The organism is Mycobacterium sp. P2_H7 (assembly GCF_056403275.1).
The window spans coordinates 1-49,887 of record NZ_JBFUFU010000025.1 but is presented as its reverse complement, the minus strand read 5'-3'; the positions used below and the strand labels follow the sequence as shown (position 1 = coordinate 49,887).

Genomic DNA, 49,887 nt, shown 5'->3' with positions numbered 1-49,887 from the left:
GCGCCGACGAATTTTGCGGAGTCGAAGGCGGTGTGGTCGACGTTGTTGGTGAGTCGTTTGCAGACCAGTTTGCCGATCCAGGCGTTGAAGTCTTTTTGCCCGTAGATGCCGTAGGTGTGCAGTTCGTGGGCGAAGTTGGTGTCGGGGTCACGGTCATAGGCCGGGTCCGCGACGGCCGGCGCCGCGAAGACGAGTCCCGCTGCGAACGTCATTCCGGCAAGTGAGAGCTTTTTCATAATGTTCTGTTCTTCTCTGTGTGGTGTAGCCAGAGGCTGGCGCGGGCCAATGGACCCGTCGGTCGCCGCCAACAGATGATCGCACATCAGTGTTGAGTTGTCGGATAGCTACTTTCAGGCAAAGTCTCACACCTGTACGCCTCTTGCACAAGATTTCGGCTAGCAGAGATGATGCGGCGTAAGTCACAATTAGTTCATGGGCCTATTTAAAGTTAGGGGTCGCTAGCTGGAGAGATGCCGTCAGGGCCCGCTCGGTGGCGTACGTGATGACGACAAGAACGCGCACATCCGATCCGGGAGTTCGACCGTCGTGCGGTAGGGTTCTGCGCATCAGCACGGCGGAACCACGGTTCCGCTCCCGTTGGGGAGTTCGCTGTGGCACGTCGGGACTAGCGACGCCTGGGGCCACGAAGTGCATTCCGAATCGGACGAGAACATCAGAATCAGCTGGAGGAGCGCGCGGTGTACCGAGTGATGACACGGTTATGGATACCGGTGCTACTGGTGGTGGTGGTGGCCCTGGGTTCATATGCGATAGTGCGCATCCGGGAATCGGGTCATCATGTCCAGACCGCAGCTGAAGCTTCTGGGATTACCGCGAATTTCAACCCCAAACACATCACGTATGACATCACCGGTTCGAGGGGAACGGTGAGCGTCAACTACCTCGACGAGAACGGGCAACCACATCTGGTCGAGAACGCATCGCTGCCTTGGTCTTTCACCATCGTGACCACGCTGCCGTCGATGACGGCCAATATCATGGCCCAAGGCGACGGTGACGTCAGCGATCTGAAGTGCCGAGTCACGGTCGACGGCGACATCCGCGACGACCGGACGAGTACTGACACCATCAAACCGTTCATCTACTGCTTGGTGAAATCCGTATGAGCAACGCCCACTCCGCGCCGAATCGCCCACGTATCGCACATCTCATCAGGGTGCTGTCTGTTCCGGTGATCCTGTTCTGGATCGCGGTTGCCGCGATCCTGACAGTGGTGACGCCATCACTTGACGCCGTGGCCGACGAGCATTCGGTGTCGTTGAGCCCGAAGAACTCGCAGGCATTTCAATCGATGCTCAACATAGGCAAGGTCTTCAAGCAGTTCGACTCCGACTCGACCGCGATGGTCGTCTTGGAGGGCCAAGACAATCTCGGTGACAGCGCTCACGACTACTACGACGAGATCGTCAAGAAGCTCAACGGCGACCACGAACACGTGCAGAACGTGCAGGACTTCTGGAGTGACCCTCTAACCGCTGCAGGCGCCCAAAGCGTGGATGGCAAGGCCGCCTACGTCCAGGTGTTCCTCGATGGGGCTCAGGGCACCACCCCTAGCCATGAGTCGGTGGCCGCGGTACGCGACATCGTGAAGTCAGTGCCAGCGCCTGCCGGGGTGAAGGCCTACGTCGCGGGAAACACCGTGCTCAACGCCGACACCCTCGTGGCCGGGCACAAGAGCATGGCGACGATGGCGCTGCTGTCGATCCTGGTCATCGTCGTGATGCTGTTGATCATCTATCGCTCGCTGGTCACGATGCTGTTGGCCCTGCTCATCGTCGGCATCGAACTGTTCGCGGCCCAGGGCGTCACCGCGACGGCCGGCAATCTCAATATCATCGGTCTCACCCCGTATGCGGTGAGCATGGTGGTCATGTTGGCGATCGCGGCGGGTACCGACTATGTCATCTTCCTGCTGGGCCGCTACCACGAGGCGCGATCCGCCGGTTTGGATCGTGAAGAGGCCTACTACGTTGCCTATCACGGGGTTTCGCACGTCATTCTCGGCTCAGGCTTGACTATCGCCGGTGCATGCATGTGCTTGTCGTTCACGACGTTGCCGTACTTCTCTACTATGGGTTTGCCCTGCGCCATTGCGATTTTGACCATCATCGCCGCAGCCCTGACCCTGGCCCCGGCGATCCTCACCGTCGGATCACGGTTCGGACTGCTCGACCCAAAACGCGAACAATCCACGCGGGGTTGGCGCAAGGTCGGTACGAGCGTGGTGCGGTGGCCGGGCCCGATCATCGTCGTCACGACCGCGATCGCCATCATCGGCTTCGTCAGTCTGCTGTCCTATGTGCCGCAGTACAACGATGACAAGTTCACTCCGCCGGAGATGCCCGCCAACCAGGCGATGGCGGTCGCCGAGAAGCATTTCTCCAAGGCCCGGATGAACCCAGAATTGCTGATGCTGGAAGCCGATCACGATCTCCGCAATCCGGCGGACATGCTCGTCATCGACCGGGTCGCCAGGGCTGTGGTGCGGATGCGTGGCATCGACCGCGTGCAGACGATCACCCGCCCACTCGGGGCGCCGATCGAGCACAGCTCGATCCCGTTCCTCATGGGTGCACAGAATGCCGGCACCCTGCAGGCCGCGAAGTTCAACAACGACAACTCAGCGCAGATGCTCGAACAGGCTGACGAGTTGTCCGCCACGATCGCCAGCATGCGGCGCATGCTGTCCATCACCACCGAGCTCACCGCCACCACGCATAGCATGGTTGGCAAAACCCACGACATGGTCACGGTGACGCAAGAACTGCGCGACCACATAGCCGATTTCGACGACTTCTTCCGACCGTTGCGCAACTATTTCTACTGGGAACCGCATTGTGCCGACATCCCGGTCTGCCAATCACTGCGGTCCATCTTCGACGCACTCGACGGCATTGATGCGCTCTCTGACCAACTTGGAGGCCTGGCAACGGATTTGGATAAGATCGATCAGCTGCTGCCGCAGATGCTGCCGGTGCTGCGATCCACCATCGATTCGATGTCCAAAATGCGTGACTTCATGATCGCCACCCATAGCGTCATGGCCGGTACCCAGGCCCAGCAGCAGGAAATGGCCAAGGGAGCTACCGAGATCGGGTTGTACTTCGATCAGGCCAAAAACGACGACTTCTTCTACCTGCCGCCGGACGTGTTCACCAATCCCGACTTCGAACGCGGACTGAAGATGTTCGTCTCGCCCGATGGTAAAGCGGTCCGGTACATCATTACCCACCAAGGCGACCCTGCCTCGGTGGACGGAATCAACCACGTCCGCGACATGAGAGATGTGGTGGCCGATGCTGTCAAGGGCACCCCGTTGGCCAACGCCAAGGTCTCGCTCGCGGGTACCGCTTCGCTGTACAGCGACTTGCAAGACGGGGTCAAGGTCGACCTGGCGATCGCCGTGATCGCCTCGATGATTCTCATCTTCGCGATCATGCTGCTGATCACTCGCAGTGTGGTGGCCGCATTGGTGATCGTCGGCACCGTGGCAGCGTCGCTGGGTATTGCCGGCGGACTCTCCGTCCTGTTGTGGCAGGACATCCTCGGATTGGGTGTTCAGTGGATCGTCATACCCCTGTCGATGGTGATCTTGCTGGCCGTCGGGTCCGACTACAACCTGCTCGTGGTGTCCCGGCTCAAAGAGGAGATCCACGCGGGACTGAATACCGGCATCATTCGCGGCATGGGCGCCACCGGCTGCGTCGTCACCGCCGCCGGGTTGGTGTTTGCCTTCACCATGATGTCCATGATCGTCTCCGATCTGCGGGTGATCGGCCAGCTAGGTATGACCATTGGAATCGGCCTCATCATCGACACCCTGATCGTCCGCGCTTTCATGACACCATCCATCGCGGCCGCACTCGGGCGCTGGTTCTGGTGGCCGCTTAACACCTTCAAACTCACCCACCCACCCAAACCGGCCTCGGGTCCCGAAGCCGACGAGCCGCGCACCTCGCCCATCCCGCAGCCGACTGCGCAGTGACCAGCGATGGTGGCCCGACGCTCACCGACCAGCGTTGTCCGAGTCGACGAACGCGAAAGTGTTGTTGCGGGACGCGGGGTGGTTGTCGACTCGGTCGAGGTGGCTGGGGTCCTGCTTGCTGCGTTGATGAAACTGTATGCGCCGACCCAGCGTGGCGGGGCGATGCGTGCCGGGCACGCCGAATTGAGCACGTCACAACATGCAGTGATGGAGCTTCTCATCGACCGCGGCGCCATGCGAGTCACTGACCTGGCGAAGATGGAATGCGTTGCACTGCCGACGATGCTGCACACAGTGCGTCGACTGGCGCGCGCAGGACTGGTACAACGTGCCCAGACCTTCTCGACCTTCCGGGGAGTGCCTGTTCAGACCACACCGATGGGCCGCAGCGCCTATCACGCATCAGACACGGTCAAGCGCTGCAGAATCGTGAAATGGCTGGAGGGGCTCACCGACTCCGACCGGCTGGACCTTGCGGCCGGGGCTCGGGTGCTTGCCCTGCTCAGCGACGAACACACGAAGTCGGCGCATCGAAGGGCAGGCAACGGCGTGGGCGCAGACTGAGGCAACGATCTGGTCATACTCTGGATGGCGAGGTGCGGCGGATTTCGATCGCGGAAGTCCGGTCTGCGTGCCAAGTGACACCGAACTGAGGCTCATGGCAGACAATGAATCGAAACTGCGTCAGCGGACTGAGGGTCGGCTGGATCGGTCCCGCGACCCTGTCATCCTCGATGCCGCGCTGGCCGAACTGATAGAACATGGCTTCACCGCCACGAACATGAACGACATCGCCACCCGCGCCGGCGTCGGGAAAGCTGCGATCTACCGCCGATGGTCGTCGAAGGCGGCGTTAATCGCGGATGCCCTCGTGTACTGGCGCCCCGGACTGCTCGAAGACGACGCGCCCGATACCGGCAGTCTGGAAGGTGACCTCGACGCGGTCGTCGCTCGTGCGGCGCGGAATGATGACGGCCTGATCTCCAATGATCTCGTCCTCCGCGTCGCGCTCGAAGCCACCCGCGATCCACAGCTGGCCTCCGTTCTCGACGAACTCCTGGTCTTCAAAGGGCGGCGGGTGATGACGACGATCTTTAATCAGGCTGTACGCCGGGAGGAACTGGTCGACCGGGACTGGTCGCTGGTGGCTGATGCCGTGACCGCGATGGGCCTGATCCGTGTCATCAGCGGATTCAGCGTGGACGCCGGTTATGTCCGGAAGGTCATCGACGCATTGATCCTACCCGCGGTCTACACCGGCAAAGGGGGCCCGCGGAACCGAGGAGACAGACTCACCAAGGCTCGGCGCGACCCTCGGTGACATCAGGGCCTCGAAGGTTCGTCGAGCGCCCGACTGGCAGGTGCAACGTTGCGCCATGAGCGAGCAGAATCCGGCCGCCTCGATGGATTGGGCCTGGCGGGTGCCCGCACGGTCAACAGAGGTGCTCGGCGCCAATCGACGCTGAACCTTGCCCCTGGCACACCATTCTCACTTGACCGGATGCTACCTCCGGATTAACCTGGCCAATATGGAGGCAGTATCCGCTTTGTGGTTTTGGGGAGGTGGCGGTGAGTACTGCTGAGCAGCAGGGGCGTAGAACGCGAGTTGACGTGCAGCGAAACCGAGCCGCCCTATTAGAGGCGGCCCAGCGTCACTTCCTGAGGTTCGGGGTCGACACGTCATTGGAGGCGGTGGCAAAGGACGCCGGTGTGGGGCCAGGCACTTTGTATCGGCACTTCCCGAGCAGGGAGGCGCTGCTTGCAGCGGTGCTGCAGACGCGTCAGGTTGAACTGGAGGCCCGCAAGGCCGAGATCGCCGGTATGACCGATGTCTTGGAGGTATTGCGGGCGTGGTTGCGGGCGATGGAGCACTACTTCAGCGCGTTCGGCGGCCTGCCGAAACCGCTCATGGCCGCGGCCCGGGCGCAGGATCCGGACAATCCTCTGACAGTGCCTTGTCATGAGATCATCGCGATCACCGATGACTACCTGCGGGCGGCACAGAACGCCGGGCTGGTGCGGTCATCGGTGAAGGGGCTTGATCTGTTCCTCGCGGCGATATCGGTGGCCTGGATCATGGGCTCCGACACGATCGACGACGAGTCGGTTGACCGACTGCGGGCCCTCATCGAAACCGGATTTCGCGAGCGCGACGATGAGCCTTAGCGCGGGACGTTTCAACCGCGTGCGTGCCATTCGGGCCATGAACACGGACTTCTCCGGTCCGCTCTCACCAGCTTTTGCGGCCTTTCTGTTCATGCCGGTTCTCGGTGACGGGGTTCGCACTGCCGGCGGCATAGGCATGTACGCGCAGACCTTCTTGTTGTCGAACAGGCTTCGCATGCACCGGCTCCCGTTGGAGCAGAGCGTGGTGCTGCATGGAACATCGATGTAGGCCCTTAGAGAGGGCCCACCAACGCCTTTCGGGCGGCGTGGCTGAGAAGTAAAGATCAAGGAATCAGGGAAATAACATGAAGATTGCCATTGTCGGTGTCGGGCACATCGGGAAGAGCTTGGCCCTCAAGTTCAGCGCTGCCGGTCACGACGTCAAGGTCGCCAACTCTCGAGGTCCGGAAACCATACCGGCTGATGTCTTGTCAACTGGTGCACGTGCAGTTGCCGCTGCTGAAGCAGTCGTGGACGTGGACGTCATCATCCTTTCCGTTCCGCCAAGTGGAGTCGTCAAGGTCTCGTCGCTGTTTTCGGGTGTACCGAATCAGACGGTGGTCATCGATACATCGAACTACTACCCCCACCGTGACGGCAAGATCGCCGCCCTCGAATCGGGTCAGGTCGAAAGCCTCTGGGTGGCTGAGCAATTAGGACGCCCCATAGCGAAGGCGTGGAACTCGATTGGCTCTGATTCACTGGCCAAGCGGGGTGTTGCAGCGGGGGATCCGAATCGCATAGCCCTGCCCGTCGCCGCTGACCGTGAGGTTGACCGTAAGGTCGCGATGGCATTGGTGGAAGAGAGCGGGTTCGACGCTTTCGACGCCGGATCGTTGGCTGAGTCCTGGCGTCAGCAGCCGGGTACTCCTGCGTACTGCACTGACCTGACGATTGACCAGTTGGCGGTGGGCCTGGCGACCGCTGATCGTGCGCTGGCGCCGAAGCAGCGCGAGGCATCAAACGCGGCCATCAGCAAGCAGTTTGGCGACACCGGCACCAATCCCGACGCGGACTTCGCCGTCGGCCTCAACCGCCGGCTGTTCGCTTCACACATCCAGTTCTGAGCTGACTCAGACCCTCGCTCGGCGTCGCACCGGGGAGTCGTCGGCTGGTGCGGTAGGTCGCAGCTGGCGCGTGTTCCCGAGGGCGCGCCAGCGCTAAGCCTCGTCCTGCGCAGTGACGCAGCCGCAAAGCGGAGTGCGCCGCCGGGAATATCGTTAGGAAACCTAACTTTCTTTGAGTTGTGCGACGTTGGCGCACTCGATAGTCAAAACTGATATTCATTAGGGAGTTTTAGATGTCAGCCTCATTCGATGGCCGCGAAGAACGTCTGCGGCAGCGTTTCAACAGCTTGGTCGCCGAAGATCCGCAACTGGTCGCAGCGCGGCCAGACACGACAATCTCTGCCGCACTGACAGCAGCCGATGGGCAGTTCGCCGATGTGATTCGCACCGTCATGACCGGGTATGCCGATCGGCCGGCGCTCGGCCAGCGAGCGGTTGATTTCGGCACTGATGCGGCGGGCCGAACGGTGGCCCGCCTGCAGCCCCACTTCGACACCTGGACCTACCGTGAAACGTGGGATCGCTCAAATGCATTGGCCTATTCGCTGATTGGCAACCCCGTGCAGCTCGGCGATTGCGTCGCGACGCTTGGTTTCGCCAGCGCCGACTACGCGACCATTGATTTCGCCCTCGCGCTCACGGGCGGTGTGTCAGTCCCACTGCAGACCAACGCGCCTGTGTCGCAGCTGCGTCCGATCTTGACCGAGACGCAACCGGTAGTCATTCTGGCTAGCGTCGATCATCTCGGGGACGCCGTCGAACTTGCGTTGACAGCTCACGCACCACAGCGACTGATCGTCTTCGATTACCATCCGCGGGTCGACGATCATCGCGAGGCATTCGAGTCGGCTGTTACTCGCCTTGCCGACTTGAGCGTCAGCGTTGAATCGCTCGACGATGTCATCGCGCGTGGCGGAAAGCACGCCGACGAACCCCAGATCGAGCGCGGTGACGCCGATGCCGTACGCCTCCTCATCTACACGTCCGGAAGCACGGGGACCCCCAAAGGCGCGATGTACACCGACCGCTTGCTGACGACTACCTGGCGCGGGTGGCTCCGTCCCGCTTGGGACGCCGAGGGCAGGATGCCGCTGATCACCCTATGCTTCATGCCACTGAGTCACATGATGGGTCGCGCCATCATGTACTCGACGCTCGGAGCGGGTGGTACCGCCTACTTTGCGGCAAAGAGCGACTTCTCGACGCTGTTCGACGACCTCGCTGCGGTGCGACCGACCAGGCTCGATCTCGTCCCGCGGATCTGGGAAATGCTGTACGACGAGGTGCAAGCGGAAGTTGACGGCAGGGCAGGAGCGGTTTCGCCCGCCGCTCGCGCTGAAGTCGAGTTGCAGGTGATGTCGGAAAAGCGCCAGACCTTGGTCGGCGGGCGTCAATTCTCGGCCATGACGGGTTCGGCGCCTATGTCGCCGGAACTGACCTCGTGGGTGGAGGAATTTCTAGATGTCCATCTCATCAACGGGTACGGCGCCACCGAGGATGGAATCATCCTGGTCGACGAGCGCATCAGCCGGCCGCCGGTGCTCGACTACAAACTGGTGGACGTGCCCGAACTCAACTACTTCGGCACCGACAAGCCGTACCCGCGCGGCGAATTATGGGTCAAGTCAGAGGCTGCCATCCCGGGCTACTACAAGCGGCCGGAGGTGACTGCCGAAATCTTCGACGCCGACGGCTGGTATCACACCGGTGACGTGTTCGCAGAAGTCGAACCAGAGCACTTGGTCTACTTGGACCGTCGCAACAACGTGCTGAAACTCTCCCAAGGTGAGTTCGTCACCGTCTCGAAGTTGGAGGCGGCGTACGTGGGTCACCCTGCCGTACGTCAGATCTTCTTGTACGGCAACAGTGCCCGTGCTTACTTGCTCGCAGTCGTCGTGCCCTCCGACGACGCATTGGCCGGCGTTGGCGGTGACACCGAAGCGGTGAAACCGGTTGTTGCCGAGGCTCTGCAAAGGGTGGCGCGTGACTCTGGATTGCAGTCGTTCGAAGTACCTCGCGACTTTCTCATCGAGACCACGCCGTTCACCCTTGACAATGGATTGCTCTCCGGAATAGGCAAACTGGCGCGGCCCAAGCTCAAAGAGGCCTACGGGCCGGTGCTGGAACAGCTGTACGTCGACCTGTTCGAAGATCAGGCCAATGTGCTGCGCGCGCTACGGCAGGGGGACCTGCAAGGTTCGGTTCTCGAGATCATCTCCAAAGCTGCGGGTGCGCTTCTCGGTGCAGCGACAGCCGATGTCTCGCCCAGCGCAGCGTTCAGCGACCTGGGCGGAGATTCATTGTCGGCGTTGACATTCGCGAATCTTCTCCACGAGATCTTCGACGTTGACGTTCCCGTCGGGGTGATCATCAGCCCGGCCACCGACCTCACTGCCATCGCCGCCTATGTCGAGGCTCGACGGTCCGGCGATTCTACGCGGCCCACCTACGACGCGGTGCACGGCCGTCACGCGACTGAAGTGCATGCCCGCGATCTGACCTTGGACAAGTTCCTCGACGACGCGACACTGGTGGCGGGGCCGCTACTGCCAGGTCCTCGCCGCGAGGTCCGCACCGTATTACTCACCGGTGCCACCGGATTCCTCGGCCGCTACCTGGCGCTGGAATGGTTGGAGCGAATGGACCTGGTCGACGGCAGGGTGATCTGCCTGGTTAGAGCGAAGTCCGACGCGGAAGCACGCGCGCGGCTGGACGCTACTTTTGACAGCGGAGATCCGGCACTGCTCGAGAAGTACCGTTCGCTGGCGGGCAACCATCTCGAGGTGCTCGCTGGCGACAAGGGCGACGAGAACCTCGGACTGCCACAACACACTTGGCAACGGTTGGCCGATACCGTCGACCTGATCGTGGACCCCGCGGCGTTGGTCAACCACGTGCTGCCCTACAGCCAGTTGTTCGGCCCCAACGCCGTCGGCACCGCAGAACTCATCCGCATCGCGTTGACTCACCACAAGAAGCCCTTCGTCTATGTCTCGACAATCGGCGTCGGCATCGGCGTCCAGACGAGGCCATTTGTCGAGGACGCTGACATCCGAAAGGTGAGTGCTACGCGCAAGATCGGTGACGACTACGCCAACGGTTACTCCACCAGCAAATGGGCTGGCGAGGTGCTGCTGCGGGAGGCGAACGAAGTAGCCGGGTTGCCGGTCTCGGTGTTTCGTTGCGACATGATCATGGCTGACACCAGCTACGCCGGTCAGCTCAACGTCCCGGACATGTTCACCCGCATGATGCTCAGCCTCGTTGCCACCGGCGTGGCACCGGAATCCTTCTACGAGCTGGACGCACAGGGCAACCGGCAGCGCGCCCACTACGACGGGCTGCCGGTGGAGTTCATCGCCGAGGCGATCTCCACACTCGGGGTCAATGTGACGGACGGGTTCGAGACGTATCACGTGATGAACTCGCACGACGATGGCATCAGCATGGACACCTTCGTCGACTGGCTGGTGGACGCCGGTTACCCGATAGTGCGGGTCGGCGGTTACGCGGCCTGGCTGACACGGTTCGACGCCGCACTCAAGGCGTTGCCCGCAAAGCAACGAGCTGCCTCGCTCCTGCCGCTCATTCACAACTATCAGCGGCCCGAACAACCCATCAACGGGTCCTGGGTTCCGGTGGATCGCTTCCGAGAGGCTGTGCAGAACAACAAGATCGGGCATGACAAGGACATCCCGCACCTCGCGGCACCGCTCATCGTCAAGTACGCAACCGACCTGACGTTGCTCGGATTGCTCTGAATCTGAGAGTGTGTAACCCCCCTCGGGCTGACCTGCTCGAGGTGGGGTTCTCACCGCATCAGGGTTCTCGTAAGGGATCCGAAGTGGCCGCTGTCGCCTTGGGCCTGGCGATCGCAGCCGGAGGCCAACACAATCAGTAGGTACAACCCAGTCCAACAACTAGGATCTGACCAACGGCTCGGGACACTAGGCCGGCAGGGCGACGTCGGTCGTGTGTAGCGATGCCGAACGGATAACTCAACGCCTCTATCAGCACAGTGCGACCGGCGCCAATCACGTCGCCATTCAGGTCATCGGCACTAAGGAACTGCTGCCGGTACTAACGACTTTGGCTCCGGCACTCGACCGGTATTAGAAAGAGAAGATGATGAATAATCCCGGGGCCACCGCGTCCGACAAGCATAAGGTCGTCATCATTGGATCTGGCTTCGGCGGGTTGAACACTGCTCAGAAACTAAAGCGCGCTGACGTCGACATCAAGCTAATTGCCAAGACGACACATCACTTATTCCAACCGCTGCTCTACCAGGTAGCAACGGGCATCATCTCCGAAGGCGAGATCGCGCCACCCACGCGACTGATCCTGCGCAGGCAAGACAACGCGCAGGTGGTGCTCGGCGAGGTCTCCCGCATCGATCTGGCGAACCAGACTGTTGACTCGCTTCTCCTCGGACACACCTACCGCACCCCATACGACACTCTCGTGATCGCAGCCGGTGCCGGCCAGTCGTACTTCGGCAACGACCATTTCGCCGAGTGGGCCCCCGGAATGAAGACCATCGACGATGCGCTGGAACTGCGTGGCCGGATCCTAGGCGCATTCGAGCAAGCCGAACGTTCCGGCGATCCCGTTCGCCGTGCCAAGCTACTTACGTTCGTGGTCGTCGGGGCTGGTCCCACCGGGGTCGAAATGGCCGGACAGATCCAAGAACTCGCCGACCAAACGCTCAAGGGCAGCTTCCGGCGCATCGACCCGGCCGAAGCGCACGTCATTCTGCTGGACGCTGCGCCAGCCGTGCTGCCGCCGATGGGTGAGAAGCTGGGCCTCAAGGCCAAAGCCCGACTGGAGAAAATGGGTGTCGAGATCCAGCTCAACGCCATGGTGACCGATGTCGACCGCAACGGCATCACGGTGAAGGATTCCGACGGCAGCATCCGTCGCATCGAGGCGGCTACCAAGGTGTGGTCAGCTGGCGTGCAGGCCAGCCCGCTCGGTCGTGACCTCGCCGAGCAGTCCGAGACCGAGATCGATCGCGCCGGCCGGGTAAAGGTGGAACCGGATCTGTCGATTCCAGGGCACCCCAACGTCTTCGTCATCGGCGACATGGCATTCGTGCCCGGCGTCCCGGGGATGGCCCAAGGTGCCATCCAGGGTGGTAAGCATGTCGCCAAGATCATCCAGAACGAGAGCAAAGCACGCGAGCACGGAACCATTCCGAAAGCTCGGGAACCGTTCGAGTACTTCGACAAAGGCTCGATGGCAACCGTGTCGAAGTACAACGCCGTCGCGCAGATCGGCAAGGTTGAGTTCGGCGGCTTCCTCGCGTGGCTGGCCTGGCTCGCGTTGCACTTGGTTCTTCTCGTCGGCTTCAAGACCAAAATCGCCACTCTGCTCTCGTGGGCGGTGACGTTCCTGGGAGGTGACCGCGGTCAACTCACAATCACCGAGCAACAGGCATACGCCCGAACGCGTATCGAGCAGCTAAGCAGCATCAGCCCCACGACCGATCGGGCCGTTACCGGCGACCCAGCCCAATGATCAAGGCGTTCCTAGTTCGACAACTGGACGACTGAGTTGTTCGGTAAACCACAGGCTTTCGATCTGGGCGTCCTCGACCGCCCCAATCTCGGAGTCCCGCGGCGCAATGCTCGGCACATTTGTGATCGGCATAGTGGTTGTGGCAGAGCATCTTTCACATACAGACAAAGCGTATGTTGCATCGACTGGTGGAACGGAGCTCACCGTCACGGCCCTTCCGATGCGTGACCATGCCCGTTACCTCACTGAGGCGAAAAAGCCGCGGAGATCCTCCACGAACAATGCGGGTTGTTCGAAGGCGGCGAAGTGGCCGCCTTTCGGCATGGTCGTCCACCGGGTGATGTTGTAGTGCTCGTCGCACCAGTGGCGTGGCGCACGGAGAATCTCGCGCGGGAACGCCGCAACTCCGGTGGGCAACTCGACCCGTTCTCCGGCCTCAGCTGTGGGGAAGTTCTCCCAGTACAGGCGAGCTGACGAGGCGGCTGAGCGGGTAGCCCAGTACAGCATGACGTTGTCGAGGAGTTCGTCGCGGCTGACGACATTCTCCGGGTGGCCGTCGCAGTCCATCCAGGACCAGAATTTCTCGACGATCCAGGCGAGTTGGCCCACTGGAGAGTCGGTCAGACCGTAACCGATCGTCTGTGGTCGGGTCGCCTGTTGCTTGGCGTAGCCAGCATCCCATCGTTCGTAGTGGGCAAGCCCGTCGAGTGCATCCCGCTCGTCCTCGGTGGGTTGCGGAATGCCACCTTTCGGCGGTCCTGCAACGGGAAGGTTGGTGTGGATCGCGACGCAGTGGCCTTGGTTTCGGCCGATTTGTGTGGTGACCAGTGAGCCCCAATCGCCACCCTGAGCCCCGTAGCTCTGATAACCCAGTCTGACCATCAGGCTGTCCCACGCGCATGCAATCTTGTCGACGCCCCATCCGGTCGCAGTGGGCTTGCCTGAGAACCCGAAGCCGGGCAGTGATGGGCAAACAACGTGAAATGCGTCTTCGGGCCGCCCGCCGTAGGCAGTCGGATTCGTGAGTGGCTCGATCACCTTGTGAAACTCAACCACGGAACCGGGCCAGCCATGGGTGATGATCAGCGGGAAGGCGTCGCTGTGGGGGGAACGCTGATGGATGAAATGAATGTCTAGGCCGTCGATTTTCGTTATGAAGTGGTCGAACCGATTGAGCGCCGCTTCGCGTGCGCGCCAGTCATATTCGTCAGCCCAGTAGGTGGCGAGATCGCGAACGTACGTCAGCGGAATGCCCTGACTCCAGTCATCGACGCACTCTGATTCGGGCCAACGAGTCCGGCTCAGGCGCAGGCGCAGATCGGCCAGGTCCGCATCGGACACGTGGAGTCGGAAGGGGCTGATGATGTTCATGTCGACGCACTCTCGATTCTGTTGAAGAAACGTCCAGAGCGGGGAACCGCGCTTCGATAAACGATAGACCCGAAGTCTGAGAACCAAAATAGCCAGGTCAGACGGTAATCGGGCAACGATCGTTTACAGCGACGGAAACTTCGGTTACTGTGACGACGATCTCAACGAAGGGAGCGATGTGATGTAGCCATTGGTCCAGCGGAGCTCAATCAGGCTTCGCTTGGCTGACGGCCCGTCACACGCAGCCGCCGTGCTGTGCGAAACGCAACAAATAAGGGTGGCAACGCATGATTTCAATTGACACGGCGCTCAAGCCGATGCGCGCCGTGGGCGGATTTTTTGCGATGGCCCTCGACGTCGCGGTGGCAATGCCAAAACGTCCGTTCGCCTGGCAGGAGTTCTTGACCCAATCATGGTTCGTTGCTCGGGTGTCGTTGCTGCCCACGCTGATGCTGTCGATTCCGTTCACCGTCATGCTCGTCTTCACATTCAACATCTTGTTGGTCGAGTTCGGAGCTGCGGACTTCTCGGGGACTGGGGCCGCCTACGGCACGGTGACGCAGCTAGGGCCGATCGTGACTGTTCTGGTGGTGGCCGGCGCCGGCGCCACATCGATGTGTGCTGACCTCGGTGCGCGAACCATCCGGGAGGAGCTGGATGCGCTCAGGGTCATGGGGGTCAACCCAATTCAGACGCTCGTCGTCCCGCGAGTGCTAGCGGCGGCGCTGGTCGCCGTCCTGTTGTCCTCGGTGGTGATTTTGGTCGGCATCGCCGGCGGCTTCTTCTTTTCAGTGTTCGTTCAGCACGTCACGCCGGGGGCGTTCGCTGCAGGTATGACTTTGATAACTGGTGTAGGGGATGTCGTCATCTCGTTGGTCAAAGCTGCGTTGTTCGGGCTTGCCGCGGGACTAATCGCCTGTTACAAGGGAATCTCGGTGAGCGGCGGTCCTGCTGGGGTGGGCAACGCAGTCAATGAGACGGTGGTATTCACCTTCATGGCGCTGTTCGCGATCAATATCGTGGGCACGGCTGTCGGCGTGCAGGCGACCCTGTGAGTCACGTCGCTGCAGCACGGTATCCGCGTATGGCTCGGTTGACCCGAGGCTGGGCGGCCGGGTGGAACCGCGTCGGCACGCAAACCGAATTCTACGGCCGCACAATGGGTTCGGTCGGCCACGTGTTCATTTACTATCGAGCCGAGTTGGTGCGCCTGATCGCGCAGATGGGCCTCGGCGCCGGTGCGCTTGCGGTTGTCGGTGGCACCGTGGTGATCGTCGGATTCCTGACAGTAACGACCGGAGCGCTGGTCGCCGTGCAGGGATACAACCAGTTCGCTCAGGTGGGTGTGGAAGCTCTCACCGGTTTCGCCTCGGCGTTCTTCAATGTGCGGCTCATAGCGCCGTTGACGGCGGGAATCGGTTTGGCCGCCACCATTGGTGCTGGGGCTACCGCGCAACTGGGTGCCATGCGTATCAATGAGGAGATCGATGCTCTTGAAGTGATGGGCATCCGGTCGGTCGCCTACTTGGCTTCGACCAGACTCGTCTCTGGAGTAGTCGTGGTGGTTCCCCTGTATTGCGTGGCGGTTCTGATGTCATTTCTGTCCGCGCGAGTCGGCACCACCGTGGGATACGGACAGTCAACCGGTGTGTACGACCACTACTTCAACACGTTCTTGAACCCGACCGACCTCATCTGGTCATTCGCCCTGGCCGTCGCCATGTCGATCGTGATCATGCTGGTGCACACCTACTACGGCTTCACCGCATCCGGCGGGCCGGCAGGCGTCGGTGAAGCGGTCGGACGAGCGGTGCGAACCTCCTTGGTTGCCGTGGCCGTCGTCGCAATGTTCCTGTCATTGGCCATTTATGGCCAATCCGGCAATTTCAACCTGGCAGGTTAGCGATGCTTACCAAAGCAGGCCAGCCTCGCATTCACCCGGCGTGGTGGACAGTGATTCTGATAATCGTCGTGGTTGCCTTTATCCTCATTTGTTCGGCGGTGTTCGCCGGGACCTTCCGAAGCTTTGTCCCCGTCACACTGACCGCGGACCGTGCAGGTCTGGTGATGGAGTCGGGGGCGAAGGTCAAGCTTCGCGGCGTGCAGGTCGGCAGGGTCGAAGGCATCGCCGGCGGGACGGGGTTTGTCGAGCTCAGATTGCAGATCGAACCCGATCAGCTCAAATTCATCCCCGCTAATGTGGGCGCCCAGATCCGGGCCACAACAGCCTTCGGCGCAAAGTACGTCGATCTGGTCTATCCAGATGACCCGAGCCCGCAGCGGCTGGCGGCCGGAGCCGTGTTGCGGTCCGGCAACGTGAGCACCGAGGTCAATACCGTCTTCCAAAACCTGGTGAACGTTCTGCATAAGGTAGATCCCGCGAAGCTGAACGCGGTGCTCAGTGCGCTGGCCGACGGCGTGCGGGGCCAGGGGGAGCGGATCGGGGAGGCGACGACCGACGCCAACCAAGTTCTGTTGGCGGTCAATCCCCGGATGGGTACCGTCCAACAGGATTGGCAGTCATTAACAAATTTCAGTGACGCGTATAGTGCTGCCGCTCAAGACATTCTAGCCACTCTGAACGCCGCGAGCACCACGAGCGCGACCGTTACCAACCATGCCGCTGCGCTCGATGGGCTACTGCTCAGCACGACCGGCCTGGCGAACACCGGCATCGACCTCATAGGCCCAAACCAGGCGAATTTGATACACGCGGTCAACGTCCTGAATCCGACGACAAACCTGTTGCTGAAGTACAACCCCACGTACACCTGCTTGCTGATGGGCTCCAAATGGTGGCTGGACAACATCGGATACGAGTCTCTCGGTGGCAACGGGAGGACCGCGGTCCTTGACGACGCACTGCTATTCGGTGACCGTCCATACCGCTATCCCGAAAACCTGCCGATCGTCGCGGCGAAGGGCGGGCCGGGAGGCAAGCCAAGCTGTGGCTCCTTGCCGGATGCCTCAAAGAACTTCCCAGTGCGGCAACTGATCACCGATACCGGCTGGGGCACCGGCCTGGATATCCGCCCCAATCCCGGCTTCGGACATCCGTTCTGGGTCGACTTCCTACCGGCTACGCGTGGCGTCCCCCAAGCGCCGAGCTTCCGCGGTGACGGACCGCCGGCAATCGGGCCGGTACCTTACCCGGGCGCACCGCCCTACGGCGCGCCGCTCTACCCGCCCCCGCCCGGGGTTCCGGCTGCGGCGGGACCACCGCCAGCTGCTTCAGAGCCGGCACCGCCAGTAGATCTCCCGCCGTCGCCGTGACCACTATCAGCTTCCGAGGAAGGCAGTTGTGAGGAGCAAGATCGTCGGCATCAGTGTCCGGCTGGTCGTTTTCGTGACCGTATGTGCGCTGGGGACGTTCGCGCTGCTGATGATCTTCGCCCAGTTGCGTTTCCAGGACGAACAGACCTACAACGCCGAGTTCGTCAACGTCAGCGGCCTTCAGAACGGCAACTTCGTTCGCATCGCCGGTGTGGAGGTCGGCAAGGTCAAGACCATTTCGATCAAGCGTGACGCGACCGCCGTGGTCGAGTTCTCCGCCGACGACTCCGTGGTACTCACCGAGGGCACCAAGGCGCTGATCCGCTATGACAACCTCATCGGCGGGCGCTACCTCGAACTGCAAGAAGGAACGGGCAGCCTAACGCGCCTGCGCCACGGCGCAACAATTCCTGTGGACAGGACCGAACCCGCACTGGACCTGGACGCCTTGATCGGCGGCTTCCGACCACTGTTCCGCGCGTTGGACCCCCAGCAGGTCAATGCCCTGAGCAGCCAACTCGTAGAAGCCTTTCAGGGCCAGGGCGCGTCGATCAGTTCATTCCTGGCCCAGTCGGCAACATTCACCAGCACGCTGGCAGACCGGGACGAACTGATCGGCCAAGTCGTTTCAAATCTGAATGTTGTGCTCGGATCTTTGGGCGATCAAAGTGATCAGTTTGCCAAAGCAGTCGGTTCTCTATCGCAACTCATGGGCGAGCTCGCCACGCGAAGGACGGCGATCAGCGACGCAGTGGCCAACACAAACGCGGCTGCAGCCACCATCACCGATCTCCTCACCCAAGCACGTCCGCCGCTGAAAAATGCCGTGGCTCAATCTGATCGGGCCGCCGGGATCATCGTGGCCGATCACGACTACGTCGACAACCTGCTGAAGAACCTGCCGGATAAGTACCAGGCGCTGGCACGGCAGGGGATGTACGGCGACTACTTCAGCTTCTACTTCTGCGACATTCTGCTGAAGCTCAATGGCAAAGGCGGCCAGCCGGTTTACGTCAAGGTAGCTGGTCAAGACACCGGACGGTGCGCACCAAAATGAGATCCTTTTCCGAACGCAACATGGCGATGGTCGGCGCGATCGGTGTCGGTCTGGTAGCTGCAGTCGTTCTTGCGGCTCTGAACTACACCAAGCTGTTCGATCAGGACAGCGCGTACTCGGCGTACTTCGCTGAGGCAAGCGGATTGATGTCCAATTCCGATGTTCAAGTCTCCGGATTCCCCGTCGGCAAGGTCACCGACATCGAGCTCGACGGAAGCCGAGTGTTGGTGAAATTCAAGGTTGCCAGCGATGTTTGGCTTGGCGACCGGACGGAGGCGTCGATCAGGGCGAAGAGCCTTCTTGGGACGAAGGTCCTCGAAATAGCCCCGCGCGGGGATACGCCACTGTCGGGGACCATTCCTATCGATCGAACCACGCCGGCCTATCAGCTGCCCGATGCGCTGGGCGAACTCGCTACCACCATCAGCGGGTTGAACACCGATCAGCTGAATCAGTCACTATCCACCTTGTCGGACACTTTTCAGAACACCCCGCCCGATCTGCGTGTAGCGGTGGAAGGGGTCTCGCGGTTCGCGAAAACCCTGAATGAACGGGACGCGCAACTCCGTGAGCTGCTGGTCAATGCCAGTAAGACCACCAGCGTGCTGGCCGAGCGAAGCGACCAGGTCGTCAGCCTGATCGATAATACGAATGCACTTCTTGGCCAATTGCGAACGCAGAGCAGCGCATTGGACGAGATTGCGGGCAACGTCGCCGCGTTGGCTCAGCAATTGTCGGGAGTGGTCGCAGACAATCGTGCACAGCTGCGGCCGGCGCTGGACAAGCTCAATGGTGTGCTGACCATCATTGACAATCGCAAAGGTGACGTGCAGAAATCGATCAAACTGTTGAATCAGTACGCGCTGTCGCTCGGTGAATCGGTTTCCTCCGGTCCATTCTTCAAGTCGTACGTGGCCAATCTGCTTCCGGGTCAGTTCCTGCAGCCGTTCGTCGACGCCGCGTTCTCCGATCTCGGCCTGGACCCCAATGTGCTGCCCCCATCGCAACTGACAGATCCGCAAGTCGGCCAGCCGGGGACACCTGCGCTGCCCGTACCGTTTCCCCGCACTGGACAAGGCGGTGAGCCCAGACTGAACCTGCCCGACGCGATCACCGGGAAACCTGGCGACCCGCGATACCCCTACCGGGAACCGCTACCAGCCCCGCCACGGGGAGGTCCTCCTCCAGGACCGCCGGCGCTGCCGCCACCAGGGCTCGCCTCTCAGCCCGAGCCCACCCCAAGCCCGGTCTATGCACCGGCGCCCAACGAAGCCCCGCCGATCACCCGTCCAACACCCGGGGAAGGAACGCCATGATCAAGAGCCGCAACGTGCGTCCAGTGCTGGCGGTTACGCTGACGCTGATACTGGTGGTCGGTATCGGTGTGCTGGCCCGATCGACCTTCAACTTCGGCAAGACCCATCTCGTCGCATACTTCGACAACAGCAATGGCGTATTCCCGGGTGACTCCGTGTTCGTACTCGGCGTTCCGATCGGCAAAATCGACACCATCGAACCGCAGCCCCAGCGCGCCAAGATCACGTTCTGGGTGGACGACAGGTACAAGGTGCCCGCCGACGTCAAGGCTGTCATCCTGTCGCCGCAGTTGATCACCTCACGGGCCATCCAGTTGACGCCGGTCTACACCGGTGGGCCCCAATTACGTTCTGGAGCAGCAATTCCGCAAGAGCGGACGGCCGTCCCCGTGGAATGGGACGACTTTCGGCAGCAGTTGGAGAAGCTCTCGCAGAGTCTGCAACCGGCCCAGCCCGGTGGTGTCAGCCCGCTGGGTTCAATCATCAACACGGCGGCAGCCAACCTCCGCGGTCAGGGTGCCAGGATCCGCGAGGCCATCATTGAAGCCTCGCAGACGTTTTCGGCACTCGGAGACCACAGCAAAGACATCTTCAGCACGATCAAGAATCTGGCGATTCTGGTGTCGGCACTGCAGTCCAGCAGTGACCTGATGGCGCAACTCAACCGCAACCTTGCAACAGTCACCGGGCTACTGGCGGACGACCCAGACGGGATCGGACGGGCACTCGACTATCTCAACACTGCGGCTGGTGATGTCACGGCATTCGTGGCCGATAACCGGGAAGCATTGGGAACGTTGTCGGACAAGCTGGCTTCGGTCTCCCAGCTGCTGGTGGGCAGCCTTGACGACGTTAAGCAGACGCTGCACGTCCTGCCCAATGCAGTGCAGAACTTCCTCAACATCTACGAGCCCGCTCACGCTTCGATTACCGGCCTGCTGGCATTCAACAACTTCTCCAACCCAATCACCTTCCTTTGCGGGGCGATTCAGGCAGCATCGCGCCTGGGCGCCGAACAATCAGCGAAACTGTGTGCGCAGTACTTGGCCCCGATCGTGAAAAATCGGCAGCTGAACTTCCCTCCGATCGGTCTCAGCCCGCTCGTCGGCGCCACTGCGAGGCCAAATGAAGTCACCTACAGCGAGGACTGGATGCGGCCGGACTTTCAGCCCGGCTACGCATCGCCGGGGGACGCTGATGCAGGGTCGGCCGGTGCGCCGAAACCACCTGACGGACAGCCGTCCGCTGGGCCCGAACCCGGCGCACCCGGTGACGCTGCGCTGCCGGCGGAAGCGCCGTTGTCCACCGACCCCGCGCAAGGGCTGCCCGGTCTCATGGTCCCAAACGGTGGTGGATCGTGACACTGAAGATGTTGCACCGCTGGGTGATTGCTGCCTCCTCCCTGGTTCTAGCGCAGCCCCTTTCGGGCTGCCAGTGGCATGGGGTGAATTCGCTGCCACTGCCAGGAACGCAAGGAGGCGGTGCCGGTTCGTACCAGGTTCAGGCCGCACTGCCCGACGTCACCAATATTCAAGAGAACTCACGGGTGCGGGTCGGTGACGTCACGGTGGGCAACGTCACCAAGATCGAACGCCAGGGATGGCACGCGATGATCACGATGTCGATCAACCCGGATGTAGCCCTGCCCGCCAACGCCACTGCGACTATCGGCCAAACAAGTCTGCTCGGCTCGTTGCATATCGAACTGGCCCCGCCCACGAATGCGCCGGCGCAGGGCAAGCTGCACGACGGTTCCCTCATCCCGTTGTCCAACAGCAGCTCCTATCCGAACACCGAACAGACGCTCGCAGCGGTGTCGCTTCTGCTCAATGGCGGCGGACTGGGCCAAGTCCAGGACATCACCACGGCATTCAGTACCGCCTTCACCGGCCGTGAACAAGATCTGCGCAGCCTGATCGGACAGCTCGACCAGTTCACCGGTCACCTGAATGAACAGAAGGACGACATCGTTGCGGCCACTGAAAGTCTCAACAGGTTGGCAGGGCAGTTCGCCGAACAGAAACCCGTTGTCGATCAGGCCCTACGCAGCATCCCCGACGCACTTGTCGTATTGAAGGATGACCGCGAACACCTCGCCGCCGCCCTCGATCGATTCGGCCGGTTCAGTGCCCTTGCCGTGGACTCGGTCAACCAAACGAAGGAGGCGTTCGTCGACGAACTCAAGGACATCGGTCCGGTGTTCGAGTCGTTGGCCAATGCCGGCCCGGCGCTGACCCGTTCACTCAGCCTGCTCGCCACCTTCCCGTGGCCCAACGAGACACTTCAGAACTGGGTGCGGGGCGACTACGCGAATCTCACCGCCATCATCGACCTGACCCTCAGTCGGCTCGACACGTCCATGCTGACCGGCACCCGTTTCGAAGGTGACCTCACCCGGTTGGAGATGCAGTGGGGACGCACCATCGGCCAACTTCCAAGCCCGGCCACCGCAGAAAATCCGCTGGTCGCCCCGTACCACCTTGATCAGGGGCCCTGAAATGTATCTGCCGCGCCAGATCAAAATTCAAATCATCACTTTCGCCGCCATCGCAGCGGTCGCCGTCTCGGTGATGATTTTCGGGTACATCAAAGTTCCCGCGATGCTCGGCGTGGGCCGGTATGAGGTAACGGTGCAATTGCCCGAAGCGGCCGGCCTGTACACGACGGGAAACGTGACCTATCGCGGCACCGAAGTGGGCCGTGTCGACGCGGTCAATCTCACCGATTCCGGTGTGGAAGCGACATTGTCGTTGTCGTCGGATATCGCCATCCCCTCGGACCTCGACGCGCAGGTGCACAGCGTGTCGGCAGTGGGCGAGCAGTATATGGCTCTATTACCGCGCGACGGCAGGTCAGCACCCTTGAAGAGTGGTGACACCATTTCACGAGACCGCGTGACGGTGCCGCCTGACATCAATGCGCTTCTCGACGCGACAAATCGCGGACTGGAGGCCGTGCCGCAGGACAACCTGAAGACTGCTATCGACGAGTCCTACACCGCGGTGGGCGGTCTGGGCCCGGAACTGTCCCGTTTGGTCAAAGGCAGCACCACCATCGCGATCGATGCAAAGGAGAACCTGGACCCCTTGCTCACGCTGATCGATCAAGCTCAGCCGGTCCTGGACTCCCAGAACGACTCCGCGGAAGCGATTTCGGCCTGGGCTGCGCATCTGAAAACCATCACCGGGCAGCTGCAACGCCACGACGCCGCTGTGACAGGCATCCTGGAACGCGGCGGCCCTGCCTCGGAAGAGGTTCGCGGCCTCCTCGATCGGGTGAAACCGACGTTGCCGGTGCTTCTCGCCAACCTGGTCACTGTCGGTGATGTCGCGATCACCTATCAGCCTGCACTCGAACAGCTTCTGGTGTTGATCCCTCAGGGTGTCGCCGTCCTCCAAGCCGGAGCCGTGGCGAACCAATATGCCGCCCCGGGCAAGAAGTCGATCTATCTCGACTTCAATCTCAATGTCAACTTGCCACCGCCATGCACGACGGGATTTCTACCAGCGCAACAGGTGCGCACGCCGAATCTCGAAGACTATCCGCCGCGGGCCCCCGGCGATCTGTACTGCCGGACACCTCAAGACGCGGTCTATGGCGTTCGCGGAGCCAAGAACTATCCCTGCCTGAGCGTGCCCGGAAAGCGGGCGCCGACGGTAAAGATGTGCGAAAGCGACCAGCAGTATGTGCCACTCAACGACGGCTACAACTGGAAAGGTGACCCGAACGCCACTCTGTCCGGACAAGATGTGCCACAGCTGGCGCCCGGCGTCGGCACTTCGTCGGCGAGTCGCGACGCCGCCTCGTCGGGTCCAGCAACCGCCGCTGCACCGGAACCAATAGCCGCGGCCCAGTACGACCCGAATACCGGTAGTTACATCGGACCCGATGGGCGCACCTACACCCAAACCGATTTGGCACAACATCCACAGGAGAAGACATGGCAGACGATGCTGCTGCCACCGAAGGGACAGTGACCCATTGCCCACGCAAGCCCTCAAGAATCCGACATCGTCGATCTCCCACGACGTCGACCCCGACACGCCGGGCACCCGGCCCGATGCCACCACCGACAGTGGTGAGGTGTCAGTCACGTTGGCTGACAACGACACCGAGGCTGGCCAGGGTTCGCCCGAAGCCGCCGATGGCCAACCCGACGGCACACAGAGCACGCGGCCGTGGCGGCGATTGATGCCCCCGGACCTTGGGCTTGTGGTCGGCCTGACGATGGCGGCCGCGCTCACGGCACTCGTCGGCGTTCTCGGAGTCCAGGCCCACCACGCGCACCGAGCCACCCAGCTCCGCGCCTCGTACCTGCAGGTCGGACGCCAAGGTGCACTGAATCTGACCACTATCGACTGGCGTCACGCCGACGCCGATGTGCAACGCATCCTGGACTCTGCGACAGGCTCGTTCTACGACGACTTCTCCCAGCGATCGGCACCATTCGTCGAAGTGGTGAAGAAGGTCCGGTCCATCTCCACCGGAACAGTCACCGTCGCAGGCCTGGAGTCCTCGACGGCCAACGACGCACAGGTGCTCGTCGCCGTCAACGTAGAAACCACGACCAGTGAAACGCCACAACCCGTGCCGCGCGCGTGGCGCATGCGCATCTCCGTACAGAAAGTCGGCAACGACGTGAAAGTGTCGAACGTGGAGTTCGTGCCATGACAAAGCCCCCTGAATCCGACGAAACCAGCAGTGCGGCAGAGGATGGCGTCGATCAACCGGTAGTCGTCGACGCCGAAGAGGCGAAAGACGGGAACACGGAGGGCGCCGACGTCGAAGCGGTAGATCGCGTCAAGGTGACCGCCGGCCACCGGAAGCGACGCCACGTGGCCGCATATGTGCTGGTGCCGCTGTTGGTGATGGCGATGGCTGCCGGTGCTGGATACCTGAAGTACCAAGCTGGTTCGGTCCGAGCCGGTCAAACGGCAGCGATCCCCTCGGTTCAGGCCGCGACCGACGGGACCATTGCCCTGCTGTCGTACCGCCCCGACACCGTTCAGGAAACGTTGACGGTGGCCAGGGACCGGTTGACCGGGCAGTTTCGGGATTCCTATACCTCCTTGACCAACGACGTGGTCATCCCCGGCGCGAAGGAGAAGAGCATCTCGGCGACGGCGACGGTTCCCGCCGCCTCGCCGGTGTCTGTGAGCGAGAACCATGCGGTGGTCCTGGTCTTCGTCGACCAGTCCGTCATCGTCGGCAACGACGCACCGTCGGCGACCGCATCCGCGGTGCAAGTCACCCTCGACAAAGTCGGTGATCGTTGGCTCATCTCGGGATTCGATCCCAAGTGAGGTCTTCGCCGGGCTTCCTACGGCGGACCCCCGCGACGCGGGTGCCGTCCGCCGCTTCCGCGCCCGCCAACTCGGGGACTGCCATCACAGTGACCAGGGGGACATGATGAAGTCACTGCTTCGCGGCAGCAACCGCACCTTCTTCCCCCAGCACCACGCGGTACACGGCGGGGGAGTCAGACTGGCTGTGGCACTGGTTGTCTCGATGGCAGCGATGATCGTGACGGGGTGGGTTTGGCCCCAGACCGCGATCGCGGACCCGCCAGACGATCCCTGTCCACTGGCGATGGCGTTCGTCTGTCGGTTTGTACCCATTGCGCCGGAGTTGGATGGCGACGTCGGCCTCACCGAACAACCTCCAGGTGATCCCTCCGTACCGGACTTGCACCCCCCGAGCGACTCCACGGCCTCGGCACTTCCGCCACAAGCGGACCGCTGACATCTGTGGCAACGGCTGCGTCTGGCCGCCCGATACGTGAACAATCAGGTCGAGGAAGAGATTACGGCCATGGACATCTGCACTGACGTCGCGTGAGGTGTCACGGAACGTCAGTACCGACACCGCTCCGAAGGCCTGCACCCCGAGGTGTTCCAGTACCGCGACGCCGTTGAGGGCAACGCCGGAGATGGTCATCGGACGCCGTTGACGCAGTTTCGCCGCATCCAGCCACACCTGACGTCGTTGCCAAACTCTTGCGGGCCTACGTCCTGCCGCCGGTCCCTGCTACCTCCACGCTCGACCTGGCGCGCGAGCATGTGCCCGCATCACCTCAGCTCGGTTGAATTGCGGTTTGCGCTGTTGGGGCTGCCTGGTGCCAGCGGGCGGTGTCGGTGTACTGCTCCAAGCCTGTGACACGTCCGTTCGACACGGTGATGATGTGGGCGAAGGCCGCGTCGAGTGGACCTCCGTCACGGCGTCCCTGGCCCACGTAGCGGCCCGTGACCAACACTCGCCCATCGACGAGCGGCAGGAAGCGGTCCGGCTCGGCCCGGGCGACGAAGTGGCGCCCGATGGCGCCCCATCCGTCGCGGCGCATGGCATCGGCCCCATGATGTTCGCCGCCGACCCCGAACGGCATTCCCGCGGTCAGAACGCCGTGGAAGTCGGGATCGAGTAGCTTCTCGAGAGCAACCAGATCGAGAGCCGCGAGCGCGTCGTAAAGATCCTGAACGACCGCTGCGTTGGTGTCGGCCGCGGTAGGGGCGTTGTCCATGGTGGCTCCTGTCTGTTGCCGATCGCTGGTCATGCGCGTTGGTCGAAACGTCGTCCGAGATACTCCGACGCGATCCGCATCCGCTGAATGTTGGTGGTGCCGCCGGCGAGGGCCCACCCATGCGCGTCGCGGTGCAGGCGTTCCAGCTCGTATTCCGCGGAGTAGCCGTAGCCGCCGTGCAGCTGCATTGCCAAGTCCGACACCGTCTTAGCCATCTCGTTGGCGAAACACTTCGCCACCGACGCCTCGAGGGGTGCTGGGAACCCGTGGCCGGCGTTTGTGGCGGCCCGGTGGATGAGCAGTCTCGCCGCCTCGACCTGGATTACCATGTCGGCCAGCGAGCCCTGCACCATCTGAAACTCTGCGATGTCCTTGCCGAATTGTTGACGTTCTTGGACGTAGGCGGCGGTCCGGTCCAGGCAGGTCTGGCCAATCGCGAGTGAATGGGTGGAGTTGCCCAGTCGTTCTATCGAAAACGCGGTGAAGAGCTTGTTGAAGCCGCCCTTGGCGATGATCAAATTGTTCAGCGGTACTGCGACGTCGTCGAAGAACATGTCTGCCGAACCGACGCCACGGTGGCCCATCAAGTCTTCCTGCGGGCCGAATGTCAGTCCCGGGGTTTCCTTGTCGACGATGACCGCGCCGATGCCCTTGCCTCCGGGTTCTGAGCCCAAGCGGACGTAAACGAGATACTGCTCGGCGTGCCCCGCCCCTGAGCACCAGCGCTTGGAACCGTTGATGATGATCCGGTCGCCGCGCACCTCGGCTCGGGTGCTGACATCGGTGGCTGCCGAGCCCGCCCCCGCCTCGGAGATCGAGACCGCGATCGTGACATCGCCCGCCACCACCGGCGGCAGCAGTCGCTGCTTCTGCTCGGGTGTCCCGAAGAGATCCACCACTCGCGCCGGTCCCGCGGAGGCTTCAAATGTCGGCCACGCCGCGAGCGGACTGGCTTTGGCGAGTTCTTCCAGTACGACCAGCGCATCCATCAGGGGGCGGCCCCCGCCGCCGTACTCTTCGGGCAGCGTGATCCCGAGCAGCCCCAGATCGCCCAGGTACCGGCGCTCCTCGTTGGGGAAAAAGGCACGCTCTGAATCCCACTGGCGCGCACGCGGGGCGTAGCGCTCCTTGGCGAGTTTACCCACCATGGCGCGAAGATCTGACTGCTCATCCGTGAGGAGTCCTGCTGCTGTATCCACGCCTGAATGCTAACAATCATTTACCAAATAGTCGACGCTAAAAATGGCAGAAAGTGCTGTAATTGTTGACTATTGTTCGCTATAGGAAACGATCGTTTACGACGTGTCGAGTCCAGGGTCGAGGATCTGCAGCAGTGCCGCGTCGAAGGAATCGGGCGCTTCGATCATGGGATAGTGGCCGCAGTCTGGCAGCACGATCTGGGTGATGTCCTCGACCTGCTCAGTCAGCCACGCGGCGCCGCGCCGCGAGAACACCGGGTCCTTGTCGCCGATGATCTGTGCGGTCGGCACAGCCAGGCGGGGAAGTTCGGCCACTTGGTTGGCCTCGAGAAGAGTGGTCAAGGTGGCAGCGCCTGCCCAGGAAGGTGTGTCGAGCGTCTGTAGCAGCAGACGGGTGATCACCGTCTCGTCGGGTGGACTGGCGAAGGCGCTCCGCAGCAACGCGCGACGCGCTTCGAATCGATCGGCCAGTTCAGCGGCCCGTAGGTCGGGGAGGTGAGCCGATGCGGGTACGCCGAACGGATATCCTTCGTGACGCGCGGCCGCCACTCCGTTGCTACCGACCAAGACCAGCTTGGTAACTCGTTCGGGAGCATCCAGAGCAGCCCTAAAGGCGGTGATACCCCCCAGCGACCACCCGATCAGGACCGCGGGCTCGATTCCCAACTCAGCAATGACGGCGAGGACGTCGCGAGCCAGCCGATCCAGTCCATACCCGCGGTGCGGACGATCGGAGCGGCCGTGGCCGCGCAGATCGATGGCGACGGTGGTACGTCCCGCTTCAGCGAGTACCCGTACCTGGCGATCCCAGATCCGGTGGTCGAATGCCCACCCGTGCAGCAGTATTACCGGCGGACCGGCGCCCACGATTTGCGCATGGATTCGCACCCCCGCCTCGACTTCGACGTGAACCACGTTGTGCGCCTTCTTCAGTCATCGGCCCGAGCGGTTTGCGGTGCGATATCGTTCTGGCATACGACACCGGACGTCAGTAACGCATCGACGTCCTCGATGCCCCAGTCGCGCAGCGCAACACGGGTGTGTGTGCCCGGCTGTGCGGGCGCAGTCGGCGTCCCCGACGGCGTCCGGCTGAACCGTGGCGCCGGAGCGGGCTGTCGAACTCCGCCGACGTCGATGAACGTGCCGCGAGCCGCCAAATGGCTGTGCTCGGGTGCCTCATTGAGGCTGAGGACTGGAGCGACACACGCGTCGGTGTCGGCGAACACTTGCGCCCAGTCGTCCCGGGTGCGGAGAGCGAACGCCGCGGAGATGCGAGCGCGCAGCTGCGGCCACCGGCTGCGATCGGACCGCTCCGCTTCGTCGGCATCCAGGCCGAGGGTGCCCATCAACGCAGCGTAGAAAGCGGGCTCGATGGCTCCGACGGCCATGTATCGTCCGTCGGACGTCTCGTACACGTCGTACCATGGCGTGCCGGAGTCAAAGGCGTTGCTGGCTGGTTCATCTCGCCACATATCCCCGGCCATCATGCCGTGCAGCAACGCGGTGAGTGAACTAGCGCCGTCAACGATCGCAGCGTCGACAACCTGGCCGCGGCCAGAACGGGACGCTTCGAAGACCGCGGCGAGTACGCCCATGACGAGGTAGGTCGATCCTCCACCGAAGTCACCCACCAGATTGAGCGGCGGTGTCGGCGGCGCCCCTTCCCGCCCTATTGCGTGTAGTGCCCCAGTCAAGGCCACGTACCCGATGTCGTGGCCCGCGGTGTGGGCCAGCGGCCCGCTCTGACCCCAGCCCGTCATCCGCCCGTACACCAGGCGCGGGTTAACCGCCCAGCAGTCCTGAGGTCCGACGCCGAGACGTTCAGTGACTCCGGGGCGATAGCCTTCGATCAACACATCGGCTGACTTGACCAGTTCAAGCAGCACAGCGACCCCGGCGGGCGAACGCAGGTCGACGATGGCCGACCTGCGTCCACGGCGTAAGACATCGACATCGGGCGGAACCCCGGTGGCGCTCTGGCCGGGTCGGTCCACGCGGAGCACATCGGCGCCCATATCGGCCAACAACATTGCCGCGTGCGGACCCGGACCTATACCGGCGAGTTCGATTGCTCGAAGCCCAGCCAGCGGACCTGTACCGAGGTTGGGTGACGAATCCCCGTCGTCCGTGAGGCCGGTCACTCGGCGGAGATGGTAGACGAAAGTGCCTGCGCGAGTTCGGGATCTTGACTGAACATTTCATCGGCATGTTCGGGGCTCATTGTCACCGAGTTGTGTTCGTGGACGACCTTCCAGACACCGTCGGTGCGTCGCCAGATGTTGGTCTGCCGGCAGATCACGTCGACGTCGACCCCGTTCTTCAACCGCGTCTTGATGCGCACCAGGCTCCACGCCGAACCCAGATCTCCCGATGCGAGAGCGCCATCGCCCTGATAGGTCAAATCCATTGACTCGGCCCCGTTGATGAAATTGCCGATGGTCTCGGTGACTGCGGCGAAGCCGCGGTACTCGTCGGGTGGCCCGGGGTCGAACACACTTACGGTGGGGGAGTTCTCATACATGTCCAACACCCGTTCGACGTCCAGCTCCGCGTATGCGCGGGCTTTCTCGTCGAGGCGTTCGCGTATCTGCTGTGCGGACTGGAGGTCATTGTCGTTCACGTTCATGCCTTTCCTATCGTGTCTTCGGTGTACGTTCGGCCGACCCTGATCGGGGCCGGGCGAGTGTGACGCGTCCTGGAGCCCTCGACCGTGACGGGTGCGGGGCGGGGAGCGGGTACGGCGACCAGGCGGGCGAGAAGGTACACCCAGGCGACCGCGATCGCACTGCTCAATAGAGAGGCAGGAATGGTGACTGCGTTGCTCCAGCCGCTCCCGATGGCGGCGTAGACCGGCACACCTGCACTTTGGTGCAGCCCGGCGCAGACCAAGAGACCGGCGGGAATGAAGAACACTGATTGCCAGTCGGCCGTCAGCACGTGCTTGCGCAAGGCCGCAAAGATGACGGCGACGCCTACGACAGCCATGGCGTTGACGAAGAACCACCAGATCGGGATCCCGAAGAATTGCAGCGGTTGATTGTCGCCGTAGTACCGATACCACTTGAAGACGTGAACCGGAACTGGTTCGAACGCTGCGGCGAACAAGACGGTGATGGAGTAGAACTTCATCACCTGCTTGACGCTCACTCCGTCCTCGAACCTTTTCATCAACCAGGGCACCCATAGACCGAAGTAGGCCACATAAAGTAAGACCAGGAAGATCGGCATCGGCCGGTCGTAGATCGTGAATGCCACATGCGCGCCGTCCTCGGGGTAGACCACGTGGGTCACGATGTTCTGCATCGGTTCCCACATCGTCATGGGTGCGCCGGCCAGCAGCACCATCAGAGGCCAGATCTTGTGTTCGCGGCGGGCGAGCCACAGGCAGTAGCCAAGGGCCATCAAGGCCAGCGACCCGAACCACAGCTCGGCGGCCATCTGCGAACCCGGGCCGATGCCGTAGAACGGACGGTCAAGCGTCATCACAAGCTCCCTTCGTTGAGACGCCTATCACAGTAACCTACCGTCGGAACTATGTAAACGATCGTTGATCAAAGGGGTGGGACATGCAAAGTTAGGTTTCCACAAGCGTTTACAGACGTTCAGGGAGTCGGGCTGTCGTCAGCGCTGCGCCGTGGAGATCTTCGCCCGGGCGGTGCCATCGCCGCATCGCGACCAGGGTGGGGCCGGACTGGAACCCTTCTACGGGACGATGCGGGTGCAATAAACGACCGTTCTGGGCACCCGTTCGTCCTAAAAGTAGGATGCGTGGGTGAAAGATTCTCTTGAAAACGATCGTTTACATGCGTACGGTGCAATGAAGTGGCATGGTGCGGCATCGAGTGTTGAAAAGGTCGGGCGCCGCGGTCAGGCGACGAACACCGCAGCGATGCCGCAAAACCGAGGAGGAACGCGTGACTGCACTATCCGATCAATCGATCGCCGAACTGGGACCGATCATCCGTCTCCAACCGTCATATGACGAGCAGCTACTCAGGGAGTCAGTCGCCAAATTGGCCGCGGGTTACGGTGCCGAGTACTTCATGGAGAAGGTGCGGGCGCGCGAGCCCGTGAAAGAACTCTGGAACCAGCTGGGTGAGCAGGGGTACCTCGGCGCCTTCCTGCCCGAGGAGTATGGCGGTGGTGGCCAAGGAGTTTGGGCGCTGGCGATCGTATCGGAGGAACTGGCCGCCGCCGGATGTCCGATGTTCCCGCTGGTCTACTCAGCGGCGATCGTATCCAACGTGCTGGCTCGCCACGGTAGCCCTGAGCAGAAAGCGGAGTGGCTTCCACGATTGGTTAGCGGTGAGGCCAAGATCTCATTCGCCATCACCGAGCCCGACGCAGGCTCGAACTCCCACAAGATCTCCACCACCGCCCGTCGGGTCGGCGATCACTGGGTATTGAACGGCCAGAAGACCTACATCTCGGGAGTCGACAGTTCCGATGCAATCATGGTGGTTGCCAGGACGGGGACCGACGAGCGCACCGGGCGAGGTTTGCTATCGCTGTTCCTGCTTCCGACGGACGTGCCGGGCCTGGAGCGCACCTACATCCCGACCGCGGTCAACGCCCCGGAGGGACAGTTCGCGTTGTTTTTCGACGACGTGCAGGTGCCTGCCGACCAGCTGGTCGGCGAGCAGGACAGAGGTTTGCGGGTGGTGTTCGAAGGACTCAACCCGGAGCGGATCTTGGGGGCCACCCTGTCGACCGGCCTGGGCCGCTTTGCGTTGAACAAGGCGGTGGCCTACGTCAAGGAGCGCGATGTTTGGGGGGTGCCCATCGGTCGGCATCAGGCGGTGGCTCACCCGCTCGCGAAAGCCAAGATCGAACTTGAACTGGCCGGGCTGATGATGCGCAAGGCCGCTGCGCTGTACGACGCGGGGTCCCCGTTGGCCGGAGAAGCGGCCAATATGGCCAAATATGCGGCCGGCGAGGCAGGAATCTTGTGTGTGGACTCTGCCATTCAGGTGCACGGCGGAAACGGCGTCGCTTTGGAGTACGGACTGACTGATGTTTGGTGGCTCGCGCGGTTCACCAAGATCGGGCCGGTCTCAGCGGAGATGGTGCTCAATTACGTTTCCGAGCACACGCTCGGGCTGCCCAAGTCCTACTAGGCCGCTTGATGACCCCGCAATTCGTTCTCGGCACTTTCGCTGACGCACAGGCTCAAGTCGGCCGGTTGCGTCAGGTACTGATCTCGGCCGGCCCGGTCAACGAGGCGATGATCAAGTATTTCGCCTCGGCCAGCGAGGACGGCAACCCCAGCTTCTGGGACGACGCCTTCGCCGCCGGGCAGTGGGGCGCAATTGTCAGCCCCCCCGCGATGTTGGTGCACTGGGTGCTGCCGCCGCCCTGGTCGCCCGGTGAAACCAGCGACGGTCACCTGGCCCCACCATTGCTCCTGACCAAGGTACCGCTGCCAGGGGACACCGTCATCAACATTTCGGTGGACTACACCTACCACCGGCCCGTTCTGGCCGGTGAAAGGCTGTGCGCCGTCGAAGAACTCGTCGATGTCTCCGAGGAAAAGACGACCCGACTCGGCGTAGGGCATTTCGTCACGACTGCAGCCACGTTTCTCACTGCCGGCGACGAAGTAGTGGCGGCACAGACAAATGTCGCGTTGCGCTATCTCGCAGGAGGCGACCATGACTGACACTGCATATCCCCAATTGTGGTGGTGCGAAATCGAAGAGGGCGACGCGTTACCGAGGGTGAGTCTGGACATCACGCTGAAGCGGCTGATCGTGAACGCCGCAGCGAGCTGGGACAGTTTTCCCGGCCACTTCGACCGCGAGTACGCGCGCGGCAATGGCCACCCCGATGTCTTCGCCAACACCAGCTTGCTCTTGGCATTGGCCGACCGGATCATCACCGACTGGTGCGGTCCCAAAACCCGAATCGTTCGGCGCAAACTGACCTTGGTCCGGCCCGTGCACCCCGGTGTTCAACTAAGTGGCGAAGGCCTCGTCACCGCTCGCCGACTTGAGGGCAACCGGCACCTCGTCGATGTCGAAGTCGAACTGTGCACCGACAGTGTTCGCTGTGCGTACGCCGTGGCCACGATTGACGTACCCGTCGGCCCCGGGCTCAGCGTGCCGACCCCCGTTCCGACGATTGAGAAGTGAAAGGAAAGCCGATGACCGTCGCGTCATCCTCCACCGAACCCGTTCGGCTGCAGGCGATTACCGAGATGGACCTGCTCAGTCACTCATCGTTCTGTTCGGTATTCCAGGACACTGTCGATCGCTTTCCGAACTGGGTCGCCGTCCGTACGCTGGACGGACTGACCTCACTGACGTGGGGTGAGTTCGGCGAGCGGGTCGAGGCTATTGCAAGGGGAATGGCTGCTCTCGGGATTCAGCAGGGCAGCACTGTTGCATATCTGATGGGTAATCGTCCCGAATTCTTTCCCGCCGATGTTGCCGCAATGCACTTGGGCGCGGCGTGTCTGTCTCTGTATCAGACGCTGCCGGCCAAAGACATTGGGTGGGCCATGACGGATTCGGACACTGAACTGCTGGTCACCGACATCACATCGTTACCAGTCGCGCTCCAGGCACGGCAAGCTTGCCCCGGTGTCCCCATCGTGGTGGTCGATGGCGCGCATCCCGACGCCATATCGCTCGACGATCTCGTGGTGAGCGGGTCAGCGGACTTCGACTTCGCCGGAGCGTGGAAAGCCGTGACTCACGACGACGTTGCGCTTCTGGTCTACACCTCGGGTACCACGAGTGACCCCAAGTGTGTAGAGCTCACCCACCGAGGGGTACTGGGAAACGCGATCGGTCTGCATGAGGCGATGGGCACTTTGCGTGGAGCGCGGGTGGTTTCCGGGTATCCTTATGCACATCTGGCCGAGCGGATGCTCAGTCACTACCGAGCGATCACCGGTGCGTTCGAAGTGGTCTGTGCGCCGAGCCCGCGCGAGATCATCGAGACGGTTCAGACGGTGCACCCGCACTATCTGTTCTCGCCACCACGGCTCTACGACAAGCTGCGCGGGGTCGCGCTGACACTGATGGAGCAGGGTGTCGGTGCGGAGGCGTTGCTGGAGCGCTTCGGCTTCGACCAGGCGCTGGTGGCGATCGCCGGCGGTGCCCCCATTTCCCCTGAGCTCGTGCAATTTTGGATCGATCTGGGGCTACCTCTGGTGGAGGGTTGGGGCCAAACAGAGGGCGGCGCGCTCGGCGCATTGGGACGGGTAGACGCCAACAAGGTCGGGACGTGCGGCACGGCCCTGCCGGGAGTCGAGCTACGCCTCGCCGACGATGGCGAAATCCTCATGCGCAGCCCGTTCACGATGCGCGGTTACCGCAATCAACCTGAGCTGACCGCCGAAGTCATCGACGCACAAGGATGGGTGCACACCGGCGACATCGGCCGACTCGATTCAGACGGCTATCTGCAAATAGTCGACCGCAAGAAAGAGATCCTGATCAATGCCGGGGGGAAGAACATGTCCCCGTCCCGAATTGAAGCCGCGTTGACCCGAGCGCATCGGCTGATCGGTGGGGCGTGCGTCGTCGGCAACGACCGACCCTACAACGTGGCGGTGATCGCTGTCGATCCCGACGTCCGCGCGGAGCTCATCTCAGCGGACAAAACCACCGCCGCGATCGGCGACATTGTGGCCGACGCGGTCGGCCGCGCCAACCGCGAGCTCGCTCGAGTTGAGCAGATCAAACGTTTCGTCCTGCTCGATCAGCCCTGGCTACCCGGCGGCGACGAACTCACCCCGACACTCAAGTTGCGCCGCCGAGTCATCGAGCAAAAGTACGCCACCGATATCGAATTGCTCTATGCCGGTGGCGGAGCTGTCCCTGCGGAGCCCACCCACGACCACCCAGTTGGAGATTGAAACATGCGCATCGGAGTCACTCTGCCCAGCCGGAAAGGGCCCATCAGCGAGGTCGGAGCCAAAGCATTCCGCGCGGAACAGGCTGGATTTCAGTCTGTTTGGAGCTATGAGGTGTACCGAAACCCGTTCACGCTGCTCAGCGTGGCGGCGGCCAACACCGAGCACGTGACGCTGGGAACCGGTCTCGCTGCAGCGTTCAGCCGTAGTCCGTTCGCTGCGGCCAACGCTGCCGCCGACATCGACGACATCTCAGGTGGGCGAATGCTTTTCGGCCTCGGCACCGGCGTTCCGGAATTCCTGCGCGCATTCCACTCCACTGACGCCGAGCATCCGCTCGGCCGGTTGTCGGAGTACATCGACGTTCTACGCCTGTCCTGGGAGTATCTGGCCACCGGGCAGGCCGATCGGTTGGAGGGTCAGCATTACCGCTTCAAGGCGCCACGGGTCAACCCATGGGGAGAGCGGGAACTGCCACGCCAACAGATCCCCATCGGACTGGCGGCGATGGGCCCAAAGCTGATCGAACTCGCCGGCCGCAAGGCCGACGCCTGGCTCGGGTACTTCACCACGCAGAAGTACGTTGATGAATTCGTTCGTGAACATCTCGAAATCGGTGCCAGGAAGGCCGGCCGGGACAGCTCGCAGATCGAGATTTGCGCGGAGACCGTTTGCAGTGTTTCCGACGATCGGGAACTCGCGATGAGCCGAGCCCGCAAGCAGGTCGGCTTCTACGCGACGCATTCGGCCGGGGCGCAGGTCGCAGCGATGCACGGGCTCCAAGACGCCGTCAACGATCTGCGCGAGGGTTTCCTCCGCGAGGGCATCGCTGCATTCGAACGAACCGACGACCGACTCGTGGACTTGCTGAGCATCACCGGCACTCCCGAGGAAGCTCGGCAGAAGCTGGCCCAGTACGAAGGTTTCGTCGACCACATCGTGCTGCACGCACCTTACGTACCGCCAATCGAAGCGGAAGAAAGCGCCGACGCGTTCACCAACATCCTCGACACTTTCGGTGACCTTGCGCGTACCTCAGGAGCAGTCACGGCAGTGAGCGCCGCTGACTGATCTATCTGGCCACCGACTTCCCTCAGCTAGCCAAGGAGAACCAATGACGTCCGTGCCTGTCTTGGGCATTCCGGCATCCACCTCGCCGTCGACCATCGACGATCTGCGCCGGGCACTGGTCGTCGCCAACCTGCCGACCCTCATCCTGGTGCTTCACCAGTTGACCGGAGATCCTCGGTGGCTGGAGCCGCCTTACCGGCCGAGCCGGCCGAAGGGACTCGACGACCACGACGATGCGGGACTACCTCCGGCTATCCAGGACGAAATCCGCGCTGCCGCAGTCGACGCGGTGAGCCAGGCGTGGGACGGCACTCTGCCGGACAATGCGCCACCTACCCCGGCGCGGCTAACTGAGCTGCTCGGCATCTCGCTGGCCGAGGAAGTGCGATCGGACTACGGAGAGCTGCTTGCCGAAGAAATGGGAGTCCTCTCCAGGGAGGTCACCATCGATCCGCAAGCGGACCGGACCGGTTTCAACGTCGTCGTGGCCGGTGCGGGTATCGCCGGAATCAACCTGGGCATCATGCTGAAAAAGGCCGGCGTGCCGTTCACGATCGTGGAGAAGAACCACGAGGTGGGCGGGACATGGCTGGAGAACCGGTACCCAGGTTGCGGCGTGGACACTCCTAGCCATCTGTACTCCTACTCGTTCGCCAGGAGCTCGCGCTGGAGTTCCTACTTTGGCAAGCGCGACGAAGTGCAGGACTATCTCACGAGTCTGGCCCGCGAACACGGGTTGTACGAGCACATCGAGTTCGGCTTTGAGGCAACCGAGGCGAGGTTCAACGAGAACACGTCGCAGTGGCACGTCGAGCTCCGCGGAGACGACGGCGCATCGCGAAACGTGGTTTGTGCCTTATTTGTCAGCGCCGTAGGGCATTTCAACCGGCCCAACGTTCCGGCAGTACCCGGTGCGGACACCTTCCCGGGGCCGGCCCTCCACACCGCGCAATGGAATCCGGAACTCGACCTGGCGGGCAAGCGGGTCGCCGTTGTGGGTTCCGCAGCCAGCGCGATGCAGTTCGTTCCCGCCATGGCCGGTACCGCGTCGAAACTCATTGTCTTCCAACGGTCTCGGCAATGGGCCGTCCCGCACCCCAACATCAACCGCAGCGTGGACGCCGACGTCCAGTGGCTACTGGAACACGTTCCTTATTACGCGGGTTTCTACCGGCTGCGCCAATTTTGGCGGTTCGGTGACCGGCTCCACCCCGCGCTGCAGATCGACGAGTCCTTCGAAGACCCCGATTTCGCGGTCAACGCCGCCAATGCTGCGCACCGGCGCTTCTTAACCTCCTACATCGCGACGCAGTTGGAGGGGCGACCCGAGCTGATCGCAGCCTCCACCCCGGACTACCCGGCATACGGCAAGCGACCCCTCATCGACCACGGCTGGTACCAAGCGTTGCGACGTGAGGATGTCGAACTCATCGAAGGAGGACTGCAAGAGATCCGTGGCTCGCAGCTGATCTCAGCCGACGGGCGAGCTCACTCAGCTGACGTCATCGTGTGGGCCACCGGCTTCGAGACACTGCGCATCCTCGGTCCGCTACAGGTTATCGGCCGTAACGAAGTGAGCCTGCACGAAGTTTGGGGTACCGACGACGCGCGCGCCTACCTCGGGGTGACCGTGCCCCAGTTTCCCAACTTCTTCATGCTATTCGGGCCGAACACGAACACCAGCCACGGCGGCAGTGCGTTCCTGACGATGGAGATGCAGGTGCGCTACGTCATGCAGCTCGTCAAAGCGATGTTGGAGAACAAAATTCGATCCGTAGAATGCCGCGCCAGCGTCTATGAAAAATACAACGAGCAGGTGGACCGGGCGCTGGCCGCAACCGTGTGGACACATCCGAAAGTGACGAACTACTACCGGAACAGCAGCGGCCGAATCGTGGGAACCAGCCCATGGGAATACGTCGAGTACTGGCGACGCACCCGCACAGCTCAACTCGGCGACTTCAGCACGGGCACAGACGGGACCGAGAGGCCATGACCACCATCAGCCAGGGTTTTGTGTTCACCGAAGAACAGCAAGCATTTCAACAGGCCATCCGGGACTTCTGTGCCCGCGAGGTAGGAACCCGCGAGCAGCGGGACAAGTTGACCTCTGGCGGAACGGAGACTCACAACCAAGAGGTGTATGCCAAGGTCGCCGCCCTCGGTTGGACGGGGATCTCGGTGCCCGAAGAATACGGCGGCGCCGGCGGGACACTGGTGGACGAGTGCGTGTTCCATGAGGAGACGCTGCGGGGGCTGCTGCCGATCTACGGAGCTGGATCCACCGGTACCGTCGCGGGCTGCTATCACCGGTACGGAACAGACACGCAGAAGGCCGATGTGCTCGGGGCTATCGTCAGCGGCCGGGTGTTCTCCATCTCGATCTCCGAGCCTGGCGCCGGCTCCGATGTTGGCGCTATCTCGTGCAACGCCATGCCAGTCGAAGGCGGGTTCGTCATCAACGGACAGAAAACATGGTGCTCCAACGCCCACATCGCCGAGCGCATCCTGCTCGTGGCAAGAACGAGCCGAGAACAGTCACGCCACGACGGACTCACCATGTTCGAGATCCCCACTGATACAAATGGTTTGGTGATTCACGGCATCGACACCATGGGTGGCCGCGACGTGAACGACCTGTACTTCACCGATGTCTTCGTGCCCGAGCAAGACGTTGTTGGCGCCGTGGGAAAGGCTTGGCCCCAGGTCATGGCGGGACTCAACGGTGAACGAATGATCGGAGCTGCCAACGCTCTTGGGACCGCGCAGCGGGCAATGGACGACCTGCTCAGCTATATCGCGGAGCGCCAGCAGTTCGGTCGAGCCATCGGCACGTTTCAGGCACTCAGTCATCGTGTCGCCGACTTGGCGATCGAGATGGAATGCGCGCGGTTGCTCACCTACGATGTCGCGTCCCGAGTGGATGCTAATCGTGGCAGCGGTGCAGAGTTGGCGAAACTCACCTCGATGGCCAAAGTCAAGACGTCGGAGACCGCCAAGCGGGTGGCCTTGGAGGGTATGCAGATGATGGGCGGATACGGCTATGCGAAGGAATACGACATGGAGGGCCACGTTCGGCGCTCTCTCGTCACGAGCATCTGGGCCGGTACGAACGAAATCCAGCGCGAGATAATCAGCGGATCGATGGGACTACGTGCCAGGTAGGGCTCTGCAAACGAATGTTTAGTAGAGTGTCGCCATGAGCCGCGAACAGCAGATTCTACAAGCTGCTGAAGACTTGTTCTATGAACGTGGATTTGACGCCACCGGCGTTGACGCCATCGCCGAGCGTGCCGGCATCACGGGGGGAGCCATTTACCGGCACTTCGCGAGCAAGGATGAAATCCTCGGTGTTCTTTTCGACCACGTCATCGATGCGGCGCTCGAGCAGTTGCCGTCAATGGCCGACGACCCTGACGACGATCTGCGCGCGCTGATCCAGGCCCACGTCCACATCGCCATGAATCATCCCAAGCTCGCCGGCATCTGGCTGCGGGAGCAGCGGTCGCTCTCGGAACCCTACCGTCGTAACTTCTTGCGGCGCGAGAAGCGATACTCGGACCGTTGGCGCAATTGCCTCGAACGCCGTTACCCGGGTTGGTCGCACGATGACCTCTCCGCCGCCGTACGTGCCATACATACTCTGACCTTGTCGGACTCGGTGAGGCCGGCCAATGCCTCCCAAAGCTCGCATATTGAGGTACTTCTGGTCGAGATGGCGGTCCGAGCCCTCGCCGCGCTGGGATCAGAGGAGTCCGTAGCAATAGCGTGACTCGAAATACGCTGCGGCCTAGCCTGGCGAGGCCTCGGAACCCAGGTCTAGAGAGCTCAGCCCGGCCAGGGCGATACCGGCCAACAGACGCCCGGCCTGCGTCGGTGGGTGCCGTGATGCGGCCCTCGTCGCGTGCACTATCAGCAGAGCGTGTACTCCGAGCACCGCCAAGAGAATATCGTCCGCGCTGCGCTGCGGATAGCAGCGAGACAAGCAACTAGTCCAGATCGTCAGGTAGCCCTGCTGGCGGCGGTGGTGTACGCGGCGATACGGTTCGGTGAGACAGTGTTGTTCCTTCGCCCAGACTGCCGCCAGCCGGGGGTTGGCCTGGGCGAAACCGACATGGGCGTGCACCAGCGCGTGTAGCTGTACTTGCGGATCGCCAGAAACTGAGGGCACGCGCATCAGCAGGCTGTCCACCGCCCGGTCGAACATGACCGCAAGGATCTCGTTCTTGCTCTCGAAGTGTCGGTAGATCGCCGAACCGCTCAATCCGGCTGCCTTGCCGATCTCGTCGACCCCGACGCCATCGAAGCTGCGCTCGAAGAACAAGCGTTCGGCAGCATCGAGGATCCGGTGGTCAGGTGCCTGCCGCCTGGGTCTGGTCACACGGCGAGACCCTGGGCGACGATGATCTTCATGATTTCGCTCGACCCGCCGTAAATTCGGCTGACTCTGCCGTCGAGGTAGGCCCGACCGAGTCGGCACCCTGCGCGGTACGCGGCAGGACCGGCGAGCTTCAGGCAACGCTCCACAATGCGGCCCTGCATTTCGGTGCAATACAGCTTGACCAGCGCGGCGTCAGCTCCGGTGAGTTCCCCATAGAGCAGGGACCGCACGGCCTCATCCACCAATGTCTGCCCTGCCTGCACCTCGGTCGCACAGTCAGCGAGGGAGAACTTGACGTGCTGGCCGGCTTCGGATGGGTTCAGCAGTTGGACGGCCTCTACCAGAGCCGCCGCGGCGGCGGCTTGAGAATTGACCGCGATGGAGAGCCGCTCCTGGGCGAGATTCGAAGTGAGGTAGGCGAAGCCGCTGTTCTCCTCGCCAAGCAGGTTCGCCACCGGAACCCTCATGTCGGTAAAGGACAACTCGGCAAGATCTTGGGCTTTGAGCCCAAGCTTGTCCAGACTTCGGCCACGACCGAAGCCGGGTGTGTCAGCTTCGACGACGAGCAGACTGATCCCGTGGCGCCCGGCCTCCGGGTTGGTTTTGACGGCGAGTATGACGAGATCTGCCTCGGCGCCGTTGGAAATGAACGTCTTCGCGCCATTCACCACGTAGTGGTCTCCGTGGCGAACGGCACGCGTACGCATGGACTTCAAATCCGAGCCTGCCCCGGGTTCCGACAGCGCCAGCGCCACTACGGCGTCCCCGGCGGCGAGCCGGGGCAGCCATCGCTGTTTCTGCTGCTCCGTTGCGTAGTGCAAAAAGTAAGGCAGGCAGATGTCAGTGTGTACCCGCAGTCCGCCCAGTGCGAAGAACCGGCGCTGCGCCTCCTCGGTAAATACCATGCTGTAGCGGAAATCCCAGTGGGCTTGTCCACCGTATTCGGTCGGAACTCCGATCCCTAGGATGCCTAACTCGCCTGCTCGGCGCCAGAACGCCCGCGACGGCCGGCCCGCCTTCTCCCAATCGGAGTAGAACGGGTCGAATTCGGCGAGCACCTCCCGCGCCTGGGTCCGAAACTTCTCGTGGTCGTCGTCGAAGATGCGGCGGCGCATCAGCGGAAGTCCATCCAGTGCCCGTGTGGGGTCCAGCCCATCTGGAACGGTAGCTCGATTCGGCAAATCGGCCCCCCGGTGATGTCATCGGTGTCGAATATCTGGTATTCGCCTCGCTTTTCGGCCCACCACGACACCGGCACGATGATGTATCCGTCTCCTTCGGGGGAGTCCTTGTGCCGCGGGGCGAAGGTGGCCTCAAGCACGGCGGCGGGTTCGTCGGCGCGAATTTTGAACTCCTGATCGGACATGGTTTGCATATCGGTGATCACCAGGCTGTTCATCTTCATCCCGCTGTTTTTGATCACGCCACCGACCTGGTAGCCAAAGCGGTATCCCTTGCCGTAGAAACGTTCGTCCACCTTCGGAAGTTCGGAGGGGCGGTCGGAGAGCATCTCTGCTTTCACGGATCCAGTCAGCAGATCGACCGTCCAGCGGCCGAGGGTCGATTTGGCGATCGAGAAGAACAACGCCACATCGTCGCCGGCGGCGAAGTCCTGTTCGAACGGGAACGGCGGTCGGTTGAAGATCGGGCCGTCGAGGGTCAGGACATCACCGGTGACGTTGGCCGACAGGGTGTGCATGATGTACTGCGGTTCGAGATCTGTGGTGATGTAGCGCACCGGTTCATCGGCGTTGTGGCGCGGGATGAGTGCCAGCACGATAGGAAGTTCCGGGTCCCAGCCAAAGACGCTCAACTCTCGTTCACTGATCCGCTTCTTGTCGATGAGCATCGGCTGGAAGGGCATCACGATCCATTCGGGAGTGAGCCAGATGTCGTGCGCCACCGTGTTGTACGGAGCATCCCAGAGTTCACGAGATTCGACTCCGCCGTCCGGGTGTACGACATGTACCGTCACGTAGGGTGCGGTGTCGCGGTAGGACCAGCCGTAGAGGACGCCGCTGTCATGGTCCCATTTAGGGTGCGCGGCGAACGAGTTGTCCCCGAACCCAGCTGGCGCATGGATCCCGGGTGACAACCGTGGTGACCAGTTCACAATCCCCTTGGTTTCCAACGTGATGGGATCCAAGGCAATTGGGGGTCCGCCCTGCTCGCCAGAGGCGACCATCTCGCCCGCAAAGGGGAAGATGTTGACGTTGTTGGTCCCCTGAGGGACGCCGGTGGTGTGGCAGTCACGCTGCACATCGCCGTAACCGTATGTGCGCCAGTCAGTCCAGTCACCATCGGTCCACTCGAACATGCCGCGGCCGTGCTGATGCTCCAGCAGATATTTGGGTGTCCGGATCCACCGGTTACGGAAGTCGGCTCGCCCGTTGTCCAGTACGAGTGCCTGCACCATCCCATCCATGCCGAGCAAGCCATTGGTTCCTTGGCGGGTGGGGCGCTTCCAGGTAGGGCCGACACGGTAGAAGCCACCCGACAGGTCTTTTGGGATCTCACCGTGAGTCACGATGCATTCTTCGACCGTGGCTTCGAACCGCATCGGCTGGAACGGGCCACTGAGGCGCGCCTCAGTGGGAAGCGGGTAGCTCATGTGTTCTTCTCCTTCGCGCGAGATGGCATGAATCGGGGGAGCTGGGCAGGGCCGACGTCTGTGGTGTTCAGCGTACGGGGAGGCCGCCCGAATGTAAACGAACGTTTGCATTGGCGGAGGACGCTGAGGTCACGAACCATGGACAGTGCCCTCCCGAATGGGGACATGATCTGAGCTCGGCGGGAGAACCCCAGCAACTGCAGGATTCAAGGTTAAAGCGGTGGTGTACAGCACTATCGGAGTCTGCGTTGGAGCGCTGTTTGTTGGGCCGGCATCGGGGCCGCAGCAGCCTCATCGCACTCTTGCGCGGTAAACGATCATTGACAGAATCATGGCAGAACCTTATGTTGAGTCTTGCGGCCGCAGCGAGAACCGATGGCGCAGGCACGACACCGCGTGCGGCCAGTGATTGTCCATCGGAACGAACGCGCGACGGCACTATCACCGCCTCGGGCTGACTCTCGTCGAGGCGCCAAAAGGAGAAGTCAATGAACCGCACCGCTGTGATCGTCGATGCCATCCGTTCCCCGCTCGCCAAGGGGAAGCCAGCGCGCGACGGGCGAGCCGGTGGGGCGCTGTCGTCGATTCACCCCGCCGCGCTGCTGGGGCAGGTGCTCGTAAGGCTTTTCGAGCGAACGGGCATCGACCCCGGATCGGTGGATGACATGATCACCGGTTGCGTGAGCCAAGTCGGTGAACAAGCGGGACCGGTGGGGCGTTGGGCCTGGCTTGGCGCCGGGTTGCCCGAGCACGTCCCGTCAGTCACGGTGCATCGCGCCTGCGGCTCAAGTCAGCAGGCGGCGGACTTCGCCGCTCAAGCCGTCATCTCAGGCGCGTGCGACATCGTCGTCGCATCGGGGGTCGAATCGATGAGCCGCGTGCCTATGGGGTCTGCCCGCATCGGCCAGGATCCGTTCGGCCCCGGCGTGGCGACGCGTTATGCGCCGGGACTGGTTCCGCAGGGAATCTCCGCGGAGCTCATCGCGGCACGCTGGAAACTCGATCGTGAGACGCTGGACGACTTCGCCGCTCGGTCGCACGCCCTGGCTGTTGCGGCGGACGTCTCCGAAGAACTGGTTCCCATCACATTGCCCGACGGCAGCGTCGTCGACGCCGATGAAACACCTCGGCCGGGAACGACGGGGGAGAGGCTGGCCGGCCTGAAGCCGTCGTTCCAGTCTGATGAAATGGCACAACGGTTTCCGGAGATCGAGTGGAGCATTACCGCAGGCAACTCGTCGCAGCTCAGCGACGGCGCCGCTGCGGTATTGGTCATGAGCGAGCAACGGGCCGCTCAACTCGGGCTCACACCGCGCGCGCGCTTTCATTCGTTCGCCTTGGCCGGCGACGACCCGATCACGATGTTGACCGCGCCGATCCCGGCCACCGAGAAGGCGTTACGCGCCTCTGGGCTGTCAATCGACATGATCGACCACTACGAGGTCAACGAGGCGTTCGCCCCGGTGCCACTGGCGTGGGCGCACCACTTCGGGGCCGATCCCGCGAAGTTGAATCCACGCGGTGGCGCGATCGCGCTCGGACATCCGCTCGGAGCTTCCGGTGCCAGGTTGTTGACGACGATGTTGCGCGGGCTGGAAGACACCGGAGGACGCTACGGCCTGCAGACGATGTGCGAAGCCGGTGGAATGGCCAACGCCACGATCATCGAACGACTCTGAACAGCGAAACAGCGAAGAGAGGCACATATGGAGATCGCCGGCATCTCGGCAGTGGTGACGGGTGGATCATCCGGGCTGGGGTTGGCCACAGTTCACCGGCTACTCGGGGCAGGCGCCGCCTCAGTAGTGATCGCCGACCTGGAATCGTCGCAGGGCAATGCCGTCGCCGAAAGGCTCGGTGAGAGAGTCAACTTCGTCGCTGCGGATGTCCGCAGCGAAGATGATATGGCTACGGTTTTCGACCGGGCAGCCGAATACGGGCCGCTGCGGGTGGTAGTGCACTGCGCAGGGCGCGGCGGTGCGGTCCGACTGGTGAACCGCGACGGCACACCAGGATCGTTGGAGACCTACACCGACGTGGTGACGGTCAATCTTGTGGGCAGCTTCAACGTGCTGCGACTGGCCGCAGTGAGGATGGCGGCCAACGAGCCGCTCGAGGGTGACCGCGGAGTCTGCATCCTCACGGCGTCGGTCGCGGCCTTCGAAGGGCAGATCGGCCAGATTCCCTATGCGTCCGCCAAGGCCGGCATCGTCGGCATGACATTGGTGGCGGCGCGCGATCTGGCGTCGAAGAACATCCGAGTCGTCACGATCGCTCCCGGCACGTTTGACACGCCGCTGCTGGCCCGGCTGTCGGAAGACGTACGCACATCGCTGGCGCAGACTGTTCCACACCCCAGTCGGTTGGGCGAGCCGGATGAGTACGCCAAACTTGCGCTCGCGATCATCGATAACGGGATGCTCAACGGTGAGACGATTCGCCTGGACGGTGCGATCCGAATGGCACCGCGATGACGCAGCCCGAGTTGATCTCATTCACAGTTGTCGGCGAGGTGGCGATCGTCACCATCAACCGCCACGAGGTACGCAACGCGATCGATCTGCCGACCGCGCGCGCGTTCGAAGAAGCCATGGATCGCATCGACACGGACGTCGATATCCGGGCCGCCGTGCTGAGTGGGTCGGGCGGAATATTCAGCGCTGGAATGGATCTCAAGGCATTCAGTGTCACCGGCGAACGGCCCCTCACCTCGCGGGGTGCCTTCGGCATCGTGGCACGCCCCCCGGTGAAGCCGCTCATTGCTGCTGTTGAGGGGAGGGCATTAGGCGGCGGATTCGAGATTGCCCTCGCCTGCGATCTGATCGTTGCGGCGGAGAACTCCGAGTTCGGCCTGCCTGAGGTCACCCGCGGACTGGTGGCCGCGGCGGGCGGTGTGCTTCGGTTGCCCCGCCGTATCCCACGCAATGTGGCGATGGAACTCGTCTTGACCGGTGCGCCGATGCCGGCGTTGCGGGCAGTGCAACTCGGTCTGGTCAACCAGGTCGTCGTCCCGGGCACCGCGCTGCAGTCGGCAATCGCTTTGGCAGCGGCTATTTCGGCGAACGCGCCACTGGCGGTTCAAACATCCAAGTTCCTCGTCGATGCAGCGGCGGACTGGTCGGCCGACGTCGCTTTCACCGAACAAGTTCCTTACACCGACAAGGTGCGCAACTCCCGCGATGCGCAGGAGGGCGCCCGCGCCTTCGTAGCCAAACGCACGCCGCAATGGACTGGTACATGAGCGGCCACAACGGATCGGCAGCGCTGCTGCCTGGGTCCCGCACCGGTGAGCAGAACAGCTTCGGAGACAGTGTGTCCCGGCTGCTCGGTTCGGCTCCGCACCCCACCGAGCCGGGTCACCTGCTGTCACTCATCGCGGAGCAGGGATTTCTCGGTATCGCGATACCTGAGGAGTACGGCGGAGCGAGTACGGACGACCCGGTTTTCGGGTTGGTCTTTGCAACAAGAGCAATGGCGGCCGGGCACACCGGACTGGCGCTGCGCTACGGGATACACGCCTGGGTGGTTGGGCCGTTCCTTGCCAAGTACGCGACGGTGGAGCAGCAGGCTCGTTGGCTCTCGAAGATGGCGTCGGGAGCATGCATCGCTTCGGTCGTGGGACTGCGCGGATCCACCGATGACGCCATTGAGCTGCGCGAGAACGACGGCGCGATGTATCTGACCGGCAGGGTCTGTGGAGTCCCCGGTGCAGCAGAGGCCCAGCTTTTGCTGGTGGCAGTCAAGTCGCCCGTGCCGCAGGTCATCCTCATCAACGCGTCGGACGTCGAGGTGCGACGCGTAGACGACGAGTCGGCCGCACCGGGACTGGCCAGTGCCGACATCAGCTTTGACAACCTGATGGTGCCCGCCGGCAGCCGCGTACCAGGTGTCTGCCCGCAGTCCATCGACAGTTTGTGGGTCGACCATTACTTGTGGCTGGCGGCGCTCGGCGTCGGCGGTGCGCGGGCGGCGCTAAACATCACAGTGCAATATGTGCAGGAGCGCACCGTGTTCGGCCGACCACTTGCCGAGTTCGAGAACACCCGCCGAACACTTGCGGGGGTGGCCATCGACCTCGCGAGCGCCAGTGCGCTGCTGGACGACTGCATCTCTGCGCGCGCACATTCTGCTATCACCCCGGGAGCTGCCGCTGCCGCGGCGCTGGCGGCAACAGCAGTGCACGGGCGCGCGGTGGACCATGGGCTGCAGCTGCACGGCGGGTACGGCTATATGCGTGAGTACCCCATCTCGCAGGCATATGCCGACGCCATGCGGCTCCGGCTCGAGACTGAAAGCGCGACAACGTGGATGGACGTAGCCGCAGCGCTCGGCCTGACGGCCACCTAACGGAAGAAAGAACCAGTCGATGACCGAGCTGTACCCGGCACCAGCGGATCTCGAGCGCTTTCGGCCGCCGGCGGCCGATGCTCCCGAACAGGATGCCATCTCGTGGTTCGCTCGACTGCCGTTGAGCGGCCCGCTCGGCATCGAATGCCGACAGCTCAACGGCCGCGAGGGAATCTTCGTCGTGCCCAGCGCGCCGCTGGCCGCCAATCCCAACGGCGGCGTGCACGGTGGCATCGTCGCAGCCATCGCTGATCAGTGCCTCGGCGCCGTCGCAGTGCTGAATTCGCCCAGTTTCGCAGTCACAGCGTCACTGCACGGCCAGTTCTTTCGGCCCGCACTGCCCGCCTTGACGGTGCACACACGGCTCGTCTCCGCAGGTAAATCGCTCATCTACGTCGAGTGCGACATCGCCGATCGTCTGCATCAGCGCTGTGCCACGTTTCAGGCCACTATGTCGGTCCGCGGTGCAGCGCGGCGGCCATTCACGCCTACGGAAGGCAGCCAACCGCTATGACCAACGATGTCGAAGCAACGATCGGTCAGGTGGGCGAGGACAATGCGGAACAGTCCATCGTCCTCGGCGACCTGCTGAATGGCCGGTTCAGCTGCCGGGGATTCCAGCCGCAGCCGGTGCCCAGGTCTGTGATAGAACGAGTGCTCGACATGGCCCGTCGGACCCCGTCATGGTGCAACACCCAGCCCTGGCACGTGCTGGTGACCGAGGGGTCAGCGACCGAACGGTTCCGTTCTCAACTCTCAGAGCACGCCGCCCACGGTGAAATGGAACCGGACTTCGCCTTTCCCACCCGCTATGACGGCGTCTACCGGCAGCGGCGCCGCGAGTGCGGTGTCGCCCTCTACGACAGCCTCGGCATCGCGCGCGGTGACCGCCAAGCCTCAGCACGGCAAGCCGCCAAAAACTTCGAACTGTTCGGGGCTCCGCATGCAGCCATCATCACCACCGAAGCCGACCTCGGCGTGTATGGCGTTCTGGATTGCGGTCTGTACGTACAGACGTTCCTGCTCGCTGCCGAGAGTCTTGGACTGGGCGCCATCCCGCAGGCGGCACTGGCAGCGCATGCTCCGTTTGTGGCCGAGTTCTTCGGAATTCCTGCGAACCGACGCATCGTGTGCGGGATTTCCTTTGGTTGGCCAGACCGCCAACACCCGGCGAACAGTTTCCGCACCTCCCGGATTCCTCTCGAGGACACCGTCAGGTGGGTGAGCGATTCAACTGCCGCACAAGGGACTTGTGATGAGTGAACTCAAACTGGGATACAAGGCATCAGCAGAACAGTTCGCTCCGCGCGAGCTGGTGGAGCTGGCGGTGCAGGCCGAGGCGCACGGTATGGACAGCGCGACGGTCAGTGACCACTTCCAGCCGTGGCGGCATGAGGGCGGGCATGCCCCGTTCTCACTGGCGTGGATGACGGCGGTCGGCGAGCGCACCAAGCGGTTGGTGCTGGGCACCTCGGTGCTGACCCCGACCTTCCGGTACAACCCGGCAGTCATCGCGCAGGCGTTCGCGACGATGGGGTGCCTCTACCCCGACCGGATCTTCTTGGGTGTCGGCACCGGCGAGGCGCTCAACGAGATCGCCACCGGATACGAGGGTGAGTGGCCGGAGTTCAAGGAGCGCTACGCGCGGCTGCGTGAGTCGGTGCGGCTGATGCGCGAGTTGTGGCTGGGCGATCGCGTCGATTTCGAGGGCGAGTACTACAAGACCAAGGGCGCCTCGATCTACGACGTGCCCGAGGGCGGCATCCCGATCTACATCGCCGCGGGCGGCCCGCAGGTGGCCAAGTACGCCGGCCGCGCCGGCGATGGTTTCATCTGCACCTCGGGCAAGGGCGAGGAGCTGTACAAGGACAAGCTGATCCCCGCGATGCGCGAGGGCGCGGAGGCGGCGGGCAAGAACCCCGACGACGTCGACCGGATGATCGAGATCAAGATCTCCTACGACACCGATCCGGAACTGGCGCTGGAGAACACCCGGTTCTGGGCGCCGCTGTCGCTGACCGCGGAGCAGAAGCACTCCATCAACGATCCGATGGAGATGGAGAAGGCCGCCGACGAACTGCCCATCGAGCAGGTCGCCAAGCGCTGGATCGTCGCGTCGGATCC

The 49,887-nt window shown here is 62.5% G+C and carries 46 protein-coding genes; 34 read left to right on the top strand and 12 right to left on the bottom strand.

What is annotated here, in order from left to right; translation table 11 throughout:
* A partial coding sequence (locus AC1DY7_RS29035) for a DUF732 domain-containing protein (RefSeq protein ID WP_477497222.1) occupies positions 1–236 on the bottom strand: 236 nt, incomplete at its 3' end.
* 462 nt (positions 237–698) lie between these two features.
* Between AC1DY7_RS29035 and AC1DY7_RS29030 the strand changes: the two genes are divergently transcribed.
* The 9 genes from AC1DY7_RS29030 (at position 699) to AC1DY7_RS28990 (ending at position 12,759) form a co-directional block, all read left to right on the top strand.
* On the top strand, positions 699–1,127 hold the full coding sequence (locus AC1DY7_RS29030) for an MmpS family transport accessory protein (RefSeq protein WP_477497216.1): 429 nt from the start codon (positions 699–701) through the stop codon (positions 1,125–1,127).
* Entirely contained in the window at positions 1,124–4,006 is a 2,883-nt protein-coding gene (locus AC1DY7_RS29025) for an MMPL/RND family transporter (protein WP_477497215.1), read from the top strand. The genes AC1DY7_RS29030 and AC1DY7_RS29025 overlap by 4 nt, the downstream gene beginning before the upstream one ends.
* Before the next feature lie 78 nt (positions 4,007–4,084).
* Positions 4,085–4,570 carry a MarR family winged helix-turn-helix transcriptional regulator gene (locus AC1DY7_RS29020; protein ID WP_477497214.1) on the top strand — a complete coding sequence of 162 codons (486 nt, stop codon included), beginning with the start codon at positions 4,085–4,087 and terminating at the stop codon, positions 4,568–4,570.
* Positions 4,571–4,664: 94 nt separating this feature from the next.
* Positions 4,665–5,327 carry a TetR/AcrR family transcriptional regulator gene (locus AC1DY7_RS29015; RefSeq protein WP_477497221.1) on the top strand — a complete coding sequence of 221 codons (663 nt, stop codon included), beginning with the start codon at positions 4,665–4,667 and terminating at the stop codon, positions 5,325–5,327.
* A 290-nt stretch (positions 5,328–5,617) separates the two neighbouring features.
* Positions 5,618–6,172, top strand: a complete 555-nt coding sequence (locus AC1DY7_RS29010; RefSeq protein WP_477497213.1) for a TetR/AcrR family transcriptional regulator — start codon at positions 5,618–5,620, stop codon at positions 6,170–6,172.
* 37 nt (positions 6,173–6,209) lie between these two features.
* Entirely contained in the window at positions 6,210–6,401 is a 192-nt protein-coding gene (locus tag AC1DY7_RS29005) for a hypothetical protein (protein ID WP_477497212.1), read from the top strand.
* 76 nt (positions 6,402–6,477) lie between these two features.
* A complete protein-coding gene (locus AC1DY7_RS29000) occupies positions 6,478–7,239 on the top strand; it encodes an NADPH-dependent F420 reductase (RefSeq protein WP_477497211.1) in 762 nt (253 codons plus the stop codon).
* Positions 7,240–7,472: 233 nt separating this feature from the next.
* Positions 7,473–11,000, top strand: coding sequence for a carboxylic acid reductase (gene car / locus AC1DY7_RS28995; protein WP_477497210.1), 3,528 nt, complete (start codon positions 7,473–7,475; stop codon positions 10,998–11,000).
* Between the two features lie 367 nt (positions 11,001–11,367).
* The gene (locus tag AC1DY7_RS28990) at positions 11,368–12,759 is read left to right on the top strand and encodes an NAD(P)/FAD-dependent oxidoreductase (protein ID WP_477497220.1); all 1,392 of its coding nucleotides are present in this window, start codon (positions 11,368–11,370) and stop codon (positions 12,757–12,759) included.
* A gap of 237 nt (positions 12,760–12,996) precedes the next feature.
* On the opposite strand, the gene AC1DY7_RS28985 is transcribed toward AC1DY7_RS28990, so the two are convergent.
* Positions 12,997–14,130, bottom strand: coding sequence for an epoxide hydrolase family protein (locus AC1DY7_RS28985; RefSeq protein WP_477497209.1), 1,134 nt, complete (start codon positions 14,128–14,130; stop codon positions 12,997–12,999).
* 287 nt (positions 14,131–14,417) lie between these two features.
* On the opposite strand from AC1DY7_RS28985, the gene AC1DY7_RS28980 reads away from it, so the two are divergent.
* From AC1DY7_RS28980 to AC1DY7_RS28935, 10 genes are read left to right on the top strand one after another with little or no spacing between them, the layout of a single operon-like run.
* On the top strand, positions 14,418–15,185 hold the full coding sequence (locus AC1DY7_RS28980) for an MlaE family ABC transporter permease (protein WP_477497208.1): 768 nt from the start codon (positions 14,418–14,420) through the stop codon (positions 15,183–15,185).
* 29 nt (positions 15,186–15,214) lie between these two features.
* Positions 15,215–16,033 carry an ABC transporter permease gene (locus tag AC1DY7_RS28975; RefSeq protein ID WP_477497207.1) on the top strand — a complete coding sequence of 273 codons (819 nt, stop codon included), beginning with the start codon at positions 15,215–15,217 and terminating at the stop codon, positions 16,031–16,033.
* Between the two features lie 2 nt (positions 16,034–16,035).
* A complete protein-coding gene (locus AC1DY7_RS28970; protein WP_477497206.1) occupies positions 16,036–17,403 on the top strand; it encodes an MCE family protein in 1,368 nt (455 codons plus the stop codon).
* A gap of 28 nt (positions 17,404–17,431) precedes the next feature.
* Positions 17,432–18,460 carry an MCE family protein gene (locus tag AC1DY7_RS28965; RefSeq protein WP_477497205.1) on the top strand — a complete coding sequence of 343 codons (1,029 nt, stop codon included), beginning with the start codon at positions 17,432–17,434 and terminating at the stop codon, positions 18,458–18,460.
* Complete coding sequence (locus AC1DY7_RS28960) at positions 18,457–19,776, top strand: MCE family protein (RefSeq protein ID WP_477497219.1); 1,320 nt, start codon at positions 18,457–18,459, stop codon at positions 19,774–19,776. Before AC1DY7_RS28965 ends, AC1DY7_RS28960 begins: the two co-directional genes overlap by 4 nt.
* The gene (locus AC1DY7_RS28955) at positions 19,773–21,137 is read left to right on the top strand and encodes an MCE family protein (protein WP_477497204.1); all 1,365 of its coding nucleotides are present in this window, start codon (positions 19,773–19,775) and stop codon (positions 21,135–21,137) included. The genes AC1DY7_RS28960 and AC1DY7_RS28955 overlap by 4 nt, the downstream gene beginning before the upstream one ends.
* Before the next feature lie 8 nt (positions 21,138–21,145).
* The gene (locus AC1DY7_RS28950; RefSeq protein WP_477497218.1) at positions 21,146–22,273 is read left to right on the top strand and encodes an MCE family protein; all 1,128 of its coding nucleotides are present in this window, start codon (positions 21,146–21,148) and stop codon (positions 22,271–22,273) included.
* Position 22,274: 1 nt separating this feature from the next.
* Positions 22,275–23,753 (top strand): MCE family protein, encoded by a 1,479-nt coding sequence (locus AC1DY7_RS28945; RefSeq protein ID WP_477497203.1) that lies wholly within the window; start codon positions 22,275–22,277, stop codon positions 23,751–23,753.
* A 4-nt stretch (positions 23,754–23,757) separates the two neighbouring features.
* Positions 23,758–24,447: an Mce protein gene (locus AC1DY7_RS28940; protein ID WP_477497202.1), complete on the top strand. Its 690-nt coding sequence runs from the start codon at positions 23,758–23,760 to the stop codon at positions 24,445–24,447.
* Positions 24,444–25,079 (top strand): hypothetical protein, encoded by a 636-nt coding sequence (locus tag AC1DY7_RS28935; protein WP_477497201.1) that lies wholly within the window; start codon positions 24,444–24,446, stop codon positions 25,077–25,079. Before AC1DY7_RS28940 ends, AC1DY7_RS28935 begins: the two co-directional genes overlap by 4 nt.
* A 112-nt stretch (positions 25,080–25,191) precedes the next feature.
* On the opposite strand, the gene AC1DY7_RS28930 is transcribed toward AC1DY7_RS28935, so the two are convergent.
* From AC1DY7_RS28930 to AC1DY7_RS28900, 7 genes are all read right to left on the bottom strand, one after another.
* Entirely contained in the window at positions 25,192–25,713 is a 522-nt protein-coding gene (locus tag AC1DY7_RS28930) for a hypothetical protein (protein WP_477497200.1), read from the bottom strand.
* Between the two features lie 136 nt (positions 25,714–25,849).
* A complete protein-coding gene (locus AC1DY7_RS28925; RefSeq protein WP_477497199.1) occupies positions 25,850–26,293 on the bottom strand; it encodes a nuclear transport factor 2 family protein in 444 nt (147 codons plus the stop codon).
* 29 nt (positions 26,294–26,322) lie between these two features.
* Positions 26,323–27,492, bottom strand: coding sequence for an acyl-CoA dehydrogenase family protein (locus AC1DY7_RS28920; protein ID WP_477497198.1), 1,170 nt, complete (start codon positions 27,490–27,492; stop codon positions 26,323–26,325).
* A gap of 96 nt (positions 27,493–27,588) precedes the next feature.
* The gene (locus tag AC1DY7_RS28915; protein WP_477497197.1) at positions 27,589–28,407 is read right to left on the bottom strand and encodes an alpha/beta fold hydrolase; all 819 of its coding nucleotides are present in this window, start codon (positions 28,405–28,407) and stop codon (positions 27,589–27,591) included.
* A gap of 14 nt (positions 28,408–28,421) precedes the next feature.
* Positions 28,422–29,633 (bottom strand): CaiB/BaiF CoA transferase family protein, encoded by a 1,212-nt coding sequence (locus tag AC1DY7_RS28910; RefSeq protein ID WP_477497196.1) that lies wholly within the window; start codon positions 29,631–29,633, stop codon positions 28,422–28,424.
* On the bottom strand, positions 29,630–30,118 hold the full coding sequence (locus tag AC1DY7_RS28905; RefSeq protein ID WP_477497195.1) for a YybH family protein: 489 nt from the start codon (positions 30,116–30,118) through the stop codon (positions 29,630–29,632). Before AC1DY7_RS28905 ends, AC1DY7_RS28910 begins: the two co-directional genes overlap by 4 nt.
* Positions 30,115–30,930: a hypothetical protein gene (locus tag AC1DY7_RS28900; RefSeq protein WP_477497194.1), complete on the bottom strand. Its 816-nt coding sequence runs from the start codon at positions 30,928–30,930 to the stop codon at positions 30,115–30,117. Before AC1DY7_RS28900 ends, AC1DY7_RS28905 begins: the two co-directional genes overlap by 4 nt.
* A gap of 521 nt (positions 30,931–31,451) precedes the next feature.
* On the opposite strand from AC1DY7_RS28900, the gene AC1DY7_RS28895 reads away from it, so the two are divergent.
* The 8 genes from AC1DY7_RS28895 to AC1DY7_RS28860 are packed head-to-tail and all read left to right on the top strand — an operon-like array spanning position 31,452 to position 40,196.
* On the top strand, positions 31,452–32,609 hold the full coding sequence (locus AC1DY7_RS28895; RefSeq protein ID WP_477497217.1) for an acyl-CoA dehydrogenase family protein: 1,158 nt from the start codon (positions 31,452–31,454) through the stop codon (positions 32,607–32,609).
* Positions 32,610–32,617: 8 nt separating this feature from the next.
* Complete coding sequence (locus AC1DY7_RS28890; RefSeq protein ID WP_477497193.1) at positions 32,618–33,151, top strand: FAS1-like dehydratase domain-containing protein; 534 nt, start codon at positions 32,618–32,620, stop codon at positions 33,149–33,151.
* Complete coding sequence (locus AC1DY7_RS28885) at positions 33,144–33,623, top strand: MaoC/PaaZ C-terminal domain-containing protein (RefSeq protein ID WP_477497192.1); 480 nt, start codon at positions 33,144–33,146, stop codon at positions 33,621–33,623. Before AC1DY7_RS28890 ends, AC1DY7_RS28885 begins: the two co-directional genes overlap by 8 nt.
* Positions 33,624–33,634: 11 nt before the next feature.
* Positions 33,635–35,356 carry an AMP-dependent synthetase/ligase gene (locus AC1DY7_RS28880; protein ID WP_477497191.1) on the top strand — a complete coding sequence of 574 codons (1,722 nt, stop codon included), beginning with the start codon at positions 33,635–33,637 and terminating at the stop codon, positions 35,354–35,356.
* 3 nt (positions 35,357–35,359) lie between these two features.
* Entirely contained in the window at positions 35,360–36,424 is a 1,065-nt protein-coding gene (locus tag AC1DY7_RS28875; protein WP_477497190.1) for an LLM class flavin-dependent oxidoreductase, read from the top strand.
* A gap of 43 nt (positions 36,425–36,467) precedes the next feature.
* Positions 36,468–38,420, top strand: coding sequence for a flavin-containing monooxygenase (locus AC1DY7_RS28870; protein WP_477497189.1), 1,953 nt, complete (start codon positions 36,468–36,470; stop codon positions 38,418–38,420).
* Positions 38,417–39,589 (top strand): acyl-CoA dehydrogenase family protein, encoded by a 1,173-nt coding sequence (locus tag AC1DY7_RS28865; protein ID WP_477497188.1) that lies wholly within the window; start codon positions 38,417–38,419, stop codon positions 39,587–39,589. The genes AC1DY7_RS28870 and AC1DY7_RS28865 overlap by 4 nt, the downstream gene beginning before the upstream one ends.
* Positions 39,590–39,623: 34 nt before the next feature.
* On the top strand, positions 39,624–40,196 hold the full coding sequence (locus AC1DY7_RS28860; RefSeq protein ID WP_477497187.1) for a TetR/AcrR family transcriptional regulator: 573 nt from the start codon (positions 39,624–39,626) through the stop codon (positions 40,194–40,196).
* A gap of 18 nt (positions 40,197–40,214) precedes the next feature.
* Here AC1DY7_RS28860 and AC1DY7_RS28855 read toward each other — a convergent pair whose 3' ends face one another.
* Genes AC1DY7_RS28855 through AC1DY7_RS28845 form a run of 3 tightly spaced genes read right to left on the bottom strand, consistent with a single transcriptional unit; the run spans position 40,215 to position 43,416 of the window.
* Positions 40,215–40,805 (bottom strand): TetR/AcrR family transcriptional regulator, encoded by a 591-nt coding sequence (locus tag AC1DY7_RS28855; protein WP_477497186.1) that lies wholly within the window; start codon positions 40,803–40,805, stop codon positions 40,215–40,217.
* Entirely contained in the window at positions 40,802–41,920 is a 1,119-nt protein-coding gene (locus tag AC1DY7_RS28850) for an acyl-CoA dehydrogenase family protein (RefSeq protein ID WP_477497185.1), read from the bottom strand. The genes AC1DY7_RS28855 and AC1DY7_RS28850 overlap by 4 nt, the downstream gene beginning before the upstream one ends.
* On the bottom strand, positions 41,920–43,416 hold the full coding sequence (locus tag AC1DY7_RS28845) for a carotenoid oxygenase family protein (RefSeq protein ID WP_477497184.1): 1,497 nt from the start codon (positions 43,414–43,416) through the stop codon (positions 41,920–41,922). Before AC1DY7_RS28845 ends, AC1DY7_RS28850 begins: the two co-directional genes overlap by 1 nt.
* 488 nt (positions 43,417–43,904) lie before the next feature.
* Here AC1DY7_RS28845 and AC1DY7_RS28840 point away from each other — a divergent pair, with 488 nt between their 5' ends.
* The 7 genes from AC1DY7_RS28840 to fgd form a co-directional block, all read left to right on the top strand.
* Positions 43,905–45,095 (top strand): thiolase family protein, encoded by a 1,191-nt coding sequence (locus AC1DY7_RS28840; RefSeq protein ID WP_477497183.1) that lies wholly within the window; start codon positions 43,905–43,907, stop codon positions 45,093–45,095.
* 27 nt (positions 45,096–45,122) lie between these two features.
* Entirely contained in the window at positions 45,123–45,890 is a 768-nt protein-coding gene (locus tag AC1DY7_RS28835) for an SDR family NAD(P)-dependent oxidoreductase (RefSeq protein WP_477497182.1), read from the top strand.
* The gene (locus AC1DY7_RS28830) at positions 45,887–46,657 is read left to right on the top strand and encodes a crotonase/enoyl-CoA hydratase family protein (protein WP_477497181.1); all 771 of its coding nucleotides are present in this window, start codon (positions 45,887–45,889) and stop codon (positions 46,655–46,657) included. The genes AC1DY7_RS28835 and AC1DY7_RS28830 overlap by 4 nt, the downstream gene beginning before the upstream one ends.
* Complete coding sequence (locus AC1DY7_RS28825) at positions 46,654–47,763, top strand: acyl-CoA dehydrogenase family protein (RefSeq protein ID WP_477497180.1); 1,110 nt, start codon at positions 46,654–46,656, stop codon at positions 47,761–47,763. The genes AC1DY7_RS28830 and AC1DY7_RS28825 overlap by 4 nt, the downstream gene beginning before the upstream one ends.
* 19 nt (positions 47,764–47,782) lie before the next feature.
* A complete protein-coding gene (locus AC1DY7_RS28820; protein ID WP_477497179.1) occupies positions 47,783–48,277 on the top strand; it encodes a PaaI family thioesterase in 495 nt (164 codons plus the stop codon).
* Positions 48,274–49,026, top strand: coding sequence for a nitroreductase (locus AC1DY7_RS28815; protein ID WP_477497178.1), 753 nt, complete (start codon positions 48,274–48,276; stop codon positions 49,024–49,026). Before AC1DY7_RS28820 ends, AC1DY7_RS28815 begins: the two co-directional genes overlap by 4 nt.
* Positions 49,019–49,887, top strand: an 869-nt coding sequence (gene fgd / locus AC1DY7_RS28810) for a glucose-6-phosphate dehydrogenase (coenzyme-F420) (protein ID WP_477497177.1), incomplete at its 3' end; no start/stop codon positions are given. The genes AC1DY7_RS28815 and fgd, both read left to right, overlap by 8 nt.

What these genes read in the sequence shown, in the direction of transcription:
- AC1DY7_RS29015 (WP_477497221.1), top strand. Translation starts at nt 4,665, where the DNA reads ATGGCAGACAATGAATCGAAACTGCGTCAGCGGACTGAGGGTCGGCTG.
- AC1DY7_RS28950 (WP_477497218.1), top strand. Translation starts at nt 21,146, where the DNA reads ATGTTGCACCGCTGGGTGATTGCTGCCTCCTCCCTGGTTCTAGCGCAG.
- AC1DY7_RS28890 (WP_477497193.1), top strand. Translation starts at nt 32,618, where the DNA reads ATGACCCCGCAATTCGTTCTCGGCACTTTCGCTGACGCACAGGCTCAA.
- AC1DY7_RS28860 (WP_477497187.1), top strand. Translation starts at nt 39,624, where the DNA reads ATGAGCCGCGAACAGCAGATTCTACAAGCTGCTGAAGACTTGTTCTAT.
- AC1DY7_RS28990 (WP_477497220.1), top strand. Translation starts at nt 11,368, where the DNA reads ATGAATAATCCCGGGGCCACCGCGTCCGACAAGCATAAGGTCGTCATC.
- AC1DY7_RS28960 (WP_477497219.1), top strand. Translation starts at nt 18,457, where the DNA reads ATGAGATCCTTTTCCGAACGCAACATGGCGATGGTCGGCGCGATCGGT.
- AC1DY7_RS28815 (WP_477497178.1), top strand. Translation starts at nt 48,274, where the DNA reads ATGACCAACGATGTCGAAGCAACGATCGGTCAGGTGGGCGAGGACAAT.
- AC1DY7_RS29000 (WP_477497211.1), top strand. Translation starts at nt 6,478, where the DNA reads ATGAAGATTGCCATTGTCGGTGTCGGGCACATCGGGAAGAGCTTGGCC.
- AC1DY7_RS28875 (WP_477497190.1), top strand. Translation starts at nt 35,360, where the DNA reads ATGCGCATCGGAGTCACTCTGCCCAGCCGGAAAGGGCCCATCAGCGAG.
- AC1DY7_RS28935 (WP_477497201.1), top strand. Translation starts at nt 24,444, where the DNA reads ATGACAAAGCCCCCTGAATCCGACGAAACCAGCAGTGCGGCAGAGGAT.
- AC1DY7_RS28925 (WP_477497199.1), bottom strand. Translation starts at nt 26,293, where the DNA reads ATGGACAACGCCCCTACCGCGGCCGACACCAACGCAGCGGTCGTTCAG.
- AC1DY7_RS28955 (WP_477497204.1), top strand. Translation starts at nt 19,773, where the DNA reads ATGATCAAGAGCCGCAACGTGCGTCCAGTGCTGGCGGTTACGCTGACG.
- AC1DY7_RS28840 (WP_477497183.1), top strand. Translation starts at nt 43,905, where the DNA reads ATGAACCGCACCGCTGTGATCGTCGATGCCATCCGTTCCCCGCTCGCC.
- AC1DY7_RS28985 (WP_477497209.1), bottom strand. Translation starts at nt 14,130, where the DNA reads ATGAACATCATCAGCCCCTTCCGACTCCACGTGTCCGATGCGGACCTG.
- AC1DY7_RS28830 (WP_477497181.1), top strand. Translation starts at nt 45,887, where the DNA reads ATGACGCAGCCCGAGTTGATCTCATTCACAGTTGTCGGCGAGGTGGCG.
- AC1DY7_RS28880 (WP_477497191.1), top strand. Translation starts at nt 33,635, where the DNA reads ATGACCGTCGCGTCATCCTCCACCGAACCCGTTCGGCTGCAGGCGATT.
- AC1DY7_RS28835 (WP_477497182.1), top strand. Translation starts at nt 45,123, where the DNA reads ATGGAGATCGCCGGCATCTCGGCAGTGGTGACGGGTGGATCATCCGGG.
- AC1DY7_RS28970 (WP_477497206.1), top strand. Translation starts at nt 16,036, where the DNA reads ATGCTTACCAAAGCAGGCCAGCCTCGCATTCACCCGGCGTGGTGGACA.
- AC1DY7_RS28905 (WP_477497195.1), bottom strand. Translation starts at nt 30,118, where the DNA reads ATGAACGTGAACGACAATGACCTCCAGTCCGCACAGCAGATACGCGAA.
- AC1DY7_RS28945 (WP_477497203.1), top strand. Translation starts at nt 22,275, where the DNA reads ATGTATCTGCCGCGCCAGATCAAAATTCAAATCATCACTTTCGCCGCC.
- car (WP_477497210.1), top strand. Translation starts at nt 7,473, where the DNA reads ATGTCAGCCTCATTCGATGGCCGCGAAGAACGTCTGCGGCAGCGTTTC.
- AC1DY7_RS28980 (WP_477497208.1), top strand. Translation starts at nt 14,418, where the DNA reads ATGATTTCAATTGACACGGCGCTCAAGCCGATGCGCGCCGTGGGCGGA.
- AC1DY7_RS28850 (WP_477497185.1), bottom strand. Translation starts at nt 41,920, where the DNA reads ATGCGCCGCCGCATCTTCGACGACGACCACGAGAAGTTTCGGACCCAG.
- AC1DY7_RS28930 (WP_477497200.1), bottom strand. Translation starts at nt 25,713, where the DNA reads ATGACCATCTCCGGCGTTGCCCTCAACGGCGTCGCGGTACTGGAACAC.
- AC1DY7_RS28825 (WP_477497180.1), top strand. Translation starts at nt 46,654, where the DNA reads ATGAGCGGCCACAACGGATCGGCAGCGCTGCTGCCTGGGTCCCGCACC.
- AC1DY7_RS28885 (WP_477497192.1), top strand. Translation starts at nt 33,144, where the DNA reads ATGACTGACACTGCATATCCCCAATTGTGGTGGTGCGAAATCGAAGAG.
- AC1DY7_RS28865 (WP_477497188.1), top strand. Translation starts at nt 38,417, where the DNA reads ATGACCACCATCAGCCAGGGTTTTGTGTTCACCGAAGAACAGCAAGCA.
- AC1DY7_RS28975 (WP_477497207.1), top strand. Translation starts at nt 15,215, where the DNA reads ATGGCTCGGTTGACCCGAGGCTGGGCGGCCGGGTGGAACCGCGTCGGC.
- AC1DY7_RS29005 (WP_477497212.1), top strand. Translation starts at nt 6,210, where the DNA reads ATGAACACGGACTTCTCCGGTCCGCTCTCACCAGCTTTTGCGGCCTTT.
- AC1DY7_RS28870 (WP_477497189.1), top strand. Translation starts at nt 36,468, where the DNA reads ATGACGTCCGTGCCTGTCTTGGGCATTCCGGCATCCACCTCGCCGTCG.
- AC1DY7_RS29025 (WP_477497215.1), top strand. Translation starts at nt 1,124, where the DNA reads ATGAGCAACGCCCACTCCGCGCCGAATCGCCCACGTATCGCACATCTC.
- AC1DY7_RS28900 (WP_477497194.1), bottom strand. Translation starts at nt 30,930, where the DNA reads ATGGCCGCCGAGCTGTGGTTCGGGTCGCTGGCCTTGATGGCCCTTGGC.
- AC1DY7_RS28820 (WP_477497179.1), top strand. Translation starts at nt 47,783, where the DNA reads ATGACCGAGCTGTACCCGGCACCAGCGGATCTCGAGCGCTTTCGGCCG.
- AC1DY7_RS28845 (WP_477497184.1), bottom strand. Translation starts at nt 43,416, where the DNA reads ATGAGCTACCCGCTTCCCACTGAGGCGCGCCTCAGTGGCCCGTTCCAG.